Annotated in this window: 45 protein-coding genes and 3 pseudogenes; 31 read left to right on the top strand and 17 right to left on the bottom strand. The window is 61.8% G+C overall.

What is annotated here, in order from left to right; translation table 11 throughout:
* Nucleotides 1-280: 280 nt before the first annotated feature.
* Nucleotides 281-583, bottom strand: coding sequence for a hypothetical protein (locus CIT26_RS02950; RefSeq protein WP_095491165.1), 303 nt, complete (start codon nucleotides 581-583; stop codon nucleotides 281-283).
* A gap of 213 nt (nucleotides 584-796) precedes the next feature.
* Here CIT26_RS02950 and CIT26_RS02945 point away from each other — a divergent pair, with 213 nt between their 5' ends.
* The 3 genes from CIT26_RS02945 (at nucleotide 797) to dinB (ending at nucleotide 3,343) form a co-directional block, all read left to right on the top strand.
* Nucleotides 797-1,165, top strand: coding sequence for a hypothetical protein (locus CIT26_RS02945; RefSeq protein ID WP_095491164.1), 369 nt, complete (start codon nucleotides 797-799; stop codon nucleotides 1,163-1,165).
* Nucleotides 1,166-1,290: 125 nt separating this feature from the next.
* Nucleotides 1,291-1,749, top strand: coding sequence for a GNAT family N-acetyltransferase (locus CIT26_RS02940; RefSeq protein WP_095491163.1), 459 nt, complete (start codon nucleotides 1,291-1,293; stop codon nucleotides 1,747-1,749).
* 352 nt (nucleotides 1,750-2,101) lie between these two features.
* On the top strand, nucleotides 2,102-3,343 hold the full coding sequence (gene dinB / locus CIT26_RS02935; RefSeq protein ID WP_095491162.1) for a DNA polymerase IV: 1,242 nt from the start codon (nucleotides 2,102-2,104) through the stop codon (nucleotides 3,341-3,343).
* Nucleotides 3,344-3,400: 57 nt separating this feature from the next.
* Here dinB and CIT26_RS02930 read toward each other — a convergent pair whose 3' ends face one another.
* A complete protein-coding gene (locus CIT26_RS02930; protein WP_095491161.1) occupies nucleotides 3,401-4,309 on the bottom strand; it encodes a DUF2182 domain-containing protein in 909 nt (302 codons plus the stop codon).
* A gap of 8 nt (nucleotides 4,310-4,317) precedes the next feature.
* Nucleotides 4,318-4,950, bottom strand: coding sequence for a DUF1326 domain-containing protein (locus tag CIT26_RS02925; protein WP_095491160.1), 633 nt, complete (start codon nucleotides 4,948-4,950; stop codon nucleotides 4,318-4,320).
* Between the two features lie 529 nt (nucleotides 4,951-5,479).
* Between CIT26_RS02925 and CIT26_RS02920 the strand changes: the two genes are divergently transcribed.
* From CIT26_RS02920 to CIT26_RS02880, 10 genes and pseudogenes are all read left to right on the top strand, one after another.
* Nucleotides 5,480-6,637, top strand: coding sequence for a sulfite oxidase (locus CIT26_RS02920; protein ID WP_095491159.1), 1,158 nt, complete (start codon nucleotides 5,480-5,482; stop codon nucleotides 6,635-6,637).
* 786 nt (nucleotides 6,638-7,423) lie between these two features.
* The gene (locus CIT26_RS02915) at nucleotides 7,424-8,311 is read left to right on the top strand and encodes a helix-turn-helix domain-containing protein (RefSeq protein ID WP_095491158.1); all 888 of its coding nucleotides are present in this window, start codon (nucleotides 7,424-7,426) and stop codon (nucleotides 8,309-8,311) included.
* A gap of 229 nt (nucleotides 8,312-8,540) precedes the next feature.
* Nucleotides 8,541-9,326, top strand: coding sequence for a DUF899 domain-containing protein (locus CIT26_RS02910; protein WP_095491157.1), 786 nt, complete (start codon nucleotides 8,541-8,543; stop codon nucleotides 9,324-9,326).
* 170 nt (nucleotides 9,327-9,496) lie between these two features.
* A pseudogene (locus CIT26_RS38635) lies at nucleotides 9,497-9,865 on the top strand (alpha/beta fold hydrolase); the annotation flags it as partial.
* Nucleotides 9,810-10,463, top strand: coding sequence for an alpha/beta fold hydrolase (locus tag CIT26_RS02900; RefSeq protein ID WP_167391257.1), 654 nt, complete (start codon nucleotides 9,810-9,812; stop codon nucleotides 10,461-10,463). The pseudogene CIT26_RS38635 and the gene CIT26_RS02900, both read left to right, overlap by 56 nt.
* A gap of 49 nt (nucleotides 10,464-10,512) precedes the next feature.
* Nucleotides 10,513-11,252 (top strand): annotated as a pseudogene (locus CIT26_RS02895) (DUF899 family protein).
* A gap of 128 nt (nucleotides 11,253-11,380) precedes the next feature.
* Nucleotides 11,381-12,541, top strand: coding sequence for an epoxide hydrolase family protein (locus CIT26_RS02890; RefSeq protein ID WP_245319062.1), 1,161 nt, complete (start codon nucleotides 11,381-11,383; stop codon nucleotides 12,539-12,541).
* Nucleotides 12,542-12,543: 2 nt separating this feature from the next.
* Nucleotides 12,544-13,326, top strand: a complete 783-nt coding sequence (locus CIT26_RS02885; RefSeq protein ID WP_206072712.1) for a DUF899 family protein — start codon at nucleotides 12,544-12,546, stop codon at nucleotides 13,324-13,326.
* Between the two features lie 225 nt (nucleotides 13,327-13,551).
* Nucleotides 13,552-13,767 (top strand): copper chaperone, encoded by a 216-nt coding sequence (locus CIT26_RS36985; RefSeq protein ID WP_206072715.1) that lies wholly within the window; start codon nucleotides 13,552-13,554, stop codon nucleotides 13,765-13,767.
* Nucleotides 13,764-14,246, top strand: a complete 483-nt coding sequence (locus tag CIT26_RS02880; protein WP_245319061.1) for a DUF2182 domain-containing protein — start codon at nucleotides 13,764-13,766, stop codon at nucleotides 14,244-14,246. Before CIT26_RS36985 ends, CIT26_RS02880 begins: the two co-directional genes overlap by 4 nt.
* 128 nt (nucleotides 14,247-14,374) lie before the next feature.
* Here CIT26_RS02880 and CIT26_RS02875 read toward each other — a convergent pair whose 3' ends face one another.
* Both CIT26_RS02875 and CIT26_RS02870 read right to left on the bottom strand, forming a co-directional pair.
* On the bottom strand, nucleotides 14,375-15,265 hold the full coding sequence (locus CIT26_RS02875) for a sigma-70 family RNA polymerase sigma factor (protein ID WP_167391260.1): 891 nt from the start codon (nucleotides 15,263-15,265) through the stop codon (nucleotides 14,375-14,377).
* Between the two features lie 10 nt (nucleotides 15,266-15,275).
* The gene (locus CIT26_RS02870) at nucleotides 15,276-15,587 is read right to left on the bottom strand and encodes a hypothetical protein (RefSeq protein ID WP_245319059.1); all 312 of its coding nucleotides are present in this window, start codon (nucleotides 15,585-15,587) and stop codon (nucleotides 15,276-15,278) included.
* 148 nt (nucleotides 15,588-15,735) lie between these two features.
* Here CIT26_RS02870 and CIT26_RS02865 point away from each other — a divergent pair, with 148 nt between their 5' ends.
* The 5 genes and pseudogenes from CIT26_RS02865 to CIT26_RS02845 all read left to right on the top strand — a co-directional run bounded on the left by CIT26_RS02865 (nucleotide 15,736) and on the right by CIT26_RS02845 (nucleotide 18,086).
* Nucleotides 15,736-16,101 carry a VOC family protein gene (locus tag CIT26_RS02865; protein ID WP_095491153.1) on the top strand — a complete coding sequence of 122 codons (366 nt, stop codon included), beginning with the start codon at nucleotides 15,736-15,738 and terminating at the stop codon, nucleotides 16,099-16,101.
* 196 nt (nucleotides 16,102-16,297) lie between these two features.
* Nucleotides 16,298-16,789 carry a cupin domain-containing protein gene (locus CIT26_RS02860; RefSeq protein ID WP_245319057.1) on the top strand — a complete coding sequence of 164 codons (492 nt, stop codon included), beginning with the start codon at nucleotides 16,298-16,300 and terminating at the stop codon, nucleotides 16,787-16,789.
* 216 nt (nucleotides 16,790-17,005) lie between these two features.
* Nucleotides 17,006-17,170 (top strand): VOC family protein, encoded by a 165-nt coding sequence (locus CIT26_RS02855; protein ID WP_245319056.1) that lies wholly within the window; start codon nucleotides 17,006-17,008, stop codon nucleotides 17,168-17,170.
* A gap of 262 nt (nucleotides 17,171-17,432) precedes the next feature.
* Nucleotides 17,433-17,635 (top strand): annotated as a pseudogene (locus tag CIT26_RS02850) (DNA mismatch repair endonuclease MutL); the annotation flags it as partial.
* A gap of 97 nt (nucleotides 17,636-17,732) precedes the next feature.
* A complete protein-coding gene (locus CIT26_RS02845) occupies nucleotides 17,733-18,086 on the top strand; it encodes a VOC family protein (protein ID WP_095491151.1) in 354 nt (117 codons plus the stop codon).
* A 404-nt stretch (nucleotides 18,087-18,490) separates the two neighbouring features.
* Here the strand turns inward: CIT26_RS02845 and CIT26_RS36390 are convergent, their stop codons facing one another.
* The 4 genes from CIT26_RS36390 to CIT26_RS02820 form a co-directional block, all read right to left on the bottom strand.
* A complete protein-coding gene (locus tag CIT26_RS36390) occupies nucleotides 18,491-19,084 on the bottom strand; it encodes a Rossmann-fold NAD(P)-binding domain-containing protein (protein ID WP_095491150.1) in 594 nt (197 codons plus the stop codon).
* Between the two features lie 263 nt (nucleotides 19,085-19,347).
* On the bottom strand, nucleotides 19,348-22,584 hold the full coding sequence (locus CIT26_RS02830; RefSeq protein ID WP_245319054.1) for an efflux RND transporter permease subunit: 3,237 nt from the start codon (nucleotides 22,582-22,584) through the stop codon (nucleotides 19,348-19,350).
* On the bottom strand, nucleotides 22,581-23,654 hold the full coding sequence (locus tag CIT26_RS02825) for an efflux RND transporter periplasmic adaptor subunit (RefSeq protein WP_095491148.1): 1,074 nt from the start codon (nucleotides 23,652-23,654) through the stop codon (nucleotides 22,581-22,583). Before CIT26_RS02825 ends, CIT26_RS02830 begins: the two co-directional genes overlap by 4 nt.
* Nucleotides 23,654-25,186, bottom strand: coding sequence for an efflux transporter outer membrane subunit (locus CIT26_RS02820; RefSeq protein WP_245319053.1), 1,533 nt, complete (start codon nucleotides 25,184-25,186; stop codon nucleotides 23,654-23,656). The genes CIT26_RS02825 and CIT26_RS02820 overlap by 1 nt, the downstream gene beginning before the upstream one ends.
* 340 nt (nucleotides 25,187-25,526) lie before the next feature.
* Here CIT26_RS02820 and CIT26_RS02815 point away from each other — a divergent pair, with 340 nt between their 5' ends.
* From CIT26_RS02815 to lpxD, 8 genes are all read left to right on the top strand, one after another.
* Nucleotides 25,527-26,282 (top strand): response regulator, encoded by a 756-nt coding sequence (locus CIT26_RS02815; RefSeq protein WP_095491147.1) that lies wholly within the window; start codon nucleotides 25,527-25,529, stop codon nucleotides 26,280-26,282.
* Nucleotides 26,279-27,682, top strand: coding sequence for a sensor histidine kinase (locus CIT26_RS02810; RefSeq protein ID WP_095491146.1), 1,404 nt, complete (start codon nucleotides 26,279-26,281; stop codon nucleotides 27,680-27,682). The genes CIT26_RS02815 and CIT26_RS02810 overlap by 4 nt, the downstream gene beginning before the upstream one ends.
* Before the next feature lie 816 nt (nucleotides 27,683-28,498).
* The gene (locus CIT26_RS02800) at nucleotides 28,499-29,458 is read left to right on the top strand and encodes an aspartyl/asparaginyl beta-hydroxylase domain-containing protein (RefSeq protein WP_095491145.1); all 960 of its coding nucleotides are present in this window, start codon (nucleotides 28,499-28,501) and stop codon (nucleotides 29,456-29,458) included.
* A 198-nt stretch (nucleotides 29,459-29,656) separates the two neighbouring features.
* Nucleotides 29,657-30,523: a MipA/OmpV family protein gene (locus CIT26_RS02795; protein ID WP_167391256.1), complete on the top strand. Its 867-nt coding sequence runs from the start codon at nucleotides 29,657-29,659 to the stop codon at nucleotides 30,521-30,523.
* A gap of 298 nt (nucleotides 30,524-30,821) precedes the next feature.
* A complete protein-coding gene (locus CIT26_RS02790; protein WP_245319052.1) occupies nucleotides 30,822-31,310 on the top strand; it encodes a class I SAM-dependent methyltransferase in 489 nt (162 codons plus the stop codon).
* 619 nt (nucleotides 31,311-31,929) lie between these two features.
* Nucleotides 31,930-33,102: a patatin-like phospholipase family protein gene (locus tag CIT26_RS02785; RefSeq protein WP_095491169.1), complete on the top strand. Its 1,173-nt coding sequence runs from the start codon at nucleotides 31,930-31,932 to the stop codon at nucleotides 33,100-33,102.
* Nucleotides 33,103-33,149: 47 nt separating this feature from the next.
* Nucleotides 33,150-34,028, top strand: coding sequence for a DUF3313 domain-containing protein (locus CIT26_RS02780; RefSeq protein ID WP_245319050.1), 879 nt, complete (start codon nucleotides 33,150-33,152; stop codon nucleotides 34,026-34,028).
* A gap of 129 nt (nucleotides 34,029-34,157) precedes the next feature.
* The gene (gene lpxD, locus CIT26_RS02775) at nucleotides 34,158-35,237 is read left to right on the top strand and encodes a UDP-3-O-(3-hydroxymyristoyl)glucosamine N-acyltransferase (protein ID WP_095491143.1); all 1,080 of its coding nucleotides are present in this window, start codon (nucleotides 34,158-34,160) and stop codon (nucleotides 35,235-35,237) included.
* 569 nt (nucleotides 35,238-35,806) lie between these two features.
* On the opposite strand, the gene CIT26_RS02770 is transcribed toward lpxD, so the two are convergent.
* Together CIT26_RS02770 and CIT26_RS02765 are read right to left on the bottom strand one after the other, a co-directional pair.
* Entirely contained in the window at nucleotides 35,807-36,214 is a 408-nt protein-coding gene (locus CIT26_RS02770; protein ID WP_095491142.1) for a DoxX family protein, read from the bottom strand.
* A gap of 774 nt (nucleotides 36,215-36,988) precedes the next feature.
* Nucleotides 36,989-39,826 (bottom strand): AMP-binding protein, encoded by a 2,838-nt coding sequence (locus CIT26_RS02765; RefSeq protein ID WP_095491141.1) that lies wholly within the window; start codon nucleotides 39,824-39,826, stop codon nucleotides 36,989-36,991.
* Nucleotides 39,827-39,932: 106 nt separating this feature from the next.
* Here CIT26_RS02765 and CIT26_RS02760 point away from each other — a divergent pair, with 106 nt between their 5' ends.
* On the top strand, nucleotides 39,933-40,454 hold the full coding sequence (locus tag CIT26_RS02760; protein ID WP_206072710.1) for an NAD(P)/FAD-dependent oxidoreductase: 522 nt from the start codon (nucleotides 39,933-39,935) through the stop codon (nucleotides 40,452-40,454).
* A gap of 163 nt (nucleotides 40,455-40,617) precedes the next feature.
* Here the strand turns inward: CIT26_RS02760 and CIT26_RS02755 are convergent, their stop codons facing one another.
* Together CIT26_RS02755 and bfr are read right to left on the bottom strand one after the other, a co-directional pair.
* Complete coding sequence (locus CIT26_RS02755) at nucleotides 40,618-42,387, bottom strand: cation:proton antiporter domain-containing protein (RefSeq protein ID WP_095491140.1); 1,770 nt, start codon at nucleotides 42,385-42,387, stop codon at nucleotides 40,618-40,620.
* 624 nt (nucleotides 42,388-43,011) lie between these two features.
* A complete protein-coding gene (gene bfr / locus CIT26_RS02745; RefSeq protein ID WP_095491139.1) occupies nucleotides 43,012-43,497 on the bottom strand; it encodes a bacterioferritin in 486 nt (161 codons plus the stop codon).
* 540 nt (nucleotides 43,498-44,037) lie between these two features.
* On the opposite strand from bfr, the gene CIT26_RS02740 reads away from it, so the two are divergent.
* Nucleotides 44,038-44,475, top strand: coding sequence for a YybH family protein (locus CIT26_RS02740; protein ID WP_095491138.1), 438 nt, complete (start codon nucleotides 44,038-44,040; stop codon nucleotides 44,473-44,475).
* Between the two features lie 268 nt (nucleotides 44,476-44,743).
* Here the strand turns inward: CIT26_RS02740 and CIT26_RS02735 are convergent, their stop codons facing one another.
* From CIT26_RS02735 to CIT26_RS02725, 3 genes are read right to left on the bottom strand one after another with little or no spacing between them, the layout of a single operon-like run.
* A complete protein-coding gene (locus CIT26_RS02735) occupies nucleotides 44,744-45,454 on the bottom strand; it encodes a HoxN/HupN/NixA family nickel/cobalt transporter (protein WP_095491137.1) in 711 nt (236 codons plus the stop codon).
* Between the two features lie 39 nt (nucleotides 45,455-45,493).
* On the bottom strand, nucleotides 45,494-46,546 hold the full coding sequence (locus tag CIT26_RS02730; protein ID WP_425350319.1) for a cation diffusion facilitator family transporter: 1,053 nt from the start codon (nucleotides 46,544-46,546) through the stop codon (nucleotides 45,494-45,496).
* The gene (locus tag CIT26_RS02725) at nucleotides 46,543-46,806 is read right to left on the bottom strand and encodes a metal-sensing transcriptional repressor (RefSeq protein WP_095491135.1); all 264 of its coding nucleotides are present in this window, start codon (nucleotides 46,804-46,806) and stop codon (nucleotides 46,543-46,545) included. The genes CIT26_RS02730 and CIT26_RS02725 overlap by 4 nt, the downstream gene beginning before the upstream one ends.
* A gap of 304 nt (nucleotides 46,807-47,110) precedes the next feature.
* Between CIT26_RS02725 and CIT26_RS02720 the strand changes: the two genes are divergently transcribed.
* Nucleotides 47,111-47,326 (top strand): hypothetical protein, encoded by a 216-nt coding sequence (locus CIT26_RS02720; RefSeq protein WP_095491134.1) that lies wholly within the window; start codon nucleotides 47,111-47,113, stop codon nucleotides 47,324-47,326.
* A gap of 20 nt (nucleotides 47,327-47,346) precedes the next feature.
* Here the strand turns inward: CIT26_RS02720 and CIT26_RS02715 are convergent, their stop codons facing one another.
* Nucleotides 47,347-47,973, bottom strand: a complete 627-nt coding sequence (locus CIT26_RS02715; protein ID WP_095491133.1) for an NAD(P)H-dependent oxidoreductase — start codon at nucleotides 47,971-47,973, stop codon at nucleotides 47,347-47,349.
* Nucleotides 47,974-48,161: 188 nt separating this feature from the next.
* Here CIT26_RS02715 and CIT26_RS02710 point away from each other — a divergent pair, with 188 nt between their 5' ends.
* Together CIT26_RS02710 and CIT26_RS02705 are read left to right on the top strand one after the other, a co-directional pair.
* Nucleotides 48,162-48,836, top strand: a complete 675-nt coding sequence (locus CIT26_RS02710; RefSeq protein ID WP_245319040.1) for a GntR family transcriptional regulator — start codon at nucleotides 48,162-48,164, stop codon at nucleotides 48,834-48,836.
* A gap of 92 nt (nucleotides 48,837-48,928) precedes the next feature.
* Nucleotides 48,929-49,633, top strand: coding sequence for a pseudouridine synthase (locus CIT26_RS02705; RefSeq protein ID WP_167391255.1), 705 nt, complete (start codon nucleotides 48,929-48,931; stop codon nucleotides 49,631-49,633).
* Nucleotides 49,634-49,889 lie beyond the last annotated feature (256 nt).

Genomic DNA, 49,889 nt, shown 5'->3' with positions numbered 1-49,889 from the left:
CTTCCACGCCATCGCCGAGGGCTTCGCTCTTGCAAATCCAAACTAAACCACTCGAAGCAAATATGTGCGCACGCTAGCCCCCTGTGGGAGAAGGTGGATCGGCGCGCCAGCGCCGAGCCGGATGAGGGTGCTGGACGAAATGAGGCATTGGCAATCCGTCCGCCCTCATCACTTCCCCCGGAGCAAAGGCAGGCGTTGGCGATCCGTCCAACACCCCTCATCCGACCTCGCTTCGCGAGGCCACCTTCTCCCACAAGGGGAGAAGGGATCGCCACACCACTCAAGCCCGCCTGGATCTCTCCAGCGGAACCTCGCGCTCGCCAAGCATTCGCGCTTCGGCGCGGCGCTGCTGCTGCTCGTCGATGAACGCCGCCTGGATCGAGATCGCCGCGCCCGGCAGCCCGTCGGCGCGGCAGGCCGAGCAGCGAAGGCGTCCCGAAAGGGCCGCCAGCGGCGTCTGCGCGGTCACCCCGAAACGCCTCAGCTCCGCCGGCTTCCACCATCTGTTGCGGCCGCAATCGATACACTCGACCGCAATCGAGGCGACCTCGGCGATCGTCGCTTCCTTGCCCGGCAATGCCATCGTCCCTAGCGCCTCCGTTCCTGTTTTGTTCGCATCATTATGGGTTTTGCCCGAAGAGTCGAGTCAGTTCCTCTCGAACCCCCGAAAAAGTTTAACTTGTATCAATTTTTGAGTTATGCTTAAATTCCAATGTCGGTGAATAATACCGCCGCGGACGGGATGGGCGGCAGCGCCGGGCATCCGTCACAGCCGCCGCAAGCCAAGGAAACGAGGATGGACGCCCTCTCCGCTCAATTCGCCCGCGATAGCGGCTATACCGGCGACAGCCCAGCCATGCTGGCGGCCTTTGCGGCCATCCGTCTCGACGGCATAGGCAAGGCACGCCTGGGCCATGACCAGCGCAAGGCGACGGTCGACCGGCTGAAGCATAGCGAGGCGCTGTTCCTGGCGGCGATCCGCCCGGCGCAATCGGCCGAGGAGGCGCTCGAGGACGCAGCCCGTTTCATTGCATTGTTTCGCAATATGCCGCGCTGGCGCCAGGAAAGACGCGGCGCCGACCTCGCCCGCGCCAGGCAGCAGCGGCTCCTGGCGCGCTTCTTCCGCCGCTACGGCCACCGCCTCTGGGCAAGGCAGGCGGCGTAAGCCGGACGTCGCCGACGCCATCAGCCGCGAATGCCTGGCGCCGGTCGCCCGCACCGCGACGCACATATCGCGAATGGCTGGACCGCACTTGCCGTCGCCGACACCACGCCGTATGTCTCCCCTCGATGAGCGAGCTCGAGTTCCGTCGCGCACAAGCGCCCGATCTGCCGGCAATTGTCGCACTGCTCGCCGACGATGCGCTCGGCGCGAGCCGGGAGAACCCGTCAACGCCGCTCGCGCCGTCCTACCTCGATGCTTTCTGGGCAATCGATGCCGATCCCAACCAACTGCTGGCCGTGGCTGTCGAAGCCGGGCAAGTGGTCGGAACCCTGCAGCTCAGCTTCATTCCGGGTATTTCCAGGAGAGGCACCTGGCGCGGACAGATCGAAGGCGTTCGCGTCGCGCGGCAATGGCGGTCTCGCGGCGTCGGCAAGCAGATGATCGAATGGGCGATTGAAGCGTGCCGTTCGCGCAACTGCAGCTTCGTTCAGCTCACGACCGACAAGAGCCGACGGGAGGCGCACGTTTTCTACGAGGGCCTCGGTTTCACCGCCAGCCATCTCGGCTATAAGATAGCGCTGTAGCGCTCGATCGGCTGATTGCCGAAGTCGGCGCCGCCCCTCATCCGCCTGCCGGCACCTTCTCCCCGTATAGTGACGGGGCGAAGGGGGCTGGCCGCAACTTCAGCACCCATTCTGCAACGCCGGAGATTGGCGAACTGCAACGCCGGAGATTGGCGAAACCATCGATGAGGGCGTCCTTCGCCCCGTCCCTATACGGGGAGAAGTGCCCGGCAGGGCGATGAGGGGCAGCGCAACCTGAAGCGATTACCCCTCCACGCTCCTTGACAATCCACCGGCAATGTTCTCTTTATGTTCCATACGAAACCACCTCAAGACAATGCGGCGTTCGAACCGCCGCGGGCGAACGGGCCGGATGGAAGCCAACATCCTCCACGCGGATCTGGATGCCTTCTATGCCTCGGTCGAACAGTTGCTCGACCCGGCCCTGCGCGGCAAGCCGATCGCCGTCGGCGGCGGTGTGGTGCTGGCCGCTTCCTACGAGGCCAAGGCCTTTGGCGTGCGTGGCGGCATGCCGGGGCGGCGCGCCCGGGAACTCTGCCCCGGGCTGATTTTCGTCGGCGGCCATTTCAAGGATTATCAGCGGCTCGGCGACGCGGCCATCAAAGTGCTTGACGATTTCACGCCTGTGGTCGAGCGGATCTCCATCGACGAGGCCTTCGCCGACGTCGCCGGCTGCACCCATCTGTTCGGTCCGCCGGCCGAGATCGCCACAACCATCCGCCGCCGCGTGCGGGCGGAGCTCGGTCTGCCGATCTCGGTCGGCGTGGCGCGCACCAAGCACTTGGCCAAGATCGCCTCGCAAGTGGCCAAGCCAGACGGGCTGGTGGTGGTCGATCCGCGCCATGAGCTGGAGTTCCTGCACGATCTGCCGGTCGAGCTGATGTGGGGCGTCGGCCCGGTGACCAGAGAGCGGCTGGCCGGCATCGGCGTCAACACCATCGGCGAGCTGGCGAAAACGCCTGGCTGGTCGCTGGAGCGCCTGCTCGGGCCGGCGGCGGGCGAAAAACTCAACGCGCTGGCGTGGAACCGCGATCCGCGCAAGCTCGAGACGCAGCGCCGGGCGCGATCGGCCGGCGCGCAATCGGCGCTCGGCAGGAAGCCGGCCGAGGCAAAAATCTTCGTGCCGGCGCTGCTGCATCTGGCCGACAGGGTCGCCACCAGGCTGCGGACGAAATCGCGGCCGGGGCGCACGGTGACGGTTCGCGTTCGCTTTGCCGATCTGCGCTCGGTGACGCGTTCGATCACGCTCGACCAGCCGATTTCGGCAACCGCGATGCTGGCCGAGATCGCCGAGGCGCTGGTGCGCAAGGTGCTTGTCGATCATCCGCACGAAAAGACCATCTCGCTGCTGGCGATCGCCGTCTCGCATCTGGAGAAGCAACCGGCCCTGCAGCTGGAACTGCCGCTCGGGCTCGCCGACGACAGGCGCCGCCCCGGCACCAGGAAGGGCGCGGCGCGCTGGACCGCCGACCGCGCCATCGACAAGATCCGCGACCGCTTCGGCTGGGAGGCGGTCGGCTATGCCTCGGTCGCGCTCGGGCAGTCGCGCTCGGTCCCCGACGCGTTTCGCGAGCTGGCCGAAAAGGAATTGTGAGCCGGCTTGGCCGAGCGGGGCGATGCACTTTGCATCAAAAAGCGATCGGTCTGGTCGTCAGACCAAAAGCGTTGCGCCGCCCCAGGCGATCAGGACGATGCCGGCCGCCCGGCCAACCCACTGGCCGGCAGGAAACGCCTTTTCAACCAGCACCAGAATGGCGAGCCCGGCAACCCACACCAGATTCATGATGCCACCCACGAACAACAACGCCATCAGCATCCAGCAGCATCCGACACAAAACGCCCCGTGCAATGCGCCCAAACGCAGCGCGCCAACTGCGTGGGGACGCCAGTGTCGGGCAAGGAACGCTGTCGGTGCCCGGCAATGCGACAGGCAGGCATTCTTGAGCGGCGAGAGCTGATAGAGGCCCGCGGCGATCAGGACGATGGCTGAAAGCCAGCGGCTCTGCGAACTCATCATCGTCGCGGAAACGAAGGCGTCGCGTTCGAGCAGCCAATGCAGCGCGGTCGCCGCGACGGCGAACCCCAGCCAGACCAGGAGGTAGCCTGCCGTAAATACGCCGGTCGGCGCGAGCTTGTCCTGGATCTGGCCCTGTGCGAGCGCATGGCGATGCACGCGCGCATAGAGCAGGATGGTCGGCGCCGCGCTCGGGGACATCATGGCGATCATCATGACCCACCACATGGCGATCATCAGCGCCCAGTTCGCGGCCCCCCAGACCCGCGGTTCCGTCGCCGTGGCTATCGCGCTCATGTCCATGCCGGGCATATCCATGCCAGGCATATCCATGCCGGACATATCCATGCCGGGCATATCGGGGGTCACGCCGGCAGTTTGCTGGTGGGGGAAAAGCGCGAGCCTCGACATCTCCCACGCATTCATGCCGAGCCCTGCACCGGCGGCGATATAAAGCCAGGCCAGCAGGCACAGCGCCACCACGCCCGCAATTGTGATGACGCGGTCGCGTCTGAGCAGGCGTTCCAGTGGCGACGCGCCGTTCATGCGAGGCGTCAGGCCCGCACCACCCCGTGATTGTTGAGATGCAGCCGCGCGAACTGGCCGTAACTGTCCTTCGTGGTCACCTGAACCGGCCCGCTGGTTGTGCTCGAAGCGCTGCCGATCTCAGCGACCGCATATTCGAAGCCGTTCGGCAACACGATCTGAGCCCGCGAGTCCGCGCCCGTCACCTTGTTGCGGATCGGTTCGCCGACCGTTTCGATATAGTCCTTGACGAAGATGCGGCCCTTGCGGCCGTCGATATCGAGGTCGAGATCGATCTTGGTGAAAACCGGCTCATTCATTTTTGTCACGGTTGAGGCGTAGACGGCGAACATCGTCGCGAACGGGTCGGTGTCCTGGCCGGTCATGATGCGCAGCAGCGCGTTACGCTGCCGCTCGGTTGCATTCTCGTCGACGAAAGCGATGGCTTCGCCATTGCCTTCGTGGATCGCGCCAGGCCATTTGAAGATCGCGGCGATCCGCAGGCCATCGAGGGCGGTCTCGCCATGATGACCCTCATCGATCTGAATGCCCGCCACGGCATGGCAATGGCCTTTGTCGGGCAACGCATTGAATTGACAGTTGCAGCCATATTCGCAGGTGCAATTGACGAGTTCACGTCCCTTGATTTCCCAAGACGTCATGCTGTCCTCCCTGATCTCGAAATATTAAACCATCATCATACACCTGCGCCGGCCGCACCGCCATCCTGTCGCGCCAAGAGTGATCGCGACAAGAGACGGCAGGCCAACGCGGTTTCTCGCCGAAATTGGGTGAACGTGCGCCTTGAAGATCGTGAGGCCGATATCGAAACGGCAGAGATGGGGGTCGGAACGGGCCTTTCCGACCGCACCCCGCGAAGGTCCGGAAATAACCCAAAATGCGGTCGTTTCCTACAGCGATCCGAGCGGAAATCGGCCTGAAACGCTGCAATCATCATCATGTCCCGTCCAGGTTGTGGACACTTCCTTCTCAAAGGCGCACACTCTTAGCGTGCGAAACGCGAGCTAGAGTTTCGTCCAACGCTTCACATGCTTGACGTGCGTCGGTGATTGCCTGACCTATCCGGATACTTCCGGCTGGGCAGACCTCACATTGTGTCGCCTATCCGTGATCAGGCTACGGCCTAAGGCACGTTGCAGCCCGTTCCGGATCAACTGGGAGGTAAACAACATGCCTGATTTTCAGCGCAGAGAACTTCTTGTCCAAGGAAGCGCGGCTCTTGCCGCAATTGCTGTTCTCTATACTTCGCGTCGGGCTTACGCTTTTCCAACACGGCCGAGCGAGGAGGTTATTGCGTGGCTGGACCAGCCGACCGAAAATCCCGATCCGGTCGGTATCCAGAAGCAGCTTGTCTGGGAGGATTTGGATAGCTGGATAACTCCAAACCACAAGTTCTTCAGCATCTCGCATTTCAACCGACCAACGATTGACGAGAAGACATGGTCCATGGAGATCGGGGGGCTGGTCAAGAAGCCCTTGAAATTGACACTCGCCGACATCAAGGCGCGACCGCGCCAGGAGGTCGTTTTCACAGTGGAATGCTCGGGCAACCACGGGTTTCCCTTTTTCACCGGCGGCATCGGCAATGCTCGCTGGGCAGGGACGCCGCTCGCCCCGATCCTCGAGGAAGCCGGCGTTCTGGAGAAGGGCATCGAGGTAGTCTTTTTCGGTACTGACAAAGGCGAGGTCCCGATACGCGACGTCAAGATGCAGCAGAACTTCGCTCGCAGCATGTCGCTCGCCGACGCGATGAACGCCGACAATCTGCTCTGCTATGAAATGAACGGAACGGCCTTGCCGCCGGCGAATGGTTTTCCGCTGCGGCTGATTGCTCCCGGCTGGTACGGGATCGCCAACGTCAAGTGGCTGGAGCGCATCGAGGTTCGCGACACCCGCTTCATGAGCCTTCTGATGGCCCGTGACTATGTCACCATCCGGGAGGAAGAGCACAACGGCGAGACCGTGTGGACCGAGAACTCAGTCGGGCGAGCGCTGATAAAGTCCGCGCCTGCAAAGGTCACCCGGAAAGACTCAAACTACCGCGTCATTGGGGCAGCTTGGGGGGCACCGATCGACCGGGTCGAAGTGCAAATCGATCAAGCGCCATGGGCACCAGCGATCATTGACCGCAGCGAGGAGGCCGAACACGCCTGGAAGATTTGGTCCCTGGATTGGGCAAATCCCTCTCCTGGAGAACACACGGTGACCTCGCGCGCGGTCAGCACCACGGGACAAGTTCAACCGGCAATGGACGATCCCTTGATTGCCAAGAAACACACATACTGGGAAAGCAATGGCCAGGTGACGCGCCGCGTGCGTGTCGACTAATGCATGCCGCGCAAAAGTGCGCAGCGGTTTTGCGATAACGACATGCATAAAAACAAGAAATTAAAGCGCGTCGCATAAATCCATTCAAACGCGACGCGCTTTAAGAACTTGCTGCCACGTGGCAATTGCTTTCGGGCCCCCAGGAGGAGGCTGCCTGATCCGAAAGCTGGGGCCGACTCTATATCGAGCCTGACGGGTGTGGGCCGTAGATCCTCTTCGCGACGATACCGCTCCCCGAAATCGGAAGCGGAGCCCTTCAGTATGTGATCTGACAAGCTCATTCATCACGTCGCGTGGCGCAACCTTGGCCATGTCGCCTTCGCGCACCATTGGCCTTCCTTGCTAGCGATCGCCTTTCCATCGAGGCGCTGATGGCGCAGCCCAAGCTCGGCACCAATCACGGAATCGAAGGGCAGGGTCGGATAGTCGGTAGGTTGCCTAAGTACCAGCAACACGGAGCAAGACGCCAATCTCGTGGCCCAGGGCGTTCCAGGCGCCCTCATTGATGCGCATCAAGTCGCCCGGTGCAGGGGCGCGTCGTCCTCCTTGACCCGTAGAAGATGAGAACTACAGTCTCACTGAAGCGCTGATAGTCTATAAGCCGGCGGGGCGAACCGTGAAATAGAACTCACGATCGCAGCAGCGCATTTAGAGCTGCGATGCAGACCAGGCGGCAGTCGAAGTTCGACCTTAGAAGCCCAGGTGTTCGAGCAGCAAGCTGACGGTGTCTTGCAAATCCATAGCGAGGCACGGAAGAGTTGGCAAAGTGCCAGAAGGCACAACGCTATGCAAAGGAAACTGACAAGTGAAGTGGCGGGGACTCTGTACGGTGGCGAGCGGCGCCATCGCATTGCTTTACAGCGCCTCAATGTCACCTATGCGTGGTTGCCGCCCTTCGAAGGGGCGTCGACGACGATTCCCAACAGAGTGGAAGTGGTTTTCTCGCGTCACCCGTGGGTAGCGATCGAGCAAGCTGGAAGAACGCTGGATGTCGACGTTGCAGCGGGCGGGTTCTATGTGGTGGGGCCGGAGCCTACGACACTCCTGAAGGTGCCGGAATTCAGCGACACGCTCGAAATGTATCCCGACATGACCCTGCTGGAGGCGGTCGCAGAGGAAAACGGGCAATCCGGTTTTGCTCTGCATCCGACGCTTGGTAAAGATCCGAGCCTTCGTTTCCTTCCCGATGGAGTGATGCTGGCCTTGGCACATGTGCTTCGACAATGCTGCCTAGGACAACGGAAATTGTCGCCTATCGAGGCAAGCACGCTGGAACACCTCCTGGCAGCCCACATCGTCGGCAGCACCGCTTCACAGCGCGGTGGGGGTAAACTGGCGCCAGGATTCTTGAAGCGCGTGCTGGACCGGATCGAGGATGAACTCGACCAGCCCTTGACCTTGGACGAGCTTGCCGGCGAGGCCTGCCTGAGTGCATTCCATTTTGCCCGATCGTTCAAGAGGTCCACCGGCCTGGCGCCACACAAATACGTCCTCGCACGCAAGATTGAACGCGCCAAGCAGCAGTTGATGACGACTGACCGAGCCATAGGGGAGATCGCCACGTCCCTTGGGTTTGAGAATCTGCATCACTTCCGCCGCCAGTTTCGATCCCAACTCGGCGTATTGCCCGGCACACTCCGCGATGTGACAAGCCGATCGATCCGGATGGCTTAGCATCGGCCGAAAAAAAGCAAGAATCGAGCCTGCGCTATCCTTTCTCCTCTGGCATGCTTTCAAAGACCAAAGTGACAGCATTGCCTTAGCGACCGTGATCAGGGAGACCATCGGAACCCCGCCACACTTGTAACTCCCATGGGTTCGCCATCCGGCGTTAAGTCTATCTTGCGACACACCAAGTTGTTTCGAGAAACGGAAAGGATCCCGAAGGAAGGTGACAGGAGCGATGACGACGCATAAGACCGGAACACGTGAAGAATGGCTCGCAGCGCGGCTCGAGCTGCTCAAGGTGGAGAAGGAATATTCGCGGCAGGGCGACGAGCTGGCGCAGCGACGTCAGGAGTTGCCGTGGGTGCGGGTCGACAAGGAGTACCGCTTCGAGACCGACGCAGGGAGCGCCTCGCTGGCGGATCTCTTCCGAGGGCGCTCGCAGCTCATCGTCTACCACTTCATGTTCGGGCCCGACTGGACGGCGGGCTGTCCCACTTGCTCGATGATCGCGGACGGCTTCAACGGGTACGTGGTCCACTTGGCCAACCACGACGTGATGCTCTGGGCCGTCTCGCGGGCACCGCTCGTGAAACTGCAGGCGTACAAACAGCGGATGGGCTGGACCTTTCGCTGGGCGTCCTCGCAGGGCGGCGACTTCAACTTCGACTTCAGCGTCTCGTTCACGGAGGAGCAACAGCACAAGGGCGCCGAATACAACTACCGGCGCGAGGCGCCGACGAGTGACGTATTTCGGTGGCGCGCGGGTGAGGAGGGTGGCGGCGACTCGGCGGAGGCCAAGCTCGCGGCCATGTCCGGAACCGATGTGCCCGGGTATCATCGTGACAGGCCGGGCATGAGCGCATTCGCGCCCGAGGATGGCGTCGTCCACCACACCTATTCCACCTATGCGCGCGGCGTGGATCCCTTCTTTGGCGTGTACCACTGGCTCAACCGCGCGCCCAAAGGACGTAACGAGACGGGGCCTTGGTGGCGCCGCCACGACGAGTACGGCAAGCGCTGAGAATTCGAGCCGGATGGAGCCCCTGAGATAATCGATCGTAGCACCTTCCAGGCGGAGCTGGACGCGTTGCGGTTCGAGAGAAGGCTCACACGAGAGAAGGCGACGCCACTGCGGCCGCCCGGGAGCGGGCTGGACTGCGCATTAAAAGCGGGAACGACGGCCCCGGACGAATGTTGAGGTCAGAAGGAGAATCCCCAATGACTCAAACCATCCATCGCCGCGCGTTCCTGGGGTTCGCTGCCTCCACCGCGCTCTTCGTGGCCACCGCAAAGGCTCAGCCTGCAGACCAGCTTGGCACGCCGCCGCCCGGCTTCACGTCGGCAAAGGTGCGCGTGAACGGGACGAGCCTGCACTATGTGCGCGGCGGGCGCGGACCGGCCATCATCCTGATCCACGGCATGCCCGAAGATTGGACGGAGTATCACGCGATCATGCCAAGGCTGGCTCAGCGGTTCACCGTCGTGGCGGTCGACCTGCCTGGGATTGGTCAATCAGCGCGAGCAGCCGGCGGCTACGAGGCCGCCAGCCTCGCGGCCGATATACACGCAATGGCCCCTAAGCCTGGATCGGCCCTATGTCGTAGGCCACGACCTGGGCGGTATCGTGACCTACGCCTATGCCCGCCGTTTCAACGAGTCCCTGCGCGGCGCGATGATCCTCGATGTGCCCGTACCCGGCGTTGCCGGCTGGGACGAGGCGGTCGCGGACTTCTGGCACATCGGCTTCATTCAGGCTCCGGGAGAACTCGCCGAGAAGCTGATTGCGGGGCGACAGGCGATCTATTTCGAAGAAGACTTCGCCAGCGCGAGGTTTACGCCGGCCCAGCGCGCCTACTACGTCCGGATCTATGACGCGCCGCAGCTTCACGCGGCCTTCGAGATTTACCGGGCGTTCCCGCAGGACGCGACGTTCAATGCCGCCCAGACTGCTCCAAATTCTGTCCCGCTGCTTGTTGCTGTGGGCGAGAGGTCCCCCTTCAATCCCTACTTGGACACCTTCGTCGAAGGTTATCGGGCCAAGGGCATGGCTCGGGTGGAAAGCGCGCGCATTCCCGACGCAAGTCACTTTGTGGTGGCCGATAATCCGGATGCGGTGGCCGACCTCATCGAGCAACACGCCGGGAGCGGCTCGCGATGATCAGCGTCTTCCCTAAGAAAGGCCAGTGAGCAATGTGACGGAGAGAACCATGCAAGACTTCATGAGAGATGAACTTGGAGCCCCTAAGATCGTTGATCGGAGCACCTTCCAGGCCGAGCTGGACGCGTTGCGGGTTCGAGAGAAGGCTCACACAAGAGAAGGCGACGCGATTGCAGCCGCCCGCCGACGGCTCCCCATGGTGGAGGTGGACGGTTCCACACCGCTTATCGGCGAGCGCGGGCGGTGACGCTGCTGGATGTATTCGAGGGACGCCGGCTGCTCATCGCCTATTACTTCATGTGGCACGACGGCCGCCCAGCGCCGGAGCAGTGCGAGGGCTGCACTTTCTTTACGACGCAGGTCTGCGAGCTGTCCCATATCCATTCACGCGACGTCACCTACGCCACGTTCTGCCAAGGTCCATACGACGAGAGCGTCCGCTACTGCGATTTCATGGGCTGGGAGATGCCCTGGTATTCGGCCCAGGATTCGCTCGATACGCTTCTGGCCGGCCGGCGGGCCGGCCTCATGTACCTCATTTGCTACCTGCGACGGGGAGCCGAGGTGTTCGAGACCTACTGGACGACGAGGCGCGGCGTCGAGGCGATGGACAACAGCTATCGGCTGCTCGACCTGACAGTCTATGGGCGGCAGGAGGCCTGGGAGGACTCGCCGGACGGTTGGCCGCAACAGCCGGAAGACCAGCACCCTTTCCGTACCGATGGACGGCCCATAGCCCAATGGCCACGCCTGAATGCCGGGTATTCGGACGATCTGAATCCCGCGTGAAGGGGCCCGAGGCAATATGGAAGGCTGATATGCGGAAGTTGATCTCTGGAACGAAAATCGTGCGATTCTCGCCGACGCGGCGTGACCTTTTGAGGGCGGGGCTGTTTGCGCCGGTCTTCGCCAGCGGCTTGCTTGATGCCGGCCGGGCATTTGCCCAAGTCGATGCACAAATCGCACCCTTCACCTATCGCGCTTCGCAAAGCGCGCTTGACGATCTGAAGCGCCGCCTGACGAACACTCGATGGCCGGAGAAAGAGGCGGTCAACGATTGGTCGCAGGGCGTGCCGCTCGCGCAGATTCGTGCGCTCGTCGACTATTGGCGCGACGAGTATGACTGGCGGCGCGCCGAAGCGGCGCTCAGCCGGTTTCCGCAGTTCCGCACAGAAATCGACGGTCTCGGCATCCACTTCATCCACGCGCGCTCGCGGCATCCGGATGCCCTGCCGATCATCCTGACCCATGGCTGGCCGAGCACGGTGCAATTGTTCCGGGAGGTTATTGATCCGCTCATCGATCCGACGGCGCATGGCGGCCGCGCGGAAGATGCCTTCCATGTCATCGCACCGTCGCTGCCCGGCTTTGGGTTCTCCGACAAACCCGCCGAGGCGGGCTGGAATGCGGAGCGCACCGCAAGGGCCTGGGCGGTGCTCATGGAGCGGCTCGGCTACCGGCGCTATATCGCGCAGGGCGGCGACTGGGGAGCTTCCGTGACGACGGCGATGGCGCAGCAGCGCCCGGAGGGCCTCGCCGCCATCCACCTCAATTTCCCGGAGGTGATTCCCAACGAGATCCCGGCAACGCTGACGCCGGAACAGCAGCGGGCAATGGACATCCTCACTCAATTCGAGGAGAAGCACTCCGGCTACTCCGCGATCCAAGGCACGCGGCCGCAGACCATCGGCTATCCGCTCATGGACTCGCCGGCCGGATTCGCGGCCTGGATCTACGATATCTACCGGAACCACGCCGAGGCTGCGGTGAGCCGCGACACGATTCTCGACGAAATCACGCTCTACTGGCTGACCGGCACAGCCGCATCGTCGGCGCGCTTCTACTTCGAGCAGGCAGTGCTCCTCGGCGATCGCAACAATCCCGGCCGCGTCGAGCTGCCGGTGGGAGCCAGCATTTTTCCGCGCGATCTACCGGCCCCGCGGAGTTGGGCCGAGCTGGTCTATCCCAACCTCATCTACTGGAACGAGCTCGATCGCGGCGGCCATTTTGCCGCGCTCGAGGAGCCGGGGCTGTTCACGCAGGAGCTGCGCGCTTTCGCTCGTGCGATTCGAGGATGACAATGGAACTGGGCAAAGACATTCGCGTTGGAGCCGGGTCGGCGAACACGCTCGATGCCCTTGAAGTTCTTGGACATAAATATCAAAAAGAGGAGACGAGCATGAGTGAGCTCCGGTATCCAAACGAAAGCCAAGAATATCGCGATGCGCGCGATTCACTGCTCAAAGACGAACAAGAGCTAATCGACAAGGTTAAATCCGTAGCCGCGAGACGCCGCTCGCTCCCTCGCGGCGGGGAATTGAAAGAGGACTACGTCTTCCAATGGGCCAACGATGGGAAAGTAGGGAAGAGTGTGAAATTCTCCGATCTGTTTGGGGACAAGAACACGCTGCTGCTTTACTCATGGATGTTCGGCCCGAGCTGGGACAAGCCCTGCCTTTCCTGCACGTCGCTGATCGATGGGTTCGATCGAAGCTGGTATCAGGTCACGCGCGACGCTGCCTTTGTCGCCATCGCCAAGGCGCCGCCCGAGCGCATCTATGCCTGGGCCAAGGAACGCGGCTGGTCGCAGATGGCGCTCGTTTCCGGAGCGAAGTCACCCTTCCAGGCCGACTACAAGTGCCAGGGCGAAAACGGCGACATGCAGTTGCCGGTGATGCTCACCTTCACGAAGCGCGACGGCAAGATTTTTCATTTCTGGAGCACCGAAACGACAATGAACCATGTCGACACGGTATGGCCGTATTGGAACCTGATGGACTTCACGCCGGAAGGCCGCCCGGACTACGACACGCCGCCACAAAAATTCAGGTCTAAATTCTTGGAAGAGCACTATCCGGACTAGGACTAGAGTGACGTCTATCGCGCAGACTTGAAACAGTGAGGCGATACGCAAAGCTCGTTATCAAGTCGTATCGAGTACAACAGCTCTGAGCGAAGTCGCGGAAGTCATTGGCGCAACGCAGACTGGAGACCTCACGTAGCATGGCTTCCGAGCGAGCTTCCCAGCACCTTTTTTTGGCGTCTCGGCGCTGCTCTTCCTTATCAGCGCGGCGGCGACTATCGTCTGGTGCGCGTCGATGTCGGCGATGGGCGAGATGCCGATGCCTGGCGGCTGGACGATGTCCATAATGTGGATGCGGATGCCGGGACAGGCGCCGCGGCGTCGTTCCTTGGCATGTGGGTCGTGATGATGGTGGCGATGATGCTGCCGTCCTTGGTCCCAATGCGTGGCGCTACCGTCAGGCCGTCGGCGAAAGAGGAAAGACGCGGCTCGGTCGGATGACCGCGCTTGTGGGCCTGGGTTACTTCTTGGTCTGGACTTTGTTCGGATTGGCCGTCTTTCCACTGGGCATCGCGCTGGCAGCGCTCGGAATGCAGCAGCCGGCGCTGGCGCGCGCCGTTCCGATCGCGGTCGGCATAGTCGTGCTCACCGCTGGCGCGCTCCAGTTTACCGCTTGGAAAGCACATCACCTCGCCTACTGCCGGCAGGAGCCCGGGCCTGACTGCACGTTGCCGACGGATGACGGCACGGCCTTCCGACACGGCCTGCAGCTCGGCCTCCACTGCAGCTACTGCTGTGCCAATCTGATCGCGATCCTTCTGGTCGTCGGCGTCATGGACCTCCGCGCCATGGCTGTCGTGGCGGCAGCCATCACCATAGAACGCCTCGCGCCGGCCGGTGAGCAGGTCGCCCGAGCCACCGGGTTTATCGCGGTCGCGGTGGGGTTATTTCTGATCGCGCGCGCAGCCGGGCCTGGATGACGCGTCCCGCATGGTAGGCGTGAACTTCGCCCGCCATATGTGCTAGGAAAAGCTTGCCGGCGGTCACACTGGTTCAGGTGGCGCAACCTTGGTCATGTCACCTTCGCGCGCCGTCTCCAGCCCTCCCCTCACCCTTCCATCGCGCTGATCTCGGCATCGACCAGGCACCAGGGTGCATAGCGAAAATCGCGGATCTGGACGACCCGCTCGTCCCGCCATTCGACCAGCATGAAGCCGCGCACGGCCCCGTCCGGCTCCTGCGGGTTGCGGATCAGGATCGCCGGCCGGCCGTCGACGAAGCCCAGCGAAAGCGTCCAGTCGCTTATGCGGTCGTAATTGCCGAAATAGGTCGACACTTCGGCCTTGCCGCGCAGGCGGAGGCGGTTGACGACTTCGAGTTTGATATCCTCGGCGATCAGCGCCCTGACCGCGTCGAAGTCACGCGCGTTGAACAGATCGACATAGCGGCGCAGCCGCCGCTCGTCATCGGCGTCGAGCCTGGGCGCGGCGACGTGTTCCGGCTCCGACGCCAGCATGCGCAGCTGCGCCCGCCCGCGATGCAGCGCCGCCTTGGTGGCGGCGAGCGTCGCACCAGTCACCTCGCAGGTCTCGTGCAGGGAAAGGCCGAGCACGTCGACCAGGATCACGGCGCTGCGCTGCGCCACCGACAACTGCATGAAGCTGCGCAGGCCGGCCGCAGCGGCGATCCTGCTGTCGGCGCTGCCGGACGGGTCCTCGATGGTCGTCATGTCGGTCTCGGTCATGCGCGACCTTTCCCGATGGCGCCGGCGCAGATGGTCCTGCGCGGCATTATGGGCGATGCGAAACAGCCATTGCTCGGGCCGCTCGACCGCCATGCTGCCGTCCACCGCCTGCAGCGCCTTCAGCAGCGTCTCCTGCACGATGTCTTCGCCGTCGATCACCGAGCCGGCCATGCGGGCGCAGTAGCGGTGCAGTTTGGGACGCAACCCGGAGAGCATCGCCTCCAGCGCCGGCCGGTCGAATTTTTGTGGGATCATGGCGTCCATTCTATCCGGCTTTGCCGTCCTCAAGCACATGGTAGTTGCCGATGATTTTGGCAGGCGATCGCTTGACCGGGGTAGAACGTCGCTCCGCATGGTTTTGCGTGAACGCCTCGAAGGCCGCAAGCCCGGTCAGCGCGGATGCATCGTTTCCCTCGCCGACGACGTGGATGAACTCGCCGTCGTCGAGTTCGAGCACGAGATAGCGCACGGTCTGCGGCGCCGTCTCATTCAGCGCCTCGAACACCTTTGCCACCAGCGCGCGGTTCTCTTCCAGCCCGGTGTCTTTCACGCTGTAGCGAATGAGTTTGTAGCCCATGGTTCGTCTCCTGATTGGTTGGTCTCAGCGGAAGACGTTTTGCGTTCTCGAAAAGATTCTCGCAGGCCATGAATCTTTTCGGCCGTCCGGATCGTCTTCCACCTGGGGACGGCTACGCAGCAGCTATCGAGGAGCAGGAGAGACGACCATGCACATCCAGTTTGCCGAACTGCCGGTATTCGACCAGGACCGCGCCAAGGCGTTTTACACCAGGCATTTCGCCTGCAAGGTCGCGGCCGACGAGAAGATGGGCCATAGCGGCTGGCGCTGGATCGAGCTGAAATTTCCCGGTGCCGTGACGAACATGCATTTCGTGAGGCGCGCCGACGACACGCCAGGCGCGGAGCCGGTGCTGGTGCTGGTCGACGACGATGTCGAGGCCACGATCGCCGCTCTGAAGGCGGGCGGCGTCGAGATCATCACCGAACCGCAGGAGGCGCCCTGGCAGCCAGGCCGCACGGTGGCGGAATTTCGCGACAGCGAGGGCAACCGCATGGTTGTCGGCAGCCAATGAGCGGGTGCAGCTGCTGGGCGGCATCCGAATTTTGACGCGCCAATTTGAACGGCTGGAGAGGGTGGAACTTGCCGTTCATCTCTCCATTGGAACGAGCAAAGAGCGCCTTGTCCTATGAGTTGATTTGACAATAGGTCGGATCAGGCTCTGGGATTACTGTTCGCGTGCAACATGCACATGCTAAATGGAGGAAGCGATGAAATCTATGAATCGCAGATCATCCACACTTGCCTTCGCTATTACAGTTGCAGCAGTTTTGACCGTATGTGGAGGTTTGGCATACGCGGACGATATGGGTGTGACCCTGCTTACGCCTGATAAGCTGGTATGGAAGGATAATCCGGGCCTGCCGAAAGGGGCTCAAACCGCCATCTTGATGGGCGATCCGACGAAAGCTGGCGACGTGGTCGTCCTGCGGGCCAAGTTTCCGGCCAACTATCTGGTCCCGCCCCATACTCATCCGTATGCCGAGACCATCACCGTGATCAGCGGTGGCGTGGGCTTTGGTGTTGGCGAAAAGGTCGAAAAGAATGGTGACCTGCTCAACCCGGGTGCCTTCTACGCGCAGCCAGCAAATCACGCCCATTACGTCTGGACAGCAGGCGAAGAGGCTATCATCGAAGCTCATTTTGTCGGGCCGGGAGGTATCAACTACATCAACCCGGCCGACGATCCGCGCAAGAAGTGAAATGCGGCTCAGCCGGCTACTTTGCACCTCGCGCACCCTTGTTGCTTGGAATAGAAGCGCGAGCTTTACCTCACGCGGATAAATGCAAACCGCATCAACGGAAGGGAGCCTCGCAGCGCAGGCTCCCGCTGGCGCTGGATCGAGCTGAAATTTCCCGGCGCTGTCACCAACCTGCATTTCGTGAGGCGCGCCGACGACACGCCAGGCGCGGACCCAGTGCTGGTGCTGGTCGACGACGATGTCGAGGCCACGATCGCCGCTTTGAAGGCGGGTGGCGTCGAGATCATCACCGAACCGCAGGAGGCGCCCTGGCAGCCAGGCCGCACGGTGGCGGAATTTCGCGACAGCGAGGGCAACCGCATGGTGATCGGCAGCCAATGAGCGGGTGCAGCCGGAGAGCGGGCATTTCAATTTTGACGAGCCCATGTACGGCTAGAGAAGGTGTCATCAGCGCTGGTTGCTGCGACTGTCAACTACCGGGCAGCGAAATAGACTGATGAAAGGGGCAGCTCAGAGTCGCGATTTGCCCTCGAAGTTTCCCCGGGGCAAGAGGTTGAATATCGTCGGAAATGCTCTCTGCGCCGGCCGAGTGATACCCAGTCGCCTCACTTTTCGATAAACGGTGCGGCGGCCAAGGCTCGCCGATCTTGCCGACGAGATCGCCGAGACTGACACCGCCGATACGCTGAAGCAGCGCTTCGACAAAATCGCCGCTACCATGGCGTGCCACGGCTCGGTGCGCTCGGCCGGCAGCTTCGGCCGGAAGAAATGAACGCACCGCTCCGCCAGATGGAAGCAACGCCGGGTTCCGGCACCTGCAATCACGGCCGACCGACCTATATCTAACTGAAGCTTGTCGATATCGAGCGGCTGTGTGGACGGCGGAAACGTCGTTTGCAACGGCAATAGCTTGTTCGCATCACTTTCAGGGAGGTAAAGAGCCATGATTTCCGGCGCACACATGATCATCTACAGCACGGATGCCGAGGCAGACCGCGCATTTTTTCGCAATGTTCTGCGTTTTCCAGCAATCGATGCTGGCGAAGGCTGGTTGATCTTCGCATTGCCGCCGGCCGAGATTGCCGTTCACCCGGTCGCCGAAAACGACAGCCACGAAGTCTATCTCATGTGCGAAGACATCAATGCCACAATCCAAGAGCTGAAATCGCACGATGTTGAATGCACTTCGGTCACCGATGAAGGCTGGGGCCTGCTCACGCATGTCTCGCTTCCCAGTGGCGGCTCGCTTGGCCTCTACCAGCCGAGGCATCCTTTGGCGCACAAAGCCGGGGCTTAAATGCCGGTTTTCCGTCCGGACGCGCGACCAAGTAAAGACTTGGAGCGGGATGGAGATTCGAAGGCAAATCATCCTTCTCTGCCGGACTTTTTCAACACTATCGGTGGATTGCTGCTGTCGGTCTCGTCTGTTCCAACGAGTAAGAATGCTCCGCGGCAGGAGGTGCAGAAAATCCCTCTCGCCGCCCAGCAACGCCAGGTCGCCACGTGCGCTCATCCGGGCACGGGGCGTCCGACATGCCCACCAGCACTTCGCTGATGCGCCACATCGCGACGGCGACGTCGTCGCGGCGGGCCAGCTCCGAGAGGTCCGGCCAGGTGATCTTCCCTCGCCGCACGGCGGCGTAGAGACGACCCGGCGGCGGGCGTACGTCGTCCTGCGCCAGGCCGCTGCCCGTGCCGTGTTCACTCCATCAGGCGGGCCACGAACGGAGCGCCCGCCAGTGTGCCGGCCAGCCACCAGCCCAGGCGCATCGGCGCCGGGTAATCACGAACGAGGCCCGTGCCCGGCACCTGCCCGGGGCAAAAGGCGAAGGTCGTCCATCCACGTCCCTCTTCCTCGGCCAACCGCGCCAGCCGGCGGGCGGTGAGCAGGTTCGCCAGCTTCGATGCGGCGTAGAAGGCGCGGCCAGCCGCCACGCGCGACGAGTGGTCGACGCCGGAATCCCGTTCGGGGTAGGCGAGGAGCCATCCGTCGGCGTGTCGCGGAGGCGGAAACGACGTCTGCTCGGCGGGATCGTGCGTGCCGCTCGTCGTGATGATCACGTTGGCGTCATCGGCAAGCCGGGGCATCAGCAGGCGGAGCAGCAGGTAGTGGCCCAGGTGGTTGGTTGCGAACGTGATCTCATAGCCGTCGGCGCTGCGCGCCGACGACGATGTCGAGGCCACGATCGCCGCTTTGAAGGCGGGCGCGTCGAGATCATCACCGAACCGCCGGAGGCGCCCTGGCCGCCAGGCAGCACGGTGGGCGGAATTTCTCGACAGCGAGGGCAACCGCATGGTGATCGGCAGCCAATGAACGGGTGCAGCTGCTGGGCGGGCCAGGCTAGAAGCGGCGGAATGAAGGCGTCGCGATCAGGCAGATTCCGAGCCTACATCAATGTCATAGAAGGGTGGAATGTTGCCATTCGTCTCGTCGATGGGAACGATGGTCGACCGGTCCTTCGTGGCAACCGCCGATCCCGATCCGCCCCTGCCATTTCCGAAGAGGCGGACAGCGCGACGGTTCGCCACCTCGGCGGAAGTGCTGCGAGCCATCGGCTTCAACCCCGACGTGCTGGTTGTTTGGCAGCAGGAGGCAAACGCCCGTCCGCGGCAGCCCGGTTTGATGCCGCGTCTGGTCCACGACGGCGGGATCCAAGTGGCGGTGCCCCCCAGGACCGCTCCTCCCAAAGCGGTGCCTCGAATCCTCCTCCGTCTTCAGGTGTGGAAGCCGGCGAGGGCTCAGGCTGTCTTATGCCTACAAGCTGCTTGAGGAGCCTGAGAAAGTCATCGAGGAAGGTGAAGATGACGGGAATAGCGACGAGGCTGAGGACGGTGGAAGTCATCAGGCCGCCGATGACGACAATTGCCATCGGTTGACGGAAACTGGAGTCGCCGCCGCTCAGACTGAGAGCTACGGGCAGCATGCCGCTGCCCATCGCGATCGTCGTCATGACGATCGGGCGAGCGCGCTTATGGCAGGCGTCGACAAGGGCGTCGATGCGCGAGAGGCCGGCGCGGCGCGAGATGATCGCGTATTCAACCAGAAGGATCGAATTCTTCGTCACCACACCCATCAGCATGAGCAACCCGATCACCACTGGCATGGAAAAGCTCGTGCCGGTCAGCACCAACGGCAGCAGGGCACCGCCAAGAGACAGTGGAAGCGCCATAAGGATCGTTACCGGCTGAAGGAAATCATGGAAGAGAAGGACCAGCACCGCATAGATGCAGAAGATCCCAATCCCCATGGCGATAGCGAAACTGCTGAAGAGCTCGGAGCTGCGTTCCAATTCTCCTTGCTCAACGAGCTTGACGCCTTCCGGGAGGCTGTGAAGGGCGGGCAATGCCTGTGCTTCGCGATAGACGTCGCCGAGGATGCGCCCGTTGAGTTCGACCGACAGCGTGACATTTCGTGAGCGGTCGATGCGGCTGATCTCCGACGGGCTGCCGCCGATGCCGATCTCGGCGACCGAGCCGAGATCGACGCTGCCCCTGGCGCCGGCAACGCGAAGATTGGCAATGTCATCAAATGTCGTCCGATTGCTGGGATCAAACCGGACGCGGATAGGCAGCTGGCGCTGCGGCAGGTTGAGCTTTGCGAGCGAGGAGGAATAGTCGCCGTTGGTCGCCACACGAACCGCCTCGGAAATCGCTTCCGCCGTGACGCCGAGAGCGGCCGCGCGGTCGAGGTTCGGGACGATCTGGATTTCGGGGGCCTGCAGGGAAGCACTGGAGGTGACCGCGCCGATCCCCCGAAGGGTGCGCAGTTGCTCTTCGAGCGCGCCGGCTGCCTGGTCGAGAGCATTGGAATCGTCGCTGGCCAGCGTGATTTCCAGTGTCGTGCCGTTGCCGCCCGTACCTACAGCGATCCTGGCGCCAGGAAGAACGGCGAGTGTCTGCCGGATATCATTCTCGATCTCGGTCTGCTTGCGGGTGCGTTCGCCGATGTTCTTCAGATCGACGACGAGCGAGGCGGCCGCCGTATCGACGGTCGTCGAGGAATCGATCAGGTCACCTGAAGAGGCGGTTCCGACGGAGGAGAACACACGCGTCACGTCCGGCAGTCGGGAAACGATCTCTGCGGCTCGCCGCGTGATCGCCTCCGTCTGCTCAATGGTGCTGCCGGGTTGCAGCGTCAGAGTGACTTGTGTCTGCGCATCATCCGAAGCGGGTAAGAAACCGGAACTGAGGAACGGGATCGTCGAAATCGAAAGGCCGAGGAACAGGCAGACGCCAAGGACCGTCAGTTTGCGGCGCTGCAGGCAGGTTTTAACGACGGCTATGTAGGCGCGCATGATCCGGCCGTCTTTTGCCTCGACGGGATGCGCTTTCATCATGTAAGCGGCCATCATCGGCGTCAGCAGGCGCGCGACGACCAGGGAGGCGAGAACCGCCACGGCCGCCGTAACGCCGAACTGGCGGAAGACCAGGCCGGGAATACCGATCATGAAGGCAGTCGGCAGGAAGACGGCAACGAGCGTGAAGGTTGTGGCGATGACGGCAAGGCCGATCTCGTCGGCGGCTTCGAGCGCGGCCTGCTTCGGTGGTTTCCCCATTTGCAGATGGCGTGCGATGTTCTCGATCTCGACGATCGCATCATCGATGAGGATGCCGACCACGAGCGAGAGCGCGAGCAGCGTCACCGTGTTGAGGCTGAAATCCGCCATGTACATCACAAGGAAGGTCGGGATGACCGATAGGGGCAGCGCCACCGCCGAAAGGAACGTCGCCCGCCAGTCGCGCAGGAAGAGCCAGACCACCACGATTGCGAGGGTCGCGCCCTCGTAGAGCATGTGCATAGAGCCGTCATAGTTTTCGATGATCGGCCCGATCGTGCTGTAGGCCTCGACGATCTCGACATCAGGCTTGGCGGCGGCGAAGTTCTGCATGGCAGCCTGGAGGGCCGTCGCGACGCCCGTATCCGAAAAGCCGTTCGAGCGTTTGACCTGCACCGCGATTATCGACTCGCCGTCGAGATAGGCGATGGATGACCGGTCGGCGAAGCTGTCCGTAACCGTGCTGATCTCGTCGAGACGCACCAGAGCGCCACTCGGGAGCGGGATCGCGAGCGCCCTCAACGCCTCGATCGACGAAACCGCGCCGAGCGTGCGGATCACCTGCTTGCTGCCGCCGATTTCCGCCCGGCCGCCCGAAGCGTCCGTCTGCATGGATTTGAGCCGCGCGGAAACGGTTGCGGCGCTGAGGCCGAGCGAACTCATGAGTTGGGGATTGAGATCGATATGCACCTCACGATTGATGCCGCCGATGCGGCTGACTTGGCCGACGCCGGGCACGGCAAGCAAGGCCTTCGTCATGTCGTTGTCGACGAACCAGGAGAGTTCCGTCTCATTGAGGCGGACGGAGCGCACGGCGTAGGTAAGGATCGGCGAGCCTTGCACCGTCGTTTTTGTCACGCTTGGTGTCTGCATCTGGGCAGGCAGGTCGCCGCTCATACTGTCGACGGCATTGCGCACCTCGTTCAGCGCTGCTTCGCCGTCCTTCTCCAGCTGAAATGAGACATTGATGCTGACCGCGCCGTCCGTGATCGTGGTCGTGATGTGCTCTAGGAGGCTCAGCGAGGCGAGCTTGTCCTCGATCTTGCGCGCGACTTCGGTTTCGAGTTGGGCCGGTGCGGCACCTTCGAGCGCGGCGTTGATCTGGACAGTCGGCAGCACCATGTCGGGGAAGTTCTGTACCGCCAAGCGATCGAAGGCGAGGAGGCCGCCGACGGTGAGCAGGATGAACAGCAGGATTGCGGGAACCGGATTGCGGATCGACCAGGCGGAAAAGTTCATCGTGCGTCCTCCTCTACCCGGACAAGCGCCCTATCCGAAAGGAAGGCGCCGCCCGTCGTCACCACGTCGGCCCAGGGATCAAGGCCCGAGAGGATTTCCACTTCGCTGCCATTGCGGCGGCCGGTTTCAACACGGACGCGTAACGCACGCCTGCCCGCATCCACGGTGAAGACGTAAGCGATGCCGTCACGCATCACGAGCGCCGTCTCGGGCACGGTGAATGCCTTCGTGGTCGCAAGCTCGATCTGGCCGGTGACGTAAAGGCCGATGGGTGGGTGCGCCTCCGCCGGCAGCGCCACATAGGCGAGCACCCGTCCGGTGTCGGTACTAACCGTCGGCCCGACGAGCCGCACGGTCCCTTTGACGCGCCGCCCCTCCGGACCGACGATCGTGGCGGTCAGGCCTTCTTTAATGCGAGGCAAATAGCGTGCAGACACTTCCGCCTGCCACTCGACGCGCTGCTGGCGCACGAGACGGAATAGCTCCGTGCCGGAGGAGACGACAGCGCCGAGTTGGACCGAACGGGCGGTGATCAGCCCGTCGTCTGGGGCCATAATGGTCGCCTGAGCAAGCTTGATCTTCTGGCTTTCCAGCGAGGCTTCGGCGGATTCGACACCCGCGATCGCAGTCTGCTCGGCGATCAGGTATTCGGTGATCTTCTCCTCAGAAAGCGCACCGCTTCCCTGCACCTTGCGTGCTCGGTCCGCGCTCGACCTGGCTTTTGCGAGGTCCGCCTTCGCACTTGCCAGCACAGCCTCTTCCTTGCGCAGTTCCGCCCGCACCGTTTCGTCGGCCAGCCGAACGAGGGGCTGATCCTTCAAGACGACCGACCCGACATCAGCAAGGACATCGGTCACACGCAGGCCGCCGATTTCCGCGGCAATGACCGCTTCGTGCCAGGGCTTCAGCCAGCCGCTGGCGGGTATCGTTTCAGGCCACTGGCGTTCCGCGGGCTTTGCCACTGTGACGGTAAGCGCTGCCGCCTCGTTCTGTTGCGCAAGTGCAATCTCTGCGGCGAAAACAAGGGTTCCGCTCAGGAAAGCGGCGAGGAGAAGAGGTGAAGATCGCATCAGAGCAGGTCTTCTTTCGATTTTTGCGGCAGGTCCTTGGGTGAGGAGGCGCTCGCATCCCAGCCGCCGCCGAGCGCCTTGTAGAGGGCGATCCAATAGCGCACGGAGTCGCGACGGATTTCGATGAGCGAGACCTCCGCCGACTGCGCCGAACGCCGGGCGTCCTCACGGTCGAGTAGGCTTGCGCCACCGGCTTTCCAGTTCGAATCCACGGCCTTGAAATAGGCGCGGTAGTTGCGCGCCGCGACACTGGCGTCGCCAATGCGCCTCCGCGTACTGTCGATCCGCACGAGTGCGGTCTCGACTTCGGCGACCGCGTCCAGCACACCTGATTTGTAGGCGGCCACCGCCACCTTGTATGTGGCTGCCGCGCTGCTCACTGCCGCCCGGCGCGAGCCACCGTCGAAGAGCGGGATCGAGATGGCCGGGCCGAAGGACCAGGGCAGAGACGTTCCCGTCAGCGATGAAGTGCCGATCGTGACCGAGCCGCCGAGGCTGAGGCTCGGATAGAGATCGGCTTTTGCCGCGCCGATCTCGGCGAGCGATGCAGCGACCTCGAGTTCAAGGGCGTCGATGTCGGGGCGCTGCCGTAAGGCGTCAGCAGGCACGGCGGATAGCTTGAGGGTCCTCGGCGTGGGTAACCCTTGCTTGCCCATCGCCAGAATATCGCGGACGTGAGGCTCGTCACCGCCGGTAAGGCGGGCGAGAGATTTGACGAGAACCTCGCACTCGGCACGCTGGGCGGTCCGTGTCGAGGCCGAGGTAGCAGCACTCGCCCGCCCTAGCGCGAGGTCGGCGCTCGACGTAAGGCCGGAGGTTGCGGCCATTTCCATTGCCCGGATCGTCTCGCGCTGCGAGGCGAGTTCGGTGGTATAGACTTGCTCCAGCTGCCGGCAGGCACGGTACTGCACATAGTAGTCCGCCACCTCCGCCGCGAGTGAGACGCGCGCATCGTGCCAATCGGCGGTGCGCTCGTGGACCCGCAGCCGCGCAGCCTCGCTCCTCTGCCGCGTCTTGCCGAACAGATCGATTTCCCAAGAAGCGTCGAGGCTGCCGCTCGGCGTCGTAGCGGCAGCAACTTGGTTGGCTTTGTTGCCGCCCGTGCCGGAGCGGGCGAGCGATCCCGAGCCGCCAAGCCCCGGAAAAAAGCTCGCCTGCGTAGATGCCAGCGCGGCGCGCCCCCTCTCGATCTCTGCAGCGGCGGACTCGAGACTGGGGCTTTCCGCCTGCGCAGATGCAATGAGGGCCGTCAGCGATGGATCGGAAAACGTGGACCACCAGGACACGAGATCGCCGGTCCGGCCGCCATGCGGAAAGGTCGCGTGCCAGGCATTCGCGATCTTCAAATCAGGTTCCTGAACGCTGGCGACGGTCGTGCAGCCTGACACGATCAGGCACGCTCCAAGACCGCCCATACCGACAATCCTGCGATAGGCCGCCTTCATCGCGGCCTTCGATTGGCAGGCATTACGGCCCGGCGCGAAACAGCTAGCAAGAAAGGCCATCATGGTGATGGCCACCAGTCTATGCATGTCTACCGCCTTGTTCCGGGGCCGCCACCCAGCGGAAACATCTAGGTCTCCACCGGCAGCACCGCGTATGGCGATCGTTCTTCGCAATCGCTCCTGGGCGGCATTAATCCCGATTTGTCATTGCGGTGGGTTATGTATTGTTAAGAGTTGCTAAGGCGCAGCGGCCTAGCGCCCGCCGGAAGCGCTGGTCCGCGCCGCGCGGATGGGATCGCTGCCGCAGACGCAGCGACTGTTGGGCCGGGAGGAGGCCTGACGGGGACCACAGCAACAAAATTAAACACAATTGTTGCTGACAGCCATGATGAGCAGCGTGTTATTCCGAAGGGGAAAGGGCAACAAAATGGCCAAGCCTATGGAAAACGTCGGATACGATGTCATCACTCCAGCTTCAGCCCGAATTCTCGTCGTCGAGGATGACCGGGATATAGCGACTATGCTGATCGAACTGATGAAAGAGGCGGGCTACGTCGCCGAGACAGTCGGATCGGCCATGGAAATGGACCGCGTTCTCAAAAAGAAAGAGTTCAGCCTTATTGTATTGGACGGAATGCTGCCGGGTGAGGACGGTTTTAGCATTTGCAGAAGGATCAGGGCATCCGATACTACACCCATCCTCATGCTTACCGCGCTGACGAAAGAGGTGGACAGGGTCGTCGGACTGGAACTGGGGGCCGACGACTATGTCACAAAACCGTTTAGTTCAAGGGAACTTTTGGCGAGAATAAAGGCGCTGCTGCGGCGATCGTCGTATTCAAGCCAACTCAAGCCAAGCCAGGACCCGATGACGTTCGCGGGCTGGCGCATAGATCCTGTCACTCGCGAATTGACTGACGTTGACGGTGTCCATGTGCCGCTCACGACGGCGGAATTTGATGTGCTGCTTGTGTTCTGCGAGAATCCTCGACAGGTGATGAACCGGCAAGACATACTTGCCCGCACCCACGCTGGCGCTGCCGGACCTGTCGAGCGCAGCATTGATGTGCATGTGAGCCGTATCCGGCAAAAGATAGAGCCGAACTATAAGGAGCCCACTTTCATTAAGACAGTGCGGCTGGGCGGTTACATCTTCACTCCGGAGGTCGCGGTAGCCATATGATCGGTCGGTTCAGACGGGCGCCCATTCGCCTCCAGTTCGTCGTGCTCGCTGCGATCCCTATTCCGGCAGTGCTCCTTAGCGTTATCGCGCTCTTGCCGGAGCCGTACATCTTCCAGGCTAAGCAAGTGGTTGCGGTCAGAAGCACACAGATCGAATTGATCGTAGAGCAACTCAGAAACAGCGCGGACGATGCCGACGCCGAGAAGCTGCTGCGAGCGAGCGCTCCCATCGGTCTGGAGATGAGGATTTTGCCGTGGCGTGATCTTAACGTCGGAAGCAGCCACCAAGGGGATATGCAATTTATCGCCGATGAGCTTCGCGACGTGCTGCCCACTGATTTTGAGGCCGCTGTTCTTCCGCAGGATGCGGAACACAATGCCCTGGCGGTGCGTGTCGACGCCAAGCGTGGCCTCCTGGTACGGTTCTCTGACGCCGATACCTATCCAGCCGTCTTCGGCACGCTTATCGAACTCATTGCCAAGATCCTGATGTTGATCCTCCCGATGCTTCTGCTGGTGCTATATATAGGTGGCGTGATCACGTCGCCTCTTGTCCGTTTTGCCGAAGCGGCAAAGAGCTTGCGGCTCGACGGCAGCGAGGAGCAGCTATTCACTGTCGCAGGCGCCAAGGAGCTTCGCACCCTCGCAACGGCGCTCAACGATATGCGGCGTAGAATACGCAAGATGGTTGATGACCGCACGCGGATGCTGACCGCCGTAAGCCACGACCTGAGAACACCACTAACGCGGCTAAGAATGCGCGTGGAGCGATCAAAGGAGATCCGGTCGAAACAAGCGATGCTTGACGATATCGCCACATTGACCGCGATGATCGAGGAAAGCCTTCAATATCTGAGCAGCACGGCCCGCGACGAGCCGCTTCGAAAGGTTGATATTGCAGCCCTGATGAAGACAATCGTTGCCGGGTTCTCCGATGTTGGACACACGGTGATTTACGTCGGGCCCGAGAGATTCGGATATTCATGCAAGCAGAAAGGGCTGACGCGGGCAGTCACCAACATCGTGGAAAATGCCGTCAGGTTCGGTAAGATCGTGCATGTCCAATTGTCCAATTTCCCGCCAAGCAAAGTGTCCATTGTTGTGCAGGACGATGGCCCCGGCCTTGCAGAGGGTCTCCACGAGAAGGCTCTTGAGCCTTTTTTCAAGGCGGATCAGGCCCGGTCCTCGACTATCAACAGCGGTTTTGGACTGGGTCTTTCGATCGCAGATGAGATCGCAAAGAGCCATGGTGGCTCGCTGTCGCTCGAGAACATATCCCCGCATGGGTTGCGAGCGACAATATCGTTGCCGCCGGCACGGGTTGTTCCGCTCAAAAGCGGCAAGACTGACGATGTGCAAGGGCAGGCTTCAACGCGGCAGGCGCTTGCCAAAGGTAGGTAGTCGACTACATAGCACGACGTAGGGCGCGTGACGTTTGGGAGCGGCGTTCAACGCCTTAGCGCGGTGAGGGGAGCGCCTCCTGGGGCCGCAAGGGCTCATCCTTCCCATGAAGTCGGTGCGACCGCGCCACGTCCTGAAGCAGTTTCTTCATCTCTCTCAAAGAGACGCGGTCCGCGCGCATCATCTGTCTGACGAAAGGGTCTTTCAGGATGTCCGCACAGAAGGTGTTCGCGCTGGCAAAGCAGCCAAGGCTTGCGTGGTCGTGGCTCGTTCGCCCTTCACCCTATCTCGAGGGCAGTGTTCCCATCGACTTGCTGAGACGAGACCTTGTCGAGGAAGTCGTGATAGCTGCCAGGCGTTTGTTCTAGCTTAATATTAGTCGACCGCGAGAGTTGAAGCTTGGGGATCCTGGGCAAACTCCTTTTCCGGCAGCACACTCACTGAGCGGAGCCAGTGTTTTTGCGGCGCGCGCCGAAGCGCGACATGTCAGGCGAAACTCGTCGGTCGAATCGGCCAAGACAAGCACATCTCCAGCCATCGCGGACCATTTCGCGGCAAGGTTTCGCCCCGGCCTGGTCACTCCACGCCAGCCCGTCGGTCGTCCGGCAACCGTTGGTGATGATCAACCGTCTATGGGCCGACAACAACTCTTAACAACACAAAATCCAAGGCAATGACGAATCTGGACTAATGCCGCCATCCGAACTGTGGGAGCGCGCGCCTTCGGATGAAACCATTCTGAAGTGTCGACTTGGGTCGGTGCAACGGGACCCATCCATCAACATCGCGGCAACTGGCGCATTCAGGGCAAATCTCATGCTAATTCTTGTTGTCATGGTCACGCTTGTGACCGCGAGCATCGTGTACGTCTACCGTTTCCGGGGTGAAGCCCGCTACGAAAGCCTGTCTGAGTACATCCGCAAGGGATGGCCAATTTTTTCGCCGTTGAATTGTGCGTTGTACATGACAACGCTGCCGCGCGGATCAAAGGCTGTTCTCGACCCAGCCGATTTTCCGGAACTAGAGGTGCTGCGTCAGAACTGGCACACCATTCGCTATGAAGGCCTCGAGCTGCTGCGCCAAAACTACTTCGACGCCACCAAACGGCCCGGCACCGCAGGGACTTATGACGTCGGCTTCCGGACGTTCTTCAAGTACGGCTGGAGCCGCTTTTACATCAAGTGGTACGGGTATGAGCATCATTCCGCAAAACGCCTGTGCCCCAAGACCGTCCAGATGCTGCAGAGCGTGCCGAGCGTGCATGGAGCGATGTTTGCCTATCTACCCAAAGGAGCCCAGTTGACCCGGCATGCCGATCCGATCGCCGTGTCACTGCGCTACCATCTCGGTCTCGTCACCCCCAACTCCGACGCCTGCTTCATCAATGTGGATGGCCGCAACCTGAGTTGGCGCGATGGCGAAGTTATCATGTTCGATGAGACCTACCTGCACTTCGTGCGCAACGATACCGACTGCGACCGCCTCATCCTCATGTGTGATGTGAAAAGGCCCTTGAACCCACTGGGTGCGGTGTTCAATTTCTTCTACCAAGGCTTAACACGTGCCACGGTGGTACCAAACACGCCGGAGGACCATCGTGGCTTGGCCAACAGGGTCTTTGCGGGGCTCGCGCCTCTCCTGGCAGGCAGCAAGGCACTGAAGTCGACGAACCGTCCACTGTACCTCGTCATCAAGTGGTCGGTGAATACCTTGCTGTTGCTGCTGCTATTGGGGCTGATTGCGGGCGTGGCGCAGTTGCTCAGCCGACTCGTCTAAAAAGCACAATCCAAGCGAAAGCCGAGTGCTTGTTGCGCCTCCAGGCCAACCACATCGATCGCGGCGCAACATTTCTTAACATCACAAAATCCAAAGCAACCTCGTAGTCCTAGACAGTGCAGCCGCTGGAGGGCCGATTCGTCGGGCTTCCCCTCGCACGCGTTGAGTATCTTCCACCATCCCCAGGAGCCGGTTCGCATGTCGCTAACGAAGCATTTCTCAACCCGCTCGCGGCATGTCGCCGTCGCTACGAGCCTCTCGGCGATTGCTTTTCTCCCGCTCCAGGCAGGCGCGGCCGAGCCTTACGATAACGAATCGGCCGCAGCGACTCCCTCGGCGGACGCCGTCGACGAGAGACGGTTCGGTCGCATACGCCAGAAGCTTTCCGACTGGAATGTCATGGTTGCGGCCGGAGCAATGTATCAACCGAAATATGAGGGGTCGGACGAGTACGAACTCGTTCCCTTTCCGATGGTTTCCGCAACAATTGGCCGCCTCACCATCTCCCCGGGCGGGCTGGATGTTGACGTGTTGGAAGCAGACGGTTTCAAAGTGTCGGTGAAAGGCGGTTTCGAGATGGGCGGAGGGCGCAAGGAAGAGGATTCCAAGCACCTGAAAGGCCTCGGTGACATCGATGCTGGCGCTGTGGTCGGAACCAAGGTCTCATATGAAACGGGGCCGGTGGAACTCTATGCGTCCGTCGACAAGACGATTGGCGGCAGCGAAGGCCTGCTCGGTGTGGTGGGCGCAAATGTCTCCCATCATTATAACGCCTTTATTTTCTCCGCCGGCGCGTCCGCGACCTTCGCGGATGAAAACTATATGCAGACCTATTTTGGGGTGACGGCCGTCCAATCCGCACGGTCGGGGTTGCGCCAATATCAGGCTGGCGCGGGGCTAAAGCGCTACGATATCGAAGCCTCAGTAACCTACATGGCGACGGAGAACTGGCTTATTCGGGGCCAGGTAGGGGTCGGTTTCCTCGCCGGCGATGCGAAGGACAGCCCGATCGTTCAGAAGGACGTGCAGCCGTCCGGGATGCTCTTCGTCGGTTACAGGTTCTAGGAGTCCCAGCAAGGCGCACATTCGCCAACCCTGGCATGAACGTCGGCCAACTGGTGGCAAAACAAGCCATTGGCCAACAGGCAGGGCAATCCCGTCGACGCTTTCCGGTCAGCAACAAACTCTTAACTTCCCTTCAAAACCCGCAGCTGGCGTCTCCCGGTAGGGCTTAAATGAATGTTCTCTGTCGGTAATGCGGAGCTACGCAATGTCGGACCCGACTACTCTATTCCGCACCTGGATGTCGCATCCTTTTCGGGCCGCCTTGCTCGTGCCTTCCGGGCGAGCTCTGGCGGTGGCAATGACTCGCGAAATCAGTTCTTCGCAGTCTCCGGTTGTTGAGCTTGGCCCTGGAACCGGTGTCTTCACCCGGCAGCTTATCCTCCGCGGCGTGCCTCAGGAGCGCATAGCGCTCATAGAAAGCGCCACTTCCTTTGCCCACATGCTACGTCGCCAGTTTCCGACTGCCGCCTTGCTTGACATTGATGCGACAGAGTTGCGCCGATGCGATCCCTTTAATGGCGAGAAAATAGGCACGGTGATCAGCAGCCTCCCGCTTCTCACCATGCCGGCTTGGCGTGTCTTCGCCATTCTGTACGGCGCTTTCCACATTCTTCGTCCGGAAGGAGCGGTCTATCAATTCACCTATGGCTGGCGGTGCCCGGTACCTGACTCCGTTCTCGACCGGATCGGGCTTGAGGCGACGTTTACTGAATGGGTTTTCGCAAACGCGCCACCTGCGCAGGTTTACCGGATCGCTAGGCGGCCGGACGCGATCGGAAGAGCGTAATAGAGTTCCCCCTTTTGCCGTCTAGCTTCAAGGGCAAGGTCGTTCGCGCCGCCGAATGGCGGGATGCGGTGCCGGTGGGCCTGGGCAAGGGGGCATTGTGTAAATGCTTCGGGTCGGGCGTAGCGGCCAGTCCGTCGTCCTTGGGCGCCGCGTGACTCTAGTGTCGCCAGTTACATCGTAGTTGCGGAGATGGTCGCCGAGCCCGCCTGCTCAGACGGAAGTGGCTGGCACCGCGTCACGGTTACCGGAACGAGCGTAGGAACCCGGACCCAGTTGGAATGTAAGACGCTGTTTTTAGGCCCCGGCGTTGAATACGGCGCGGGATGGCGTGCCAAAAGTCAAACTATTGGCGGCCGCGGCTTTCGACTCCCTAGCGCGGCTGCGTGAGCGCCTAGCATGCCGGACCGGCGCGGCTTCTTCAGCGCAAGAGGGTTTTACCGGCGACGAGGTGCCGGGTTGAGCGGCGCAACAACTCTTAACAACACAAAACCCACGGCAATGCCAAATCGGGATTAATGCCGCCAGACGCGATTGCGAAGAACGGTCGCGGAGTATGCCGTACCGCTGGTGGAGACCTTGATGGTTCCTCCCAGCGATGGCCCGGGACAAGGCGGTAGACATGCATCGACTGGTGGCCATGGTCATGCTGGCTTTTCTTGCTGGCTGTTTGGCGCCGGACCGCATTGTTTACGGGTCGAAGGCTGCGACGGTAGCCAGCATCCAGGGGTTCAGCGACATCCGTATTTATGCGGATTCGGCCCGGAAGCTGCCCGAGGCGCACGCCTGGCTGCCCATCCCGAGGCACAAGGAAATCAACTACCTTGTCTTATCGAGCGGCGGTGGCGCAGGCGCGTTCAGCGTCGGGGCGCTCAAAGCCTGGTCGGATAAAGGACAGCGACCGGAATTCGACATGGTCAGCGGCGTCAGCACGGGTGCGCTAATCGCGCCTTACGCCTTCCTCGGTTCGGCCTACGACCAGCCTCTCGTGGATCTCTATACAAGCGGCGTTGCCAAGGAGTTGGTCGATGCAGATTTCCTACCGAGGGGCCTGTTCGGAGCAAGTCTCCTGAAACAGGAGCCGCTTCGAAAAATGGTCGAGCGCTATCTGACGCGCGACATACTCGCAAAAATCGCTGCTGAGCACCGCAAGGGGCGACGACTGCTTGTTTTGACCTCCAACCTCGATTCCCAAAGAGCGGTGATCTGGAACATGGGCGCCATCGCCGACAGCGGACGGCCCGGTGCGCTGAAACTCTTCCAGGACATCCTCATCGCATCGGCAAGTATCCCCGGCGTCTATCCAGCCGTCCTCATCAAGGCCGAAGCTGGAGGGGAGGCGTTTGAAGAAATGCACTCCGACGGCGGTTCGGCTACCCAGATCCTGACGATCCCGGAGGGGTGGATAGCCAATTCGGACAAGGGCGTACGGCCCAAGAACCTTAAGTTCAACATGTACATCATCATCAACAATGCGCTCATGCCGGAATTTACCACCACGACGAACAACACGTTTGCTGTCATGGCCAGGGCGAATTCCACCCTCGTCAAGGCACAGGCCCGCAGTGCGCTGCTGGCCACCTACGTTTACGCCCAAAAGAACGGCATCCGATTCCGCGTGGCCTCAATCGACAAGCAGTTCCCCTACAGCATGACCGATCCTTTCAACACCGACTACATGCGCGCCGTTTACAACCTCGGATACGCAAAGATGGCTGGCGGCAGCCTTTGGCAAGACAGGCCTGTGTTCACCGACAAGGTTGCGGTCCCCCAGACAGCGCAACAGAGGCAATAGCCCACCGCCTGCCTCCTTCCATACCAAGTCCCCAACAGGAGAACGAAGTGCCCCATTCCCGTACAAATCAGACTGCCGGTCGACTGCAGTATCGATCGATCGGTTTCGCGCTTCTGCCATCCCTGCTTGTATCGGCACTTGCCGGCTGCACCTCGGTGCCGCTCCAGCCGGCCAACTCGCTGACCTCCTATGACGGCCTTACCAAGGTTGATGGGCGCATTAGGAAGGCGGAGTACAAGGCCGTCCCCGAGGATCTCAACGTAAGCAAAACGGTGTACATTGAGCCTACCCTGGTTTCGCCCACCGCCGCCCAATCCTCCATAAAGCCCGCCGATCAGGCCTTAGTTGCGACCGTGGTCAGCCGCGCACTTTGCATTGGCGTCAGCGATCGTTTCGCGGTCACAGACAACAGAGAAAACGCCGATCTAATCGTTCACGCGACAGTGACTCGCATTGTGCCCACCAACGCCACAGCCGCCGGCCTGTCGACCGTGGCGTCGATCGGGGCCTCGTTCGCGTCCTCTTCCGTTCCCGTCCCGAGAATTCCGTTGGGACTGGGCGGGCTTGCCGTAGAGGCCGAGGCGACCACCAGGGACGGAAAACAGGCGGGCGCGATGGTGTGGTCGAAGGGCGCAAATTTCGTGACCACAGGCGCGCGGATGTCGCAGATTGGCGACGCCTACTCTCTGGCGGAGAGTTTCGGAAATGACTTCTCCAAGATGCTTGTCACGGGCAAAACACCGTTCAAGTTTGGCTTCCCGAAGCTTCCGTCTTATCAGAAGCTGAAATCCGGGCTCGGCGGCAAACCCAAATACCAGGCTTGCGAAAGGTTCGGCCGGGCGCCCGGACTGAAGGACTTCGCAGGGTCACAGCTCGGTTTGCCGCCGTCGTGGACCGACAAGCCAGTTCGGCCGCAGAGCCAGTAGAATTGTATCGACCAACCCCCATAGCCGGAAATCCGGCTTTATGGACTGCGTCGTCCGCTTGCGGACCCGCGGTAAGTCGGTCGGCCTGCTCCCCCCTGCCCCCCGACAGGCCGACCGACACACTGATGAATGCAAATTCAACCAACTCAGTCCTGCCATGAACCGAGCCTGACCGTGTCACCGATTTGTCAGCCGAGCGGATTAGCTTTAGCCGAACTCGCGGAAGCGGCCGGAGTGCCACTGCCGGCATCTGCCGATCCAAGCATGCTTCTGCAGAGTGGGGCGAGCCTCGAGACGGCACAGTCATGGCACATCGCCTACATTGATCATGCCCGTTATGCGAACGCCTTGCGCACCACCAGGGCCGGCGCTTGCTTTGTCACAGAGCGCTTCGCCCATATGGTGCCGCCCGGCACCGTTCCCATCACCGTACGGGATCCCCGTCTGGTTTTTGCCAAGGTGCTTGCCCGGCTACACCCCGAGGCGTTGCGAGCCGCACCGCTTTTGGGCAGCGCCAATGTCACCGAGGGATGTTTTGTGCATCCATCGGCGCAGATCGGAGCCGGCGTCGTGCTCGATCCTGGTGTTGTTATTGGAGAGCGGGTGTTTATCGGAGCCGGCACCACAATCGGTGCCCATGTGGTGCTGGGTCCAGACGTGGTCATCGGCTGGGATTGCTCCATCGGCCCCAGCCTCACCATCGCCCATTCCAACATCGGCGATCGGTCGATCGTTCATGCGGGAGCCCGCGTAGGCCAGGATGGTTTCGGCTTCGCGATGAGCGCTTCAGGACATGTGAAGGTGCCGCAACTCGGTCGCGTCACAATCGGAAACGACGTCGAGATCGGGGCCAACAGCACTGTCGATCGCGGCAGCGGGGGCAACACCGTCATTGGAGACGGGACGAAGATCGATAACCTCGTTCAGATTGCGCACAATGTGCGGATTGGACGCCATTGCGTGATCACTGCTCAGGTCGGGATCGCGGGCTCGACCGTGCTGGAGGACTGCGTTGCGGTGGGCGGCCATAGTGCCATTGCCGGCCATCTGCACATCGGCCGGGGCGCTCAACTTGCCGCAGCATCGCGGTTCATGAGAGACGTGCCGGCAGGCGAACGCTGGGGCGGGATGCCCGCCAGACCTCTGCGAGAATGGTTCCGCGAACAAACAACCCTCAAGAAACTGGCAAAGCATCGCAATGGCGCTTGACTCTGTAGCCATCCCATTCTCGGCCTGACTGTCCAAGGCTGCATGAGCAATGATGGTCTGCGTCGGCGGCCCGACGCGATCGTGCGTCTCCAGCTGATCGCATGTCCCGCACCATCTGCAGCGCCGAAACCGCCCGCTCTTCAAGGGCCGCATCGCAATGCGCACCGCCATCCCCAGTCCTCCGACGTACCCCTTCCCATCCGCCAGACGCATCAATGCGGCCACAGCCGACCAAGCGGAACCGTCAAATCCCCATAGCGCCGAAACCGCGCCCTCCATCCCGCGGGTTCTTTCCCTGGAGGCTTCCGGACGCCGGCCCCGGCGCCAAGCACCACGTGGATGGCCGGCATCCGCAACCCTTCACACTTCCGGACATTTGCGCAGACCACGACGAAGGTCTGATCCGCCCAACGCGGCCATTCTTGAGACCGTCTGGCGCCCCGAAAGCGACGATCAGCGGAGCCGAAACTTCTTATCATTTCCACCTAGGGCAACAGCATATGCTCTTCGACACCCTTGCAGGACGTGCTCCGCTGGAAGCCGCCCAGGAGGTTCCCTCGCGATCCTATTCAGGGCGTCGCGAGGCCGGTTCCGCGACGCGCCGCATCGACGCTCCACGCGCCGCCTCCCGCGAAAAAGAAGTACAGGAAAATGAAGCAGTAGAGGATCGCCGCGTCGCCCTGATTGACAACCGGAAAGAAGTTTTGCGGCGCGTGCGCCATGAAATAGGCGACCGCCATGTTGCCGGACAGAATGAACGCGACGGGCCGGGTGAAGAGTCCGAGGGCAAGCAGCACGCCTCCGATCACCTCGATCAATCCCTGAATCACAAAAGGCCCCGACAGTTGCATCGGCTCGGGAGCGGGCGGAAAATTGAAGAACTTTTGAGTTCCGTGCTCCAGGAACAGCAGCGCCGACATGATCCTCACGACGCTTAACCACTCCGGAGCCCAGGCCGAAATCTTGTCGAAATTCATCAGTTGGCCTCCATCATGACCCGGTGATTCCGGCCAGCAGGCTGAATTATCAGCGGGTCTGCTCTTCGCACCGATTTCGCGAAGAGGGTATGATGCACAGCGCGAGGCGTAAACCAATACTCCCAGTTCACAGTCGCGTGACATCCGGTCGTACTATTGATGGAGTGCCGAGCCGCGGGAGCCTAGACCTTGCCGATTGCGCTCGCTCCGCCAGTGACTAGCGCCGACGAGGCGCGTGGGACTAGCAGGTCGCGCCACTCCACAAGCAAAGCCGCCAAAGCGAATGCCCTTCGTCAGGACCGCGCTCGAGTGGCCCCTGCAATGTCCGCTTTCCGTCAACAGCACCGGTTCCTGCGAACGTCGGCTATCGGGTAGAGAAACGGGTTGATGGAGGGCGGCTCAGGGTCAGAGATGCCGGTTCCGGCGAAGGTCCGCTTACGAGCGGCCAAATCGGCGTGGCAGAGGCTGGTTTGGGTCACGGATTGCCGTATGGGCTGCTCAGAGGAAGGGCAGAGAGGGGGTCGAACTTTACCGTTTGCAATTTTGTCGCTGGCGGCTGGAAGCAGCCGCGATCTTTCCCAGACCTCGACGGCCGCGAAATCGACCGGCACCCACAGCTTAACCGCTCGTAGTCCTCTCGATCGGAGCGCGACAATGGTGCGCGCGCCGCGATGAGTTCCGGTTTGGCGTCCTGCTGCTTCTCATGATCGCCGGCCACATCACGCGTAGTGTCTAGCCAGCGCCTGTTGAGGATAGCTTTGCGACGTGATGCCGTCAGGCCCCGGCCTCGGGCCGTGTCGGCTTTACCATCTCGCCGAGGTCCGGCTCGCCACAGCGCGCCAAGATCGCTTCGCGTACTGCGTCGCGGAGACGCAATACCGATGCAAAATCAGTTCCGGACGGCACAATGGGAGCGCCGATCTCGATTGTGACCGGCGTCCATCGAGGAAACCATTGGTCACCGCGCAGCATGGATCGCGTTCCACGGATGATGCCGGGCAGTGCCGGCAGGTTGGCATCCACCGCGACCTTGAAAGCCCCGAGATAGAAGGCAGAGAGTCCTGGTCTGCGCGTGAACGTGCCTTCGGGAAAGAACACGAGAATGCGTTCTTGCCGGGCGATCTTGGTCAGGGATTCGGCGTCGGAAAGGCTGCCGGTAACATCGTAGCGCTCGACAAACAGTGTGCCTAACCGGCGCAGGAAGGGCCCGGCAAAGACCTGTCCCGCCAGCTCCTTCTTGGCCACGAAAGCTGGTTCCCCCGGCAGAACCGCAGCCAACACCAAGGCGTCCATATAGCTCGAATGGTTGAATGCGAGTATCGCGTTGCGGCGGGGAATGTGCTCGATGCCGCTCGCCGTGATGGTCACGCCGGCAAGGGCGAGCGCGGCACGGGCGATCGTCCTCGCCGCGGCCCAGCGCCAGCCGAGTCGCGGCAGAAGCATCACCGCCAGCCATGCCAAGAAGAAGCTGCAGGCTACGACGATCCACCACCATCCGGCGTAGAGAACGTCGGCGAGAAGCCGGCGCAGCCGCTTCAGCTGCAGGCCTGCTCCCGCAAACGACAGCCGCAAGACTTGCCACCAGAGAGAGCGTTGCGGCGCTCCAATTGTCCCGCTCTCGTAAAGCTCCTTGGCCGCGCTGCGGCGAATCTTCCCGCTGGATGTCTTCGGCACGGCTCGCGGCGGCGCGAGGACCATATCGTCGGGAGGTGTCCCGGCGATATCCGTTGCGACCTCATGAGCGCGCTTTTGCAACTCCGCGCGGGCGGGTTCGTCGGTCTCGCGCGTTTCCGCCACGACGACTACACGCTCCGTTCCCGTGGATTGATCGGTGGCGCCGAACACGACGACGCCTCCCTTGCGCACGCCGGGGATGCCCGCGACGGCCTCTTCGATCTCTTGCGGATAGATGTGACGCCCAGCGCGGATGATGATGTCCTTTACCCGGCCGGTGATGTAGACATCACCGCTCGCCACGTATGCCCTGTCTCCGCTGTCGAGCCAGCCATCGCGGAACAGCTCGCGTGTCTTGGCGTCGTTCTCGAAATAGCCGGAGGTCGCCGACGGGCCGCGGAATTCGAGCCGGCCTTCTTGGCGTTCACCAAGCTCGTAGCCGGCGCCATCGACGATGCGGACTTCATGACCTGGCAGAGGATGTCCGCAGGCGACGATTTCAAGCGGCTTCGGATTGTCGGGGCCGGCAGGCACGGCCGCGCCACGGCCGGTCAGCGCAGTACGATCCACGCGATCGATGATCGGCGAGCGGCCCGGCGGGGGAAAGGCCAGCCCCACCGTATTCTCAGCCAGGCCGTAGACCGGCGCCATGGCTCCCGGCTTGAAGCCATGATGCTCAAATCTTTCAATGAACCGACGCAGCGTCTGAACACTGACCGGCTCCGCCCCGTTTGCGACCATGCGGAGCGAGCTTAGATCAAGTCCTTCGAGAACGGCGTCGTCTGTCTTGTTCAGACAGAACTCAAATCCGAAGTTCGGGGAAGCGGACAAGGTGGCGCGAAAACGGTGCATGGCCCAGAGCCAGCTCTCCGGGCGCACGAGAAAGCTCAATGGCGACATCGCATAGAGCGGCGCGCCAAAATGAAGGCATCCCAACCAAGCGCCGATCAGGCCCATGTCGTGATAGAGCGGCAGCCAGCTGACAAAGACGTCAGCCGAGCTCGCCTCCATCACCGCGCCCATGGCCCGAACATTGGCAAGCAGGTTGGCGTGGCTCAGCACGACGCCTTTCGGATCTCCGGTGCTGCCTGACGTGTATTGTATCAGCGCGGTCGAGCGGTCGTCCGTGACCGGCGGCAGCTGTGTGGCTGTGGGTTCGGTGCTTAGACTTGCGACGTTCTCGACGCTGTTCAGGGATTCGACCTGTCCGCGCAGCAGCGCTGCAGGACCCATTCCTTCCTGCATTGTGACGAGTATGCGGGCGCCGGCATTGCTCAAGATGCCGGCCTGGCGACGCAGATGGTCCTCGATCTGCGACAGCCGCATCGGCGGATAGATCGGCACCGGCACGGCTCCGGCGTAGAGAATGCCGAAGAATGCGGAGAAGAAATCAAGACTCGTGGGCAGCATCAAAGCGACACGATCGCCCGGCTCGACATTGCGGCGGATCAATCCGGCCGCGACGGCACGAGCTGATTCCGCCAGTTCTGCGTAGGTCATTGCCCCCAATGCCGTTGTGTCGTCCTGCAGGACCGTCAGGTGCAGGCGATCAGGATGCTGCGCCACGTGCCAGTCGAGGACCTCGACGAGCGTCCCGGCCTCCGTGGCAGCCGGAACGGGAGGAAGGGCAATGGTCGGCTGCACCGTGCGGGCCGAGCCTGGTCGGGCGCCGGCGTGTTCGAGAGCATTGATCAGATCGCCGATTGTGTCCGCCTCGCCAACTATTTGAGTAGGCAGCCGCACCCGGAACGCGCGCTCAATCCGCAAAATCAGCTCCGTCCGACCAAGGCTGTCGATGCCGAGGTCCCTTTCGATCCGGCTTGACGGCGAGATGTCGATCGCATTTGCACGTTGCGGCTGAAGCTCGTGCACGAACTCGCGCACAACGGCGATCAGGTCGCCCTCGCGCGATCTCCTGTCATCGGTCGTAGGAACCATCTTCGTGCCCGTTTCCCACGCCAAATGTTAACGCTTCAGGCAATTGGGCGTTGACGCGATCAAGCGTGCTGTCAGAGCAATCGAGCCTCCCCTGCGGTTGGCGTTGATGCGGATCAAAGCCGTGGCGAGCGGCGAGGCCATTGTTGTCTTAACTATAGCGTTCTGGCGGCTCAGCAACGGCCTGGACGCGAGCGGCGCTTCGCGGGAGGTGATTGCGAGGGATGTCGCCCCTTTTTGCGAATATATCGAGCGCGCCGGCCTCGATGCGCCGCCGGCCGACGATGATCCTGCCGAAACGGTTGCGCCGATTCTGGCTGATCCGCCGATCCGATCGATCGACCTGGCCGCAAGTGGCATCTCCTCGATAATCTGGTGCACCGGCTTCTCGGGCGACTTCTCATGGGTGAAGGTTCCCGGTGCCCTGGATGAGGCTGGCCAACCCATGCACGAGGATGGTGTCGGCACCATTCCCGGGCTCTACTTCGCCGGCCTCGATTTTGCGCTAACGCGGAAATCAGGCACCATACCGGCCGTTGCAGAGGAGGCGCACCATCTGGTGGCGCACATCGTCAAAAGACGAATGGACTCACGGTCGAGAACGCCTGGAGTGGATCGCGAGGTCATGTAATGACTTTCCATCGCCACCTCTGGAGCACCGATCACAATGGTGACGGTTGCTCGTTTGTCTAGCGTCGCTAGCCGCCAGCGCTGGAACTTCCCTTTGGCTGCCGGAAGCGGACAAAGCTACCATTGACGGGCGTAAAGTTGCGGCGCTCGTTGACGAGGAGCGCTCACCCAGCCATCGGGCTTGAGTCGACCTGGCGCGCGTTTTGGCCCTGGTCGGCGGCGGGGGCGGCTGGGGCATCGATCCGGCTCAGAATGTGATCGGAAATGCCGCGCGCGATCTCCCGCTCGCCCATGATGATCAGGTCCGCGCCGAATTTCTTCAGGTAATCCACTTCAGCATCGGAATGGGCGCGGGCGATGATCTCGAGCTTTGGATTGATGGCATGGGCGTGTTCGATGAGGTTGCCGCTCTCGAACGGATTGGGAATGGCGCTGATCAACCACCGGGCCGAGGCAACGTTGGCGGCCTCAAGCAGTCCCGGCTGGGCAGCGTTTCCCGCAATGACATCAACGCCGCGAGCGCGCAGCTGATCTACTATCACTTGTCGTTCCTCGATCACCAGGTAAGGTAGCCTTGCCGTTTGCAACGTCTCCGCGACCAGACTTCCGACCCGTCCATGGCCGACAAGCACAGCGTGGTCTGTCAGGCTGGTAGCCGCGAGTTCGGGCGGTTCGGCTCTACCTTCTTGCGTGGCAATGGTTCGCTCTCGTGCTTTGAGCCACGGCGTCAGCCGATCCAACGCCGCAAATAGCAGCGGGTTGATGAGGATCGAAAGGATTGCTCCCGCAAGCACCAGGTCACGTCCCGCCTCGGGAAGAAGCTCGAGGTCGACGCCCAATCCCGCAAGGATGAAGGAGAACTCGCCGATTTGTGCCAGGCTTAGGCCGAGTGTCAGGGACACGTAGGACGGATAGCCGAACATGAATGCGATGGCTGATGCGGCCGTGGCATTGCCAATGACGATGATCAGCAATGTCACGCCGACGAGCAGCGGCTGCTCAACCAGGATCATGGGGTTGAACAGCATGCCTACGGAGACGAAGAAAAGCACGGCAAATGCGTCGCGCAGCGGCAGCGTTTCCTGAGCGGCCCTTTGGCTCAACTGGGATTCGGCAAGGATCATTCCAGCGAAAAAAGCCCCAAGGGCGAACGAGACGCCGAAGAGCTCGGCTGCCCCGAAAGCGACACCAAGGGCAATCGCCAGCACGGCCAAACGGAAAAGCTCTCGCGAGCCGGTGTGAGCGACGTAGTGGAGTATCGGCGGAATGACACGCCGGCCGACGACAACCATGATCGCGAAGAAAGCCGCCAATTTGGCCAAGGTAAGCCCGAGCGCACTCCAGATGGTCTGCGGCTCAAACAACGTGAACAGGTCATTGCCGTTAAGGTTTGCCCCGTTGACATTGCCACCGAGCACGCCGGCGAAGGCCGGCAACAGTACCAGCGCCAGGATCATGGCGAGGTCCTCTACGACCAGCCAGCCGACTGCGATACGTCCGCCATCGGTTTCGAGCTGCCGCATTTCCTGCAGCGCTCGTAGGACCACGACTGTACTTGCAACCGACAGGGCCAACCCAAACACCACTCCGGCTCCGATCGGCCAGCCGATCGCCTGCGTCACGATAAGCCCGAGCATGGTCACCAGAGCCATTTGACCGACAGCGCCAGGAATCGCGATTTTTCGTACCGAGAGCAGATCATTCAGCGAAAAATGCAGCCCTATGCCAAACATCAGCAGAATCACGCCGAGCTCGGCGAGTTGGCGCGCCAGCGCTTGGTCGGCAACGAAGCCGGGCGTGAACGGGCCAATCAAGACACCAGCAACGAGGTAGCCGACCAGTGGCGACAGGCGAAGGCGGTTCGCCAACGTGCCGAGGATGAAGGCGAGTCCGAGGCCGGCGACAAGGGTTGCGATAAGTGGCGCCTGAGGCATCTTCCCAATCCGGTTTCCGGCCACGCTTGGCGCTCCGGTCAAGCGGTGCACGAGCCAGAGATAATGGACTAAGACGCGGCGGTCTCAACATCTTTCACGCAGCAGATCTCGCCAATGGCGAACTGGAGCTCTGCAGGGTCGATTCCGGCCGGTGGATGCGCTTCGGGCAGTTGCCCGCCGTGCCGGCGGCGAGCGTGTAGCAGCCGTCAAGTTGAAACCGAGCACCGTGAAGAGCGGGCCCAGAAGGCGATCTGTATCGCCACTTGCTGCGACTCGCGCCAGGCGCCCTGGCAGCCGGGCCGCACGGTGGCTGAATTTCGCGACAGCGAGGGCAACCGCATGGTGAAAGGCAGCCACTGAGCAGGTGCAGCCGGGGAGTGGGCATCTGAATTTTGACGCGCCCGTTTGAACGGCTGCGCGGCAAGTCCTGATGGCCGCTATCGGGCCATTCATGACCCATAATCGAACGTGGCAAGTGCTTGCGTTGTCCGCAGGATACCGGCGAACGGCACAGAGCTTGGAGGCGTCACGTCGAGCCTTTGGTGCCGTTCAGCTGATGTGCGCCATGGCTGCGGAATCCTCAAACCTGTCGCGCAGTATTTCCGCCGCATGGCTTTCCCAATACTACTCTGCCTCGTCCCCGGAAGCGGCATTGAGGAGGCCGTATCTCTCATCGCCGATCGAGGCGAGCAGATCGAGCTGGGTCTCGAGAAAGTTGATGTGGCCCTCCTCGTCTTTGAGCAGATCCTCGAACAGGTGCATGGTCACGTAGTCACCCAGTTCCTGGCAGACCTCGCGTGACTTCTTGTAAGAGGTGCGCGCGTCGTATTCGCCGGCGAGGTCCGATTCGAGCACTTCCTTCACATTCTGCCCGATGCGAAGCGGCGCCACCGCCTGCAGGTTCGGGTGCCCTTCGAGGAAGATGGTCCGTTCGATAATCCGGTCCGCATGGTGCATTTCCTCGATAGATTCCTCGCGCTCCTTCTTCGCCAGTTTGAAATAGCCCCAGTCCTCCAACAGGCGATAATGCAGCCAAAATTGATTGACGGCACCGAGTTCCAGAAACAGCGCTTCGTTAAGACGTTCAATGATCCTATCTTCGCCTTTCATGGGTTCTGCTCCCGTTTTGGCGCGCGCCCCGCACGCATCATGTGGAACGATGCGCCCTTGTTCGCCTCCGAGCGCAGGATAGCACGCGGCGACCTAACCGTCATTTCGATCGGGGGCCGGAGGTTGCAAAGAGCGTATGAGATGCTTCCCGCCGCCCTGCGTTCTTGGTGAGCAGTTGCTAATATGCCACGGGCGGGCGCTTGGAAGCTTCTGCAACTTGATCGGACTTTGCGGTCAATCGCCTCTGGGCACATCAGCAAGCAAGAACGCGCAAGCCGTCGGCAATGAGCGGGGGCCAGCCGCCAGGCGGGCGTCCTGAATTTTGACGCGCAATTTGAACGGCTGGAAGGGGCGGCGGAGCGGTCATTACCGAGCCGTCTCAAAACGCTGTCGCGAAAACTTGTCTCGCGCCGTGCTATACTGACCACGCCAACCTGCACTGCGCAGCAGTTGGGGAAATGCCTCTCTGCTGCGCACACAGAATGTTGACCTGCGGGAGTCGCCAGTCCGGATCAGAAATAAAACGACAGGGAGGATGACATGTCCCTCGACGCCAATGACTTCGATCAAGCAGTTGAAAAATACCACCTGGCTCTGGATGAGTTCATGAAAGGGAACCCCGCGCCTGCGAAGAAGCTCTTTTCCCAACGAGACGATGTAACACTGGGAAATCCCTTTGGCCCTTTCGCGCATGGATGGAAGCAGGTCGTTGAGACGATGGAGAAAGCGGCATCGAATTACAGGGACGGCGACGCTACCGGCTTCGAGAACGTAGCGAAGTGTGTGACGTCCGAACTGGCATACCTCGTCGAAGTAGAGCGGCTCAGGTCCAAGGTTGGCGGTCGGAGCGATGTCACCCCTTTGGCGTTACGCGTGACGAGCGTCTTTCGCCCAGAAGATGGTCTCTGGAAGATTGTGCATCGTCATGCCGATCCGATAACGACGGCTCAGCCGGCCGATTCGGTACTCCGCCGATAGACGCGGTTGCGGTTTGGACCCTTCGGTCACCAATGCCGGGGCGAAGAGCGCAGAGTGAAGCGGCCAGCGCGCCTGTTGCGACAATCCTCCGCCGGAGCGGCTGCGCGCCTGACATAGTGTCGCGGCGACGTGACATGATCCAGAATAAAGTTTCACTAAACAAGCAGATAGAGCCATGTCTTGATTCTATCTGGCAGGATGGCATCTCGGCGTCGCCGGCCCGGCGCATGCCGATCGGTGTGCAACTCGATCTCGCCCTTGACCATGATCAGGAAGCGAACATGATCTGCCAGACGGCAACGCCCGCAAGCGCCAGCCCGGCAACGCCTTCGATGGTTCGGGAAATGGTTTCGAGTGGCTTGCCGGCGAAGAAATCCACCAGACGTTCCCGAAACAGGATCGACAACACCGCGACGCAGGACAGCGTCAGCGCCACGCCGACCATCATGGTGACGGCGAAGAGCATGCCGGCGCCGGGAACGCCTCTGGACATCGCGAAGGTCATCACGAACAGCGTCAGCGGGCACGGGATCAGACCTGCCATGACGCCGACGGCCTCGCCCTCATGCTTGTGGTGATGGCCGCGGCTCAAAGCGCGCCAGAGCATCCAGACACCGATCAGGCCGAGCAGCCCACGACTGATATCCTCCAAAAGCGGAGCGCGGCCGACGCTGCCCAAAGTGATGGAAACCAGCGGCAGCGAGAGAACCGCAATCAGAACGGCAATCATCACATGAGTGAAGGACAGCGTAATCGATACGAAAAGGCCGCGCGGAACCTTTGCATCCGAACCCGCAAGATATGTCGCTAGCACAGCTTTGCTGTGGCTGGGCGTCAGCGCATGCGCAGCGCCGAAGACGATGCCCATCGGCAGGAAGCCCATGAACGCCAGCCAGTCGCCTCCCACTGAGAGCAGTTTGATCTGCTCGCCGACCGCCAGATAGATCGTTCGTTGGAACTCGACAAGAATTTGGAACATCAGCTGAGGCTAACAGAAACGAGCCGCTCCGAGCGACCGCTAGTGCCCGTCGTGTTCGCCGTGGCCATGTTCATGGGGATAATCGGCATCCGCGCTCGCCAATCTTATATTCGCCGCCGCAAGCGCCGGCATGTGCTCGAACAGCTCGTGCTCCAGCGCTGCCGTAATCTTCTTCGCTTCGCAGACCGGCAGGCTTTCTTCTACGGCGATGGCAATGTCGGCGTGCAGCTTGTGACCGATCCACCGCGCCTTGGCGTCGACAATGCGCGCTGCCGGCACATGCGCGGCGGCATGGTGGATTTCGCCGATAGTACCCGGCTCAATACCGTCGAGCATGCGGGTCAGCACCGAGCCGGCCGACTGCCAGACGATGCCGAAGATCGCAAGCGTGATGAGCAGGCCGACAATCGGGTCGGCCAACGGAAAACCGAGCCAGACCCCGAGCGCCCCGATGACCACGGCAAGGCTGGTCAGGCCGTCGGTGCGGGCGTGGTAGCCGTCGGCAATCAGTGCGGCGCTGTTGATTTCCCGGCCGACGCGGATGCGGAACACCGCGACGGCCTCATTGCCGAGAAAGCCGACAAGGCCTGCCGCCGCCAGCCAACCAAGATGCGTCACCACGCGTGGATTGATCAAACGGTCGATGGCTTGATAGCCAGCGACGATGGCGCTGAGCAGGATGATCCCGACGATGATGATCCCGGCCAGGTCCTCGACCCGGCCAAGGCCGTAGGTGAAGGTCGGCGACGGCTTGCGCCGGGCCAGCATGAAGGCGATCCACAACGGAATGGCGGTGGTGGCGTCACCGATGTTGTGGATCGTGTCGGCCAGCAGCGCCACGCTGCCCGACAGCGCGACCACGACCATCTGCAGCGCCGCGGTGATTGCCAGGATGACAAACGACCATTTGATCGCCCAGATGCCTCGGTCGGTCGTCGCAATGGTCGCATCTATGACCCCGTGGGTGTGACCGTGCGACCCGCTCGCATGATGGTGATGGCCATGACCATGCGCGGCGTGATCGCGCGACCCGAACCCAAACCAGTCAAGAATGTGCGCGCCGAGACGGCTCACAGGTATTTGACGGCTCACAGGTATTTCGCCAGTTGCTTGAGTTCCGCCAGCGAGTTGCCGCCGGCTTCCGCGGTGTCCGTCAGGCAATGCTCGATATGATCGTGGATCAGTTCGCGCTTTGCGCTGCTGATGGCGCTCTCCACGGCGTGGAGTTGCTGCGCCAGATCAACGCAAGGACGATGCGCCTCGAACATCGACAGTACCGCCGCAAGGTGGCCTTGCGCGCGCTTCAGACGCTTCACGATAGCAGGATGCGAACGATGGATGCTTACGGACATGCTTCTTTTGTATCCTCCCCCCGGGGATACAGTCAATCTTTTTGACTTACTTTACATTGCCGCTGAGTGTCCCACAGCCCGAAGAAAACCCTCGGCGCGCCCAGCGACCTGCCACCCTCCTACGGATAGCTTTGCCGGCCGCCGGTTGCGCCGTATTATTTCGTGACCGTGTCGCGCGGGAACCTTCCCTCGCACTACGCGTTCGGGGCGCTGTATTCGCCATGCCTGATATTTAGGCAAACGTCGGCGACGGGCGAATACCGGCGGGGAGGCAAAAGCATGGGTCGGGGAGGAGCATATTGTGATGTCGAACCGCGAAATTGAAACGTCCCACACATTGGGGCTGCGCGTCGCTAATCTCAAAGCCAGGATGCGAAGCGCCCGTATTACCGAACACGAAATTAAAACCTTTCAGAAGGTCGCCGCCGTCATGGGAGGAGGTGAAGGCTCCCTACGGCTCGATGCCGACGACCTGATTGCCGCGTCTTTCGTTGTCGAGGACGAGCCCAGGACAAACTGACCATCGTGGCGCCCCGGCGATCAGCCAGGTACCACGTCGGAGGCCAGGAAAGCGGCGCGTCCGAGGCTGGCGACCGCTTTCCTGACACGCTGCAAATGCCCCTGGCGCTCCACCGCTGAGACAGTGTCCATCCGGTAGAGCGCCAGGAATTTTGTCGAGCACAGCGGATGGCAAACGGAGCGGAAGCCGCGCAGCAGGGTGCGCCGGCCGGGCTGGCCCATGATCCACGACATCAGCGGCGTCGCGCCGCATGTGGTCATCACCAGCACCCGGCGTATGTGCCGCAATTTGGGGCGTGCGCCGCGCTGCGCCGTCGGCATCTCGAAGGCGAAGCCCGGCACCAGCACCCGCTCCAGCCAGCCCTTGAGCATGGCCGGTAGGCCATACCACCAGGTCGGGTAGATGAAGATGACGGCCTCCGCCCAAAGCAGTTCCTGCGCCCGGTCATGCACCGGCGCGAGGTTCGCCGCCTTGTCGTGATAGCCGAGCCATTCGTCGGCGCGCATGACCGGGTCGAAACCGGTCGCGTAGAGGTCGAGGAGATGAACCTCATGGCCGCGTTCGGCAAGCGTCTCCAGCACCGTGTCGCGCACAGCCCCGTTGAAGCTGTCGGTGCAGGGATGGCAATAGACGACAAGGACTTTCATGTTGGGCTCAAACCGGCTGGCTTGGCATCATCGCCGGCTTGAAACGCGCATGCAATGGCCTGCGGGACATCGTCAGCACCGTAATCGAGGCGCTCTGCGTCCCTCATTTCTGGATACTCGTATACGAGGATACAGATATCCACACGGGCGGCTTTCTGTTAGCAAGGCTCACCTGACGGGAGAATCGATTGCGCGGACTTGGCGAAGGCTTGATGCAGAAGCCGTTGACGGTGGCGGAGCAAGTGGCGAATGTGCTGCGCGAATCGATTGCCGAGGGCAGCCTGGCGGCCGGCACGCCGCTGCGTCAGGACGACCTGGCCGAGCGGTTCGGCTTCAGCCGCATGCCGGTCCGCGACGCGCTTCGCCAGCTCGAAGCCGAAGGCATCGTGTCGATCCATCCGACCAAGGGCGCGCATGTCGCCAGGATGGACGCTGCCGAGATCAGGGAGATCTTTGCGGTCCGCGCATTGCTCGAAGGCGAAGCGCTGCGGCTCTCGATCCCCAACCTCGGCAAAGAAAAACTAGACGAGGCCGGCTATGTGCTCAACCAGATCGATGCCGAGCCGAATGTCGGCCGCTGGGGAACGCTGAACCGGGCCTTTCATCTGGCCCTTTACAGCGCCTGCGGCAACACAAGGCTGCTCGGCCTGATCGAAGCCCACCACAATGCGGCCGACCGCTACGTTCGCATTCTCCTGTCCAACCTCAACTATCGCAGCCGCTCGCAGTCGGAGCACCGCGACCTGTTGACGACCTGCCGCCACCGTGACGCCGAGGCAGCCGTCCGCGTCCTGAAAAGGCACCTCAGCGAAGGCATGGAAACGCTCGCCAGGGCTGGAGATGGGCTAGCGGGAAAGTCCTGACCTTGCCGGAGCACTCTCGCAAAACCATAGCGCCACGACCGAATACCGGCCGGCAACGCCCCTCGCCTAGCGCCGGAGCCAATCCGCCACGAGTGAGCCTTTGCCGTGCGCTGTCGAAACTCGGCCTGTGCTCGCGCAAGCAGGCAGAGATTTTGGTCGCCGAAGGGCGCGTCCGTGTCGCCGGCAAGGTTGTGCGCAACGGCTCGCTGCGCGTCGATCCCGGCCGCGACCGCATCGAGGTCGATGGCAGCCGCGTCGTCGCCGAGCGCAAGGTCTATCTGATGATCAACAAGCCGCGCGGCCTGGTCACCACCCGCGACGACCCGCAGGATCGCGGCACCGTCTATGACTGCCTGGCAGAATTCGACCTGCCCTTCGTGTCGCCGGTCGGCCGCCTCGACAAGGCCAGCGAAGGCCTGCTTTTGATGACCAACGACACGCGCTTCGCCCAGCGCCTGCTCGACCCCGCCTCGCATGTCGCCAAGGTCTATCACGTGCAGATCGGCGCCCTGGCCGACGAGGCCATGCTGGCGCTGTTGCGCGCCGGCGCCACGGTCGATGGCGAAGATTTGACGGCGCGGTCGATCGAAACCCTGCGCAGCGGCACCAGCACCGCCTGGCTGGAAATCACCCTCGACGAGGGCCGCAACCGCCACATTCGCCGGCTGCTCGCCGCGCACGATGTCGAGGTGCTTCGCCTGGTGCGGGTGGCGATCGGCCCGTTGCAGCTCGGTGAGCTCGCCAAGGGCAAGGCCCGCCACCTCACCGCCGACGAGCTGGCGCTGTTTCAGGCCTGAGCGAAGGCGCATCGCTCTCCCTTCTCCCCTTGTGGGAGAAGGTGGATTGGCGCGTAGCGCCAAGACGGTTGAGGGGTGCTGGACGGAGTGCGGTTGGCGCCAAGCTGGAACACCCCTCATCCGACCTCGCGGAGCCTGTCCTCGGGCTTGCTGGAGGCAAGACCCGTGGGCGAGGCCACCTTCTCCCACAAGGGGCTAGCGTGCGCACATATTTGCTTCGAGTGGTTTAGTTTGGATTTGCAAGAGCGAAGCCCTC

Source organism: Mesorhizobium temperatum (assembly GCF_002284575.1).
GTDB lineage: Bacteria > Pseudomonadota > Alphaproteobacteria > Rhizobiales > Rhizobiaceae > Mesorhizobium > Mesorhizobium temperatum.
The sequence above is the reverse complement of the archived record's forward strand: the minus strand, read 5'-3'. Positions and strand labels throughout refer to the sequence as shown.

Coding starts and splice junctions, on each gene's coding strand:
- CIT26_RS02930 (WP_095491161.1), bottom strand. CDS start 4,309: ATGAACGGCGCGTCGCCACTGGAACGCCTGCTCAGACGCGACCGCGTC.
- CIT26_RS02755 (WP_095491140.1), bottom strand. CDS start 42,387: ATGCCTCAGGCGCCACTTATCGCAACCCTTGTCGCCGGCCTCGGACTC.
- CIT26_RS02915 (WP_095491158.1), top strand. CDS start 7,424: ATGCAAAGGAAACTGACAAGTGAAGTGGCGGGGACTCTGTACGGTGGC.
- CIT26_RS02870 (WP_245319059.1), bottom strand. CDS start 15,587: ATGGGCTACAAACTCATTCGCTACAGCGTGAAAGACACCGGGCTGGAA.
- CIT26_RS02950 (WP_095491165.1), bottom strand. CDS start 583: ATGGCATTGCCGGGCAAGGAAGCGACGATCGCCGAGGTCGCCTCGATT.
- CIT26_RS02720 (WP_095491134.1), top strand. CDS start 47,111: ATGTCGAACCGCGAAATTGAAACGTCCCACACATTGGGGCTGCGCGTC.
- CIT26_RS02760 (WP_206072710.1), top strand. CDS start 39,933: ATGCGGATCAAAGCCGTGGCGAGCGGCGAGGCCATTGTTGTCTTAACT.
- CIT26_RS02790 (WP_245319052.1), top strand. CDS start 30,822: ATGACTCGCGAAATCAGTTCTTCGCAGTCTCCGGTTGTTGAGCTTGGC.
- CIT26_RS36390 (WP_095491150.1), bottom strand. CDS start 19,084: ATGCGGTTGCCCTCGCTGTCGAGAAATTCCGCCCACCGTGCTGCCTGG.
- CIT26_RS02940 (WP_095491163.1), top strand. CDS start 1,291: ATGAGCGAGCTCGAGTTCCGTCGCGCACAAGCGCCCGATCTGCCGGCA.
- CIT26_RS02770 (WP_095491142.1), bottom strand. CDS start 36,214: ATGAATTTCGACAAGATTTCGGCCTGGGCTCCGGAGTGGTTAAGCGTC.
- CIT26_RS02725 (WP_095491135.1), bottom strand. CDS start 46,806: ATGTCCGTAAGCATCCATCGTTCGCATCCTGCTATCGTGAAGCGTCTG.
- CIT26_RS02825 (WP_095491148.1), bottom strand. CDS start 23,654: ATGCGATCTTCACCTCTTCTCCTCGCCGCTTTCCTGAGCGGAACCCTT.
- lpxD (WP_095491143.1), top strand. CDS start 34,158: ATGCAAATTCAACCAACTCAGTCCTGCCATGAACCGAGCCTGACCGTG.
- CIT26_RS02875 (WP_167391260.1), bottom strand. CDS start 15,265: ATGATCCCACAAAAATTCGACCGGCCGGCGCTGGAGGCGATGCTCTCC.
- CIT26_RS02820 (WP_245319053.1), bottom strand. CDS start 25,186: ATGCATAGACTGGTGGCCATCACCATGATGGCCTTTCTTGCTAGCTGT.
- CIT26_RS02865 (WP_095491153.1), top strand. CDS start 15,736: ATGCACATCCAGTTTGCCGAACTGCCGGTATTCGACCAGGACCGCGCC.
- CIT26_RS02785 (WP_095491169.1), top strand. CDS start 31,930: ATGCATCGACTGGTGGCCATGGTCATGCTGGCTTTTCTTGCTGGCTGT.
- CIT26_RS02740 (WP_095491138.1), top strand. CDS start 44,038: ATGTCCCTCGACGCCAATGACTTCGATCAAGCAGTTGAAAAATACCAC.
- CIT26_RS02945 (WP_095491164.1), top strand. CDS start 797: ATGGACGCCCTCTCCGCTCAATTCGCCCGCGATAGCGGCTATACCGGC.
- CIT26_RS02925 (WP_095491160.1), bottom strand. CDS start 4,950: ATGACGTCTTGGGAAATCAAGGGACGTGAACTCGTCAATTGCACCTGC.
- CIT26_RS02735 (WP_095491137.1), bottom strand. CDS start 45,454: ATGTTCCAAATTCTTGTCGAGTTCCAACGAACGATCTATCTGGCGGTC.
- CIT26_RS02795 (WP_167391256.1), top strand. CDS start 29,657: ATGTCGCTAACGAAGCATTTCTCAACCCGCTCGCGGCATGTCGCCGTC.
- CIT26_RS02910 (WP_095491157.1), top strand. CDS start 8,541: ATGACGACGCATAAGACCGGAACACGTGAAGAATGGCTCGCAGCGCGG.
- bfr (WP_095491139.1), bottom strand. CDS start 43,497: ATGAAAGGCGAAGATAGGATCATTGAACGTCTTAACGAAGCGCTGTTT.
- CIT26_RS02810 (WP_095491146.1), top strand. CDS start 26,279: ATGATCGGTCGGTTCAGACGGGCGCCCATTCGCCTCCAGTTCGTCGTG.
- CIT26_RS02800 (WP_095491145.1), top strand. CDS start 28,499: ATGCTAATTCTTGTTGTCATGGTCACGCTTGTGACCGCGAGCATCGTG.
- CIT26_RS02715 (WP_095491133.1), bottom strand. CDS start 47,973: ATGAAAGTCCTTGTCGTCTATTGCCATCCCTGCACCGACAGCTTCAAC.
- CIT26_RS02815 (WP_095491147.1), top strand. CDS start 25,527: ATGGCCAAGCCTATGGAAAACGTCGGATACGATGTCATCACTCCAGCT.
- CIT26_RS02830 (WP_245319054.1), bottom strand. CDS start 22,584: ATGAACTTTTCCGCCTGGTCGATCCGCAATCCGGTTCCCGCAATCCTG.
- CIT26_RS02885 (WP_206072712.1), top strand. CDS start 12,544: ATGGAACTGGGCAAAGACATTCGCGTTGGAGCCGGGTCGGCGAACACG.
- CIT26_RS02765 (WP_095491141.1), bottom strand. CDS start 39,826: ATGGTTCCTACGACCGATGACAGGAGATCGCGCGAGGGCGACCTGATC.
- dinB (WP_095491162.1), top strand. CDS start 2,102: ATGGAAGCCAACATCCTCCACGCGGATCTGGATGCCTTCTATGCCTCG.
- CIT26_RS02880 (WP_245319061.1), top strand. CDS start 13,764: ATGACCGCGCTTGTGGGCCTGGGTTACTTCTTGGTCTGGACTTTGTTC.
- CIT26_RS02860 (WP_245319057.1), top strand. CDS start 16,298: ATGAAATCTATGAATCGCAGATCATCCACACTTGCCTTCGCTATTACA.
- CIT26_RS02920 (WP_095491159.1), top strand. CDS start 5,480: ATGCCTGATTTTCAGCGCAGAGAACTTCTTGTCCAAGGAAGCGCGGCT.
- CIT26_RS02845 (WP_095491151.1), top strand. CDS start 17,733: ATGATTTCCGGCGCACACATGATCATCTACAGCACGGATGCCGAGGCA.